This is a genomic window from Rickettsia endosymbiont of Villa modesta, from assembly GCF_964026485.1.
GTDB lineage: Bacteria > Pseudomonadota > Alphaproteobacteria > Rickettsiales > Rickettsiaceae > Rickettsia > Rickettsia asembonensis.
This window is the reverse complement of sequence record NZ_OZ032157.1, coordinates 922,743-980,413: the sequence shown is the minus strand read 5'-3', so window position 1 is coordinate 980,413 and position 57,671 is coordinate 922,743. Positions and strand designations below refer to the sequence as shown.

Here is a 57,671-nt window from a genome sequence, read left to right as displayed (position 1 = left end):
GCGGGAATCCAGCGTAAAGCGAGATAAATCGAGCTTTTAGTTTTAAAAATTTACTGTGTATGCCCCTTTTTATTACTGGATTCCTGCTTTCGCGGGAATGACATAGAGTGAGCTTTTCGAACCACACAACAATGCTTACTTGGGAATGACATAAACAAGCCATACAACAACACATAAATAACAAAAACATATGATTTGGAACTCTAAAACTTTAAGTGCTGCTCTCGGTATAACAATCTCTAATTCTATCAATTGTAATGAGGTGCAATTCAACTCCAAAGACGTTAAAAAAGGTGACTTATTTATAGCACTTCAAGGTAATAGAGACGGTCACGATTACGCTTTAGATGCAATAGATAAAGGAGCGGCAGCCATAATTGTTAGTAAGAAAGTAGAGATAAATGATAAAGATAAAATTATCCTAGTTGATGATTGTTTTGAAGCTCTACAAAAAATGGCTTTATATAAACGAGAGAATTCAAAAGCTAAATTTATAGCTATAACCGGCAGCGTTGGCAAAACCTCCACTAAAGAAGCATTGAAAATATTATTGCAACATGATTCCCTAGTTTTTGCTAGCAGAGGTAATTTCAATAACAAACTCGGTATGCTTATTAATCTTGCATCAATGGCTGATGATACGGAATATGCCATTTTTGAGCTTGGCATGAACCATAAAGGTGAAATAAGAGAGCTGGTTCAAATATTAAAGCCGAATATTGCTATGATTACTAATATTTCGGAGGCTCATTTAGAATTTTTTAACTCGCTTGAAGAGATAGCTGAAGCTAAATGTGAGATTTTTGAAAATTTTAGCAAAAATGATATTGCCGTTATTAATGCAAATACTAATTGTTATAGCAAAATATTATCGATATTAAAAAACCTTTCTATTGATAGGGTATATAACTTCGGCATATCGCATAATACACCTGCACAATTAGTTTTATATGAGAGCCTAGGAGAGCAAGTCCACTTAAAGTATAAGATAAATAATAAGTCCTTAGAGATAACTGTACCGTTCATTCCTAGGCATTTTGCCGAAAATTATACCGGTGTACTTTTAATTATCGATATATTAGGTAAAGATATAGAGATAGCTGCAAATCACTTAGCGGATATTGCTCCTACTAAAGGAAGAGGGGAGATTATCAATATACAAAATTGTCGTGTAATTTGTGATTACTATAACGCCAGTCTCCAGTCAATGAAAGCTGCATTAGAATATTTAAAACAAGTCCCTGCCGAGAATAAAACCTCTATAATAGGTGATATGCTAGAACTGGGGGAAAGCTCTAAACTGCTACATGAAGAACTAGTACCTTATATACTAGATGCCGGGTGTTCTAAAGTCTATTTAGTAGGAGTAAATACTAAATATATTTATGATTTACTACCTCCCAAAATAGCTAAAAAATACTTTGAAAATGTTGATGAATTAATTACGCATATCACGGATTTATTTGAAATTAATGAGCTTATCTTAATAAAAGGTTCAAGAGGCGTAAAACTTGATAAGATTGTTGATTATTATAAATAAATACACTAGGATATTTTTAATGTTGCCTCAATGTCATTCCTGCGAAAGCAGGAATCCAGTAAAACTATAAAAAACTTATTTTTTATAGTTTATTTTATTAATAGTATAAATAAGATTATTTTCTGGATTCCCGCTTTCGCGGGAATGACATAGGAGTGCAGTAGCAATATCAAAATATACTTTTTAATTTAAATCTACAAATGTTATATAATCTTTTACTTCCTCACATTCATGATTCACATATAGCTAATTTATTTCACTATATTACTTTCCGTAGCGGTCTTGCTATTATTATAACTCTAAGCCTTAGCTTTATCACGGGTCCGATATTAATAAAATTTCTGCGATCTCTTCAAAAAAACGGTCAGCCTATACGCTCAGACGGACCTGAATCGCATCAAACAAAAGCAGGTACTCCGACAATGGGAGGCATTATGATTATTTTGTCTAGTTGTCTTTCTACTTTATTACTTGCTGATTTAACTAATAAATATATTTGGATTACGTTATTTGGTTTTATTAGCTTCGGTATTATAGGATTTATGGATGATTATGCTAAGGTAACCAAAAATAACCATTACGGGATAAGGGGAAAAAGTAAGCTTTTACTGCAAGGAATTATCAGTTTAATCATATGTGTTTTACTAGAATATACCGATAAAAATCCAAGTCATTTACTTAACGTACCGTTTTTTAAAAATTTAAGTTTGGATCTTGGTTATTTTTATATAGTTTTTGCTATATTTGTTATAGTCGGCTCTTCTAATGCCGTGAATCTAACGGATGGGCTTGATGGTCTTGCTACCGTTCCTATTGCTTTTACTGCCGGTTCTTTTGCTTTAATAAGTTATTTAGTAGGAAATCTAATTTACTCAAATTACTTGCAACTAACCTATATACCGAATACCGGAGAGTTAACGGTATTATGTGCGGGATTAGTCGGTAGCTGTCTTGGATTTTTGTGGTTTAATGCACAACCAGCAGAAGTTTTTATGGGCGATACCGGTAGTCTAAGTCTTGGCGGTGTACTTGGCATTATTAGTGTCATTACTAAGCATGAAATAGTTTTAGCTATTGTCGGCGGCTTGTTTGTTATTGAAACTGCATCCGTAATTTTACAGGTATATTATTTCAAAGCTACTAAAGGAAAAAGAATATTTAAAATGGCACCGCTCCATCATCATTTTGAAAAACACGGTTGGGCAGAATCAAAAGTCGTAATAAGATTTTGGATTATTTCAGTTATATTTGCTCTTATAGGCTTATCATCCTTAAAATTACGTTAACTATACTCGTTTATCTACTTTTCATTTATTGAGAATATATTAACATAAATTAACTTTCCCTTTGCTTTTGTACAAGAAATTTACTATAATGCCGACATTAATTTATAGTAGGTGTATGGCGTGGCTAAAGAAATAAATATAAATAAATTATTAGCACAAGAAAATAATGCTTTAAATACTATATTAAGCCAAGTAAATGAATTATGCGAACAAAATAAGAAGTTGCAAGGTTTAATCGAAATACAAAATGAAACTAAAGAACTAGAAAGAGAACATATATAGATCGTTGCCTTGGTTTAAAAGACTTGTAAAAACAGTTTCTAATGTAAAGTATATTTTTGTAAAAAGTGAAGAACAGTTAACAAATGAAGCAATAAAGTATAATAACAAAATATTAAAAGATATTGATAATAAGATATATAATATAGCGGAAAAATCTGCACCTTTAAAGCAAGAATTACAAGAAGAAATCGAAAAAAATTTTAAGGATTTAACAAAGAAAGATTTATCTAAAGAACAAAGAGAAAGATTATCGGAAGTATATTTTAGTTATAAGAGTAAACCTGAAAGATTCTCAGCTCTAAATATGACAAATCCTTTACAATTCATTAAGGCTGAAGAACTAGAGAAACAATATAATTCTTTAAATGCTACAAAACAAAACATCCAAAATTTAATATCTGAGAATTCTAATATCAGAGAACTTAAGGAAATACAAAAACGGATTGCTGAAATTAGGGAAGAAATACCTTATACATTTTTGAAAAATTAAATAATATTTGGCAAAATGTTAAAAATGTTTTTGTAAATAATAGTGAGCAGGTTTTAGCAAAAAACAAAGAAAGTAATACTAGAACAATTAGAAAGTATTGATGAACAATTGTATAAAACGAAGCATAAATTTGAGGAATTAATTGAAAATAAGGAAAGAAATATTAATGATATAATTGCAAAGTTGCCTGACAATGAGGAGTTACAAAAGATAGTAAGTAACCTTACAAATCACATGGCTTCAAAAAAAGAACCAATATTAGCAAATTCGTCCCTAGCTAAACCTTTGGAAAATAATGTAACACCACCGCCTCCTTTATCACAAAATAATATTCCATCACCACTGCCGCCACCCCCTTTGCCGGAAAATAACATTCCGCCACCACCGCCGCCACCTCCTTTATCGAAAAATAACATTCCGCCTCCGCCACCACCGCCTATGCCTACTATGGCTCCGGCTCAGACTGAGATATTATCTAAGCCTGTAGGAGTTACTACGGTTAAAAAACCAGAAAATCAACCACGTCCTTCTATAGATACTTCTGATTTAATGAGAGAAATAGCAAGACCAAAAAATCTAAGAAAAGTTGAAAAAACGGATGTTAAGACACAAGATTCTAGAGACTTATTGCTGCAGTCTATAAACGCGAATTTAGGATAAGGAAGAAGAGAAGCATGGAATAAGAATAAAGTATTTACAAGTTAAGAGTGTTGGGTTACTGAAGTTTTTCAACAAAAAAACAAGAACCCAACAATGAAAAAATGTATCACAACTTTATTTTAGATACTAGACAATTTTTGTGAAATATATGAAGAATGGGAGAAGCAAAAATTAATACCAACAGATAGAAAACGCCGGAGAGAAGGGAATTTAAGCCTTTCAGAGCTTTTAACTATCGTATTATATTTTTATATATCGCCGTGCAAAGATTTTAAGAATTATTATTTATATCACTTATCATATAAATATAGAGGTTATTTTAAATTACCAAGTTATAGTCGAATAATACAATTATGGTCAAGATTAATTCTACCGCTTGGTTATAATGTTGCAACTATTTAGAGGAGAGGAAACAGGAATTTATTGCATAGATTCAACTAAATTATCGATATGTCATACAAAACGTACAAATAGCAATAAAGTATTTAGTGGTATACTTCTTTTACCTGAAGAATTGGTAGTATTAGATATTAATTATCCATAAGAACATTGATTATTCGCTCATCTGAATATTCATTTTCCAACTTTTCAAGTTAAAGAAGTATATAGCTAAAATAGGGATGAGTAGTTATGGATGGTTTATGGGGTTTAAGTTGCATATAGTAATTAACAATAAGGGAGCGATTATGGCGATCAAAATTACCAAAGCAAATAATAGTGATTTATCGGTAGCAGACGATATAACTGATGGATTACAAGGTAAACTCTTTGGTGATAAGGGATATATTTCTAAGGAATTATTTACTAAATTATTAGGTCGTGGATTACGCTTATTTACAGGAATTAGAAAAGATATGAAGAATCATTTATTGGAAATGGAAGATAAAATACAGCTTAGAAAAAGGTCGTTGGTTGAGTCAGTATTTGATGTCCTAAAAAATAATATGAATCTTGAACACTCAAGGCATCGATCACCTACTAATTTTTTAGTTCATATTCTAGCTTGTGTTAATGCTTTTAATATTACTAAAACTAATATTTTAAACTCTTTTTTCGATAATCTTAAACTCTTCTTATCCTAAACTGGCGTTTATAATATTAGCTAGCCGTTAAAACGGTTAAGCGTTTCAAATTAAAACATATAGCATTCATAAATTCCGAGAATTGATTTTTGGCAATACCAATATATCTGACACGTTTATTATCTTGTGAGAATACTCTTTCAAAAGGTGCTCTAATTTTTGTATAATATCTATCAAGGTCAAAATTTTTATCTTTCATGTTATTTTTCTTTACAGCACAAAGATGCACTTCTTGCCTAGTTGCTGTATCTTTGGTAGACTTTGTACAATATGCTTTATCTACATATGCAGCACCGGAGCGTGGCATAACGTGTTTAAAACCTTTGCTATCAGTAACATTTGCAGAGGTAACTGCAACCTTATTAATAATCCCTGATTGGATATCAACGCTAACATGTTTTTTATAACCATACCAAAACTTATTACCTCCTTTACAACCAATTTTAGCTTGTTTATCATTCGCAACTTTGGGCAAAGTCTCATTATTTAGCTTGTCATATTTTTGCTTCCTCAACTCATCACGTTCTGTCCAAAGACTAGCTTTTGAGATCAAATGAGAGGCATCTACAAAGGTAAATACCTCGCTCATATAACCTTGCTTTCGTAGTTGTTCTCTAAAGTTTGCAAATATTTTTGATAGTAAGTTAGTACCTATTTTCTTACGTATTTTACTAAACACACTATAATCTGGAGTCGTCTCTGTAAGAGCAAAATCACAAAACCATTTGCCGGCATTACTATCAGCCAAATAACGTTCTGATTCTCGATCAGATAAGTCTTCCATAAATTGCAGAAGTAAACATTTAAATAACCTCAATGCTCCATAGCCTTTATAATTAGCTTCAGTTTCTATCGCTAATAACTCTCTTGCAACTGCTTTGAAATTAAATTAACTTTTAAATTTACGATATTGATGTTCCGGGCTAACTAATTCATCTAAACTGACCATTGTTATTTGATGCTCTGACATTTTTTACTTTCTTATTTTTTTATCACATTATAACCTTTTACTCTTCATAGCTCAACACTCCCATAATATGTTTACGCTTCCAACCACTGAAACTTGGTAATGTTTTAACTACATTCTTTCTAATCCAACCAAATCTTGCTCGAGTTTGGTATTGAGGATGAACACTATCCATAAAATAAATAGACTCATCTTTAGCTAAATTATTTTTTAGCAAACTATATTGCAGCTTAAATTCCTCTTGCTTAGCTAAATCTATTTTTCCAGGAATTAACTTAGGCTTCTGATAACTAAAACCAAGTCTGTGTAACAGCTTGATTACCCCAGCTAATGTATAGATTACTCCATATTGACGTTCTATGAACAAACCTATATCTCTAGCATACACATAATTATTATTTTCTAGATGAACTATTAACTCTGCTTCCTCCTGTCTAGTAAGGTTACTATCACTACCGCCATTTCCAGGCTTAAGCTTCTGAGCATTATGATAATCTATTAAATGTTTTCTTATCCCTCCCCATCACTCAGTAATAACACTTTCGATATCTCATCAATACTATAGCTATCATCATACATGAAAACAGCTTTGATTCTATCACAAATCCTCTTATCCCTTTCGCTTCTATGGTAAAGCTTTAATTCTTCTTTTTCTACTGATGTTAATTTTCTATAAATCCATTCTTACTTAATAACACTTGCTGACTTCTTTGACAATTTTTCATTTACTAGAGGTATATTTGTGGGCGTTGTTATAGCAACAAGCCTAATTATGATCTAGCTCGCAGCCTATTTAAGTTTAATGAGCATAGCAAAAAAATAGTTCATCAGTTTAAATATCAGGATAAGACGATATTTGCTAAGCTTTTATATAATAGATATAGCGAGGATATAAAAGATATTGATTTAATCATACCTGTACCTATGAATAGATTTAAGAGGTTACTACGAATGTATAATCCTGCTCATATTTTAGCTATGGAAATTGCAAAAGTTACCGATAAAATGTTAAAAGCCGATATTTTAACTAAATCAAAATGGACCAAGTCTCAGACTTTTCTTTCACGAAAACAACGCAAAAATAATATAAAGGGTAGTATCAAATTTAACACAAAATATAATATTGTAAGTAAAAAAATCTTATTAGTCGATGATGTCGTTACCACCGGTGTTACTATAAATGAATGTGCTAAAATTTTACGACAAGCGGGGGCAGGGTCGGTATATGTGATGAGTGTTGCGATGACTTAGTAGAGATTTGTCACCCCGTGGCTTGACCACGGTATCCAGTCTTTTTAAATTGTTTTATGGACCCCGTGGTCAAGCCACGGGGTGACACTAGATAGGTAACTTATGCAAAATGAAATAAAAAAAGTTTGTGTTATCGGTTCGGGGGTAATGGGTTCAGGGATTGCAGCGTTAATTGCTAATTCCTCTCATAAAGTAGTGCTGCTTGATATTATCGCTAAAGATTCCGATGATCCGAATAAAATAGTTAAAACCGCTAAAGAAAATTTGCATCAACAAAAACCTCCTCCTTTGTCTTTTCCGGATAAAGTAAATTTCATTACCATAGGCAATTTAGAACATGATTTAGAATTAATTAGGGATTGTGATTTAGTAATTGAAGTTATTGTTGAGAAGCTAGAAATCAAACACCAATTATATAATAAAATTATTCCTTATCTTAAAGAAGATGCAATTATTGCTTTTAATACCTCTACATTACCTCTTAAAAGACTCAAAGAGAATTTACCGGATAATATTAAATCTAGATTCGTTATTACGCATTTCTTCAATCCGCCAAGATATACTTCTTTTACCTGAAGAATTGGTAGTATTAGATATTAATTATCCATAAGAACATTGATTATTCGCTCATCTAAATATTCATTTTCCAACTTTTCAAGTTAAAGAAGTATATATGGAACTGCTTGAGTTAATTATAGACCATACGGTAAAGTCTGAAGTCATAGAAAGAGTATCAGAGTTCTTAACGAAAACTCTTGGTAAGACTATAGTAAAATGTAATGATACGCCTGGCTTTATTGCTAATAGAGTAGGGTGTTTTTTACTTGAATTAGTAGCTCGCAAAGCGATAAGTCAAAAGCTTGATTTTGTAGCTTTGGATAAAATATTTACTACATATTTGGGGTTGCCGAGTACCGGAATTTTTGGTTTATATGATCTAATCGGGCATGACGTAATGAAGTTAATATCAAGCTCATTACTTGCCGCCCTTCCTGCAAATGATGCTTATCATAAAATATATGTAAATACTCCTGTTCTCGATAAGATGATAGAGAAGAAGTTAATTGGACGTAAGGGTAAGGTGGGTTTTATCGTTTATCGGTATCAAACGGCAAAAAGATTAAAGAAGTTATCAATATAAACGATTTATCATATAGTCCTGTTCAAAAAGTAGATATTTCATTTAATAATCTTGATGAGTTACTAGCTAGCGATTCGGTTTACGATAAATTTTTTACTAAAATTATCACGGAATTTTATGTTTATTTAGCAAGTTTAGTACCATCTGTGATAATATCTATGATATCGATGCTGCTATGAAGCTTGGTTATAGTTGGAAATACGGTCCATTTGAATTATTGACCATAGCAGCTAAAGACGGCTGGAATTCGGTAATTAAAAATGCCGATTTAATGCATATCCCACTTCCGCAATATTTAGGCAATAAAGAATATCAAAAAATCGATAAACAAAAATTTAATTCTCACAAAGATATTTTACAAGAAAGTCAGATAGTATTAGAAAACGATTCTGCAAAGCTAATAAATTATCGTAAGAATTTCATTTTTGTTATTACTACAAAAATGAATTGTTTAAATCATAATGTGTTTTATTTACTGCAAGAAGCAGCAAGTAAAGCCGAAAATGACGGCAAAAATCTTTATATTTATCCGCAAGGAAATAATTTTTTTGCCGGTGCGGATTTAAAGCTTCTTCTTTCTTATATTGAAGACGGTAATTTTCATGATCTAGAGAATTTACTAAAGCTGGGACAGCAAACTATGCTGCACTTAAAATATTCTGGGGTTCATATTATTAGTTGTGCTAAAGGAGTAGCACTTGGCGGAGGATGTGAGCTACTATTGCACTCAAGCTATATTGTGGCAAATCAGGAACTTAACGCCGGACTTGTAGAACTTGGAGTCGGTTTAATACCGGGATGGGGCGGTGTTACTGAAATGTTTGTACGAAGCAAGGGAGATAAAACTAAATTAATTAGAAATATCAGAAATATTATAGAGCAGAATAAAACAAGTTCAGCCGATTACTTTAAATCAGATTATGATGTAGAGAATATGCACGTAAATATGAACAAGCATTATATTTTAGATGAAGCTTTAAAATTAAACCTATCTAAAAAGATAGTACCGATTCCGCATAAAATTACTTTGCCTAAAATAAATTTAGCAACAGAAATAGATACATCACAATATAACGAACTACAAAATAAGGTAATTAGCAAATTCCAAAATATTATTGATAAACATTCTGAAACAAATGAAGAAGAGCTACTTTCTTATGAGCGGGAAATATTTTTAGAACTTGCAAAAGATCCAAAAACTATCGAGAAGCTGAAAGTGATTGTGAAGTGAAGGATTATTAAGATATTCTGAATTCTTTTATTGTGGTTATGAGATCTTGAAATAATATAAAAAATGGATTAATATTTGAAATATTAATATAAATAAAAAATTATTATGCCGGTAATTAGTCGTTTTTTTGGGATAATAATTATGATGTACTATAGAGACTATAATCCTCCTCATTTTCATGCTAAATATGGTGATTATGAAGTAATAATTTCACTAAACGGTAAAATATTAGAAGGTAAATTTCCTAAAAGAGCTTTGCAATTAGTTACAGAATGGTTAAATATCCATAAAGAAGAACTAATAGATAATTGGAATAAAACGCAAAATGGTGAACCATTAAATTCTATAGCCCCATTGGAGTAAAAATGTTGCATGTAATATCTGTAAGTTATATTGATGATTATTATTTAGAATTAGTTTTTGATGATGGAACAAAAGGTATTATAAACCTATATCCACATCTTAAAGGCTCAATTTTTGAACCGCTTCAAGATAAAAATTTATTTAATAAAGTGATGATAGATGAAGAATTGCAAACTATTAGTTGGTCTAATGGAGCAGATTTTGCTCCGGAATTTTTAAAGGCGAATTTAGATTCTGCTTGAGATTGCTAAAAGTAACCTCACTCATAAGAATAATGAATTTTATATAGCTGATAAATAATACCATATATAGTTGAGAGCAAATTCATTATGGTTCTGCTCCGATAAATTCGTCACTTTTTTGTAATATACCTCTAGTAAATGAAAAATTGTCAAAGAAGTCAGCAAGTGTTATTAAGTAAGAATGGATTTATAGAAAATTAACATCAGTAGAAAAAGAAGAATTAAAGCTTTACCATAGAAGCGAAAGGGATAAGAGGATTTGTGATAGAATCAAAGCTGTTCTCACGTATGATGATAGCTATAGTATTGATGAGATATCGAAAGTGTTATTACTGAGTGATGAAGGGATAAGAAAACATTTAATAGATTATCATAATGCTCAGAAGCTTAAGCCTGGAAATGGCGGTAGTGATAGTAAACTTACTAGACAGGAGGAAGCAGAGTTAATAGTTCATTTAGAAAATAATAATTATGTGAATTCTAGAGATATAGGTTTGTTCATAGAACGTCAATATGGAGTAATCTATACATTAGCTGGGGTAATCAAGCTGTTACACAGACTTGGTTTTAGTTATAAGAAACCTAAGTTAATTCCTGGAAAAATAGATTTAGCTAAGCAAGAGGAATTTAAGCTGCAATATAGTTTGCTAAAAAATAATTTAGCTAAAGATGAGTCTATTTATTTTATGGATAGTGTTCATCCTCAATACCAAACTCGAGCAAGATTTGGTTGGATTAGAAAGAATGTAGTTAAAACATTACCAAGTTTCAGTGGTTGGAAGCGTAAACATATTATTGGTGCTATTAATCTTAAGGATTTAGAGGTAGTAACAACTGACAATCCTAAGGTTAATGGTGATTATATTATTGAATTTTTAAAGAAATTAGAAGCAAATAATCAAGATAAAAGTAAGATTTATTTGATATGCGATAATGCTGGATATCATAGGTCAAAAAAGGTAAAAGAATATCTACAATACAGTAAAATAGAGTTACTATTTTTGCCAGCATATAGTCCTAATTTGAATCCAATTGAACGACTGTGGAAATTGATGCATTCTGTTGTAAGTAACAATAAATTTTATGCGAATTTTGAGACATTTACTGATTCTATACGAATATTTTTTGAAAATATTGAAAAATATAAAAATAAAATTTCTTCATTGGTAAATGACAATTTTCAAACCATTGTTCCTAATCATTTTAACAACTCTTCATGTTGAAGAAGTATACTTCTTTAACTTGAAAAGTTGGAAAATGAATATTTAGATGAGCGAATAATCAATGTTCTTATGGATAATTAATATCTAATACTACCAATTCTTCAGGTAAAAGAAGTATATATATGTATCTTGCAGCCGCTAAAGCTAGTTGCACTTTACCTAAGAAATTTTGGTATGAAAAATTCCGTAATAATCAGATAGAAAAATTCGGAGCTGATCATCCGAATAGTATTAAAATTTTAAACCTTAAATGTGATGGTTCAAATTAGCTAGAATTTTTTCTGATTAGTGCAATAAAAAAGCCGAAAGCGGTAAGAATAATTCCAAGCCAAATAAAGCTCATCATTGGCTTGTAATATATTTTAGCATGAATTATATCGCCGTCTATATTACTTAAAACTGCATAAAGATCATATGATAAGTAAGAATATATATCACTTTCTTGCGATAAGCTCTTCTCAACTATATAAAGCCTATTTTCCGGCTTTAATATAGTTATATTACGGCTATTATCCTCAAGCCAAAATTCAGCAATTTGTCTATAATAATTTTTACCTTGAGCAAACTTAATATTTTGCAATGTTACTTTAAATTCATTAAATGTTTTACTTGTTCCTACTTCTCCGGTAAAATCCATTTCACTTTGTAATAATGCATTCGTTGTAATACTGAAAGCAATTAGTGCAAAACCAAAATGCCCAAGGATCATACTAGCAGCACTTGCTTTAAGTCTATTTCTAAAATAATTAGTTTTAATCAAAAGATAATGAACATTATGAAGCATCAAAAATATAGATGCGATTATAGTTAAAATCGATATAACACTAAATGTTACTTTTAATGATATTAAATAAGTAATTATTAGAGATAATATTAGAATTATAATATGTTTTTTAATGGTGCTTCTGGTAGTAAATAATCCTATAGTACAAAGAATAGGGATAACGAATATAATAAAATTATTAACAAAAAATGTTTCACTAATAATAATTGGTTTATCGTCAAATAAAGAGTAAATTGGCGGGTAAAGTGTGGCAGCTATTAGCACAATAAGGCTAAGTAGGAAGAATATGTTGCCAAGGAGTATGGCTTTTGCTATTATTGTCATCCCGCGGCTTGACCGCGGGATCCAGTTAAAAGTATTATCAATTGTTTTTTGGATCCCGCGGTCAAGCCGCGGGATGACACACAGTCCTCCAATCCCCATAATCAAAAATATCCCAAGTAAGTATATTCCTCTCTCAGGTGAGAATGCAAAAGAGTGAATGGAGGTAATAAAACCGGAACGTACTAAAAAAGTACTAAATATTACTAATAAAAAAGTAACAATTGATAAGATTATCGTCCAGTTATGCAAGGGGGCTATACGGTTTGTTTTGGTAGTAACTATTATAGAATGATGTAACATAATTCCGGATAACCAAGGAAATAGCGAAATATTTTCTACCGGGTCGAAAAACCAAAATCCACCCCAGCCGAGTTCTCTATAGGCCCACCAAGAACCTAGGCTAATTCCTATGGTAGTAAATAAGATACCGATATTGGAAAATGTTTTGAGAAGATGAATAGGTGTCATCCCGTGGTCCCGCCACGGGATCCAGTTAAAAATACTAAAATTATTAGTATTTTTTATTGTTTTTATGGACCCCGTGGTCAAGCCACGGGGTGACACAATAGAGGCACAAACAATAGTAAAAGGCACTACATAGCTGACATAGCCTAAATAAAGCAGAGGAGGATGGATGCTCAAAGCAATATCTTGTAGCATCGGGTTTAGTCCAAGCCCCTCTTTAGGAGCGAAAGAAAACACGTTAAAAGGATTGGAGGTAAAGTAAATAAAACTGCTAAAAAATAATTGTATGGCTGATAGAATAATAATAGATAAAAATTTAAGCCGGTTATCTTTAAGTAAAAATATATAACAGCAACTAACGATTTGTAATAAACAAAACCATAATAACATTGAGCCTTCGTGGCTCGACCAGCTACCGGCTATTTTATATATTAAAGGTTTTAAAGTACTGGAATTTAAGAAAACATTTTGTAGTGAAAAGTCAGAAATAATAAAAGCATGGACTAGGGTAAAAAAGGCAAGTATAGCACATGAGGCAGCTATGTAGAAAAGAAAAACGGTTGTCATTCCGCGGCTTGACCGCGGAATCCATTTACTAATTATTTTGTTGGATCCCGTGGTCAGGCCACGGGATGACAAAGGTACATAAACAATCGACATCCCGCTTAAGCACATCGTTGTTAGCAGTAAAAAATTACCGATTTCACTCACTGCTTATTGTTTCCTCGGTAGTAGGTAATACGGTAATTTTTACACTGTCAATCTTATTGGCAATTTTCTTTAAAATTATTAGTTTAAAGTTAAATATTTCGATTACCTCTCCTTGATTTGGAATTCTAGCAATTTTATGGATTATTAACCCCGCTATAGTATTTGCATCCTCATCCGATAAATTCCAATCAAGTTCTCGGTTAATATCTCTAATAGTCGTAGTGCCTTTTATAATGAACTCGGTATTAGACTTCTTGATAATTTCATTATTAAGTCTATCATGTTCATCGGTAATAGGTCCTACGATTTCTTCTATAACATCTTCAAGAGTAATAATTCCCTGTAAATCACCATATTCATCTACAACACAAGCAAAATGATTATTACGTTCTCTAAATGCATGTAGCTGATCTACTACAAGTGCATTCTCAGGGATAAACCAAGGTGGAGTTAGAAGTTTATTAATATCAACTTTTTTTGCATCATTATTATTTTCGTATAATGCTTTAAGCAAATCTTTTAGATTGAGAATCCCTATTATATTATCTCTATTATCTTGCCATAAAGGTATACGTGTATGAGCACCCGATAATAAAGTTTTAATTATCACTTCATGAGGTAGGTCGATATTAAGGGCTATAATACTACTTCTGTGAGTCATAATTTCCGATACCGTCATATTACGTATATCTAATATTCCGCCGAGCATATTACGATCGGATTTATAAACTCCGCCTTCTTGGTGGTAATGCTCAATCACGCCTCTTACTTCTTCCGTTCCTGATATTTGAGGATTTAAATTAATACGAAATATGAAGCAAAATATTTTTGTAATGTAATCAAGAGCAATATTAATAGGTTTGAAAAGCTTTAAAAATATTACGATAGTTGAAGCCATTTTTAATGCTAATTGTTCAGGTTTAGCAACGGCTATTGCTTTCGGTACTACTTCGGCAAAAACAATAATTATAAAAGCCATAACGCCGGAAGCAACAATGGGTCCGTTATCTCCAAGAAAGCTAATAAAGAGAGTAGTAGCAATAGTAGTACAAACAGTATTGATTAGGCTATTACCGATTAGTAGGGTTCCTATGACCTTTTCTTTTTTCTTAAGAACCTCTAAAACTGTTTTAGCACACTTATTACCGGCAATTTTAAGCTTATGAATCTTCCCCGGCGAGGAGGCGGTAATAGCAGTTTCGGTAGCAGCAAATAAAGCAGATAAGGCAATCATTATTATAATAACGATCACAAGTATGGTAGTCATTTTTGTTAAATATAAATTAACTATAAATAATTATATTAGGAATTAGAAATTTTGCCTAATGTTTTTTTGTATATACTTCTTCAACATGAAGAGTTGTTAAAATGATTAGGCACAATGGTTTGAAAATTGTCATTTACCAATGAAGAAATTTTATTTTTATATTTTTCAATATTTTCAAAAAATATTCGTATAGAATCAGTAAATGTCTCAAAATTCGCATAAAATTTATTGTTACTTACAACAGAATGCATAAATTTCCACAGTCGTTCAATTGGATTCAAATTAGGACTATATGCTGGCAAAAATAGTAACTCTATTTTACCGTATTGTAGATATTCTTTTACCTTTTTTGACCTATGATATCCAGCATTATCGCATATCAAATAAATCTTACTTTTATCTTGATTATTTGCTTCTAATTTCTTTAAAAATTCAATAATATAATCACCATTAACCTTAGGATTGTCAGTTGTTACTACCTCTAAATCCTTAAGATTAATAGCACCAATAATATGTTTACGCTTCCAACCACTGAAACTTGGTAATGTTTTAACTACATTCTTTCTAATCCAACCAAATCTTGCTCGAGTTTGGTATTGAGGATGAACACTATCCATAAAATAAATAGACTCATCTTTAGCTAAATTATTTTTTAGCAAACTATATTGCAGCTTAAATTCCTCTTGCTTAGCTAAATCTATTTTTCCAGGAATTAACTTAGGTTTCTGATAACTAAAACCAAGTCTGTGTAACAGCTTGATTACCCCAGCTAATGTATAGATTACTCCATATTGACGTTCTATGAACAAACCTATATCTCTAGCATACACATAATTATTATTTTCTAGATGAACTATTAACTCTGCTTCCTCCTGTCTAGTAAGTTTATTATCACTACCGCCATTTCCAGGCTTAAGCTTCTGAGCATTATGATAATCTATTAAATGTTTTCTTATCCCTTCATCACTCAGTAATAACACTTTCGATATCTCATCAATACTATAGCTATCATCATACATGAAAACAGCTTTGATTTTATCACAAATCCTCTTATCCCTTTCGCTTCTATGGTAAAGCTTTAATTCTTCTTTTTCTACTGATGTTAATTTTCTATAAATCCATTCTTACTTAATAACACTTGCTGACTTCTTTGACAATTTTTCATTTACTAGAGGTATATACGTAGTTTTGGTGCTACCGGTCCATGTTGCCATGCTTCAATCTCTTCTTCAAAAAGTGGCTTATTAAATAAAGCAAGATGAACGCCTTGAGCAAAATATACAAGTTTCTGTAGTTTTAATTGGCTTATAATATCTCCTGCTTCTCTATCTACTAGAACTAAAAAATAATTTGCTACATCAAAACAACTAAGTGCTTGTTCTTTTTGTTTAGTATTCATAATTATAAAATTCTTATTAATTACTCATTAATTACATTAAGTAACTTTATAACATAAATATATACTCATACAAATAGCATATAACTTATATCTATCTTTGGTTAGAAATACTACCTACTATACTCTGCCGGCATAATATTTTCAAAATACTCATTCCCTAATTCTAAAAATGTATTAAAAAAAGTGGAACTTATTATAGTTTGTGGAAGATTAAAATCTCTTCTACCATTTGTTGTTGTCCAACCTTCTGCAATTGCTTTATCGGCCTTTCTTTGAATGCTACCGATAAACATATTTCTTCCATGTGTGTAATTTATTCCTTCTGCAGAAATATAATCATTCGTTTGGCTAACTGCCCGCCACGATAAATTAAATATTTGTCCTACCGAAAAATTCTTTAATAAACCTATAAAAGTATTCATAGTTTTGTCTCCAACAGGCTCATTTAAAGTAAAACCTCTTTTAGCTAATAAATATTTAAAATATTCTATACATTCATAGCTAGTAATTTGTTTCCACATCTCAGCAATCTCGTCTTTCCATGAAGAAGACCACTCACCTTTAACAAGATTTTTTACATCGTCTAAATATTGTTGTTTTTCCTTAATATTCATAGACGGTAAAAGTTTCCATATTATTTTTTCTATGGAATATATATGCAGCTTTTTTTCTGCATCAAACTCAAAAGCATCAAGAGGACTTGAAGGACTAATTACTATAAGACCTTTATTACATAAATGATTTATAACCCTATTAACGCCAGTTTAGGATAAGAAGAGTTTAAGATTATCGAAAAAAGAGTTTAAAATATTAGTTTTAGTAATATTAAAAGCATTAACACAAGCTAGAATATGAACTAAAAAATTAGTAGGTGATCGATGCCTTGAGTGTTCAAGATTCATATTATTTTTTAGGACATTAAATACTGACTCAACCAACGACCTTTTTCTAAGCTGTATTTTATCTTCCATTTCCAATAAATGATTCTTCATATCTTTTCTAATTCCTGTAAATAAGCGTAATCCACGACCTAATAATTTAGTAAATAATTCCTTAGAAATATATCCCTTATCACCAAAGAGTTTACCTTGTAATCCATCAGTTATATCGTCTGCTACCGATAAATCACTATTATTTGCTTTGGTAATTTTGATCGCCATAATCGCTCCCTTATTGTTAATTACTATATGCAACTTAAACCCCATAAACCATCCATAACTACTCATCCCTATTTTAGCTATATACTTCTTTAACTTGAAAAGTTGGAAAATGAATATTCAGATGAGCGAATAATCAATGTTCTTATGGATAATTAATATCTAATACTACCAATTCTTCAGGTAAAAGAAGTATACCACTAAATACTTTATTGCTATTTGTACGTTTTGTATGACATATCGATAATTTAGTTGAATCTATGCAATAAATTCCTGTTTCCTCTCCTCTAAATAGTTGCAACATTATAACCAAGCGGTAGAATTAATCTTGACCATAATTGTATTATTCGACTATAACTTGGTAATTTAAAATAACCTCTATATTTATATGATAAGTGATATAAATAATAATTCTTAAAATCTTTGCACGGCGATATATAAAAATATAATACGATAGTTAAAAGCTCTGAAAGGCTTAAATTCCCTTCTCTCCGGCGTTTTCTATCTGTTGGTATTAATTTTTGCTTCTCCCATTCTTCATATATTTCACAAAAATTGTCTAGTATCTAAAATAAAGTTGTGATACATTTTTTCATTGTTGGGTTCTTGTTTTTTTGTTGAAAAACTTCAGTAACCCAACACTCTTAACTTGTAAATACTTTATTCTTATTCCATGCTTCTCTTCTTCCTTATCCTAAATTCGCGTTGTTAATGTTAAATTCTTTTAACAAATTATCTACTTTTTCATTATCATAGTAACGTTTTATTAGATCTTCGAGCTGTTTTTGAGTCAAATGCGATAAATCTTTATGAGCCATAACTTAATTGATTATTAGGTATATAATTGTAACTTATAAAATTACGGCTGTAATAGAGAAAGTAATATAAATATACATATTTTTATTATAAAAGTAAAAATAGAAATTAAAAGACTATCAATATGGGATAATTAGTAGACGATAAGCTTTTTAAAAAGCTTTTAGACTTTATAAATTGATGGTAATATTAACAGCCCGCCCGTCTTACGTTCTGAGATAATCATATAAGAATTTTGGGAGCAGGATACTAGCGTAAAGGTAAGAGGATATAGTAAAAGATTTCTTACCGCACCCTAGAGAATTTTTATTAAAAGAGACTTTCGTAAAAGTAACCATTTCTTTAAGTAAAGAGAGCATAGAATTTTTTAAATCAGAAGCAGCAATTGCACATGTTCCTTTAGTTAAATTAGGAAACTTCTTTACTAACCTTATTTGTAGCAATCTTCTTTTTTAGATTAAACTGAAATTCGCGTCGTTGTTTTGCGATCTCATATAGCACAATGCCAGATGATGTACCCAAATTAAGACTTTCAATAATTCCGTACATTGGAATATTAATACAAAAGCTACTTCTCTCGACAGCAGTTTTGCTAATTCCTACTCCTTCGTTTCCAAACCAAACTGCAAGCTTTTTATATTTAGTGTAATCATGTTCATGAAGTACTACATTGTTATATCCTTTCATATGAGGAGAAGTAATGACCTAAACAAAACTTTCCTTCTCCAAATGATCCATACAGCTATTCGTATCTTTGAAAATCTTTACGAAACTCCATTTAATGGCAGAGACGGATATAGCGTTGAGTTTTGGCTCTGTACGCATTTCTTCCCATGTGTCAGGTAATAGTTTTTGATTGGTAACAATATAAGCTTTTTCAATCCCAAGTGCGTTAACATTTCGAATGATGGTGCCAATATTTTTTATATTATCAGGGTTCTCAATTACGGCGATCAAGTTCTTGCACCTAAACTCTTTAATTTTATTAGCTCTTGTGCGAAGAGTCGGTTTAGACTTTTGTTTTTCTTCCATAATATATTAAATAGATTTATAAATATAAAAATTATACAAGATGCTAATACATAATAACACAAAGAAATATCATTATGGCGGAGAGAGGGGGATTCGAACCCCCGACACGTTGCCGTGAACACGCTTTCCAGGCGTGCGCCTTAAACCGCTCGGGCCATCTCTCCAAAATTTTTAGCATTGCCTGTATGGCTTCCTATGTTATTCTCACAAGGTATTTGCGTGGATCAATTTCACCTATGTCCGTCATCCCGTGGCTTGACCACGCCGGGATCCAGTTAAAAATATTATTAGCTTCTTCTAGCTCATTTTTAGTATTAACACCAACAATTAAATCATGATCAGTAGATAATAAATATGAAACTTTTTCACCGTGATTTTTACATATTTTCACTATTTCAGTTAAATAAACTTCCTTATTACCGTTAGTATTAGTAGCAAATAAAGGTAAGTATTTATTTAAAATTCCGCTACTGAAAGCCATAATACCTGAATTACAAAGTTTTATATTTTTCTCTTCTTCACTTGCGTTTTTATATTCGATTATCTCTAAGAATGCGCCATTTTTATCAGTAGCTATTCTTCCATACTGAGCCGGATTTGCTCTCTCAAAGCTTAAAGTCACTAATGCAGAATTAGTAAGGCTTAAATAATCTATTAATTCATGCATAAGTTTTGGAGTAATAAGAGGATGATCACCGTATAAAACTAATATTGTTTTATTTTTATCAATTAAATCTATTGCTGCATGAGTAGCATGAGCTGTGCCTTTAGGTTCTTCTTGCAGTACAAAGCGACACATATTTTCATAGGGCGTTAAATGTTTTTTAAGTTCTTCTGAATAAACTATGATTACATCATTTGTGACGTTAAGCGAATTCTTTAATACCGTTTCAAGCATTGGAACTCCGCCGACTTTATGCATTACTTTCGGTAAATCGGACTCCATTCTAGTACCTTTACCGGCTGCTAATATAATTATTTGATAATTTGCATTGTTATAAGTCATTGTTCTCCTTGTATTATTTCGTAAACATCATCAGATAATTCATAATTCCCGAAAACGCTTTGCACATCATCGCTTTCTTCTAAAGTTTCCACAAGCTTTAGTAATTTTTCAGCTTTTTCCTTATCATCTATAATTATGGTATTTAATGGAATCCAGCCTATATAAGAGTCTTCAGGTATACCGTATTTGCCGGTTAAAAATTCTAGAACTTTAGAAAAATTTTCAATATCCGTATAGATTGTATGGAATATTTCATCAGATACGATATCATCCCCTCCGGCTTCTATTGCTGCCTCAAAAATATCTTCATTCGATGCTATGTTTGTTGGATACTGGATAACTCCGCAATGTTTGAATAAATAATTAACGCTACCTGTTTCACCTAAGCTGCCACCGTATTTGGTAAAACCGGAACGCACTTCGGCAGCAGTACGGTTTTTATTATCGGTTAAAGCTTCAACTATTATAGCAATACCATTCGGTGCATAACCTTCATATCTAATTTCCGTATAATTTTCGGTACTAGCATCGTCAGCACTATTAATAGCTTTGTCTATTCTTTCTTTTGGGAGATTTTGACTGCGTGCGGCGGTTAAAGCGTTTCTAAGACGCGGGTTATTTTCAGGGATATTAGAAGAGCAGGTTTTAACTGCAGTAACTATTTCACGAATTAATTTAGTGAAAACTTTTGCTCTTTTTTTATCTTGAGCCCCTTTACGATGCTGAATATTCTTAAACTTTGAGTGACCGGCCATATTCTATCTAGAAATAATTAACCTTGTTTTGCTTTAAATCTTTTATTCTTTTTATTTATCACAAAAATTTTGCCTCTTCTTTTTACGATCTGACAATCTTTATCACGTTTTTTTAACGATTTTAATGAGCTAACAACTTTCATAAATATATACTTATCACATTTAATTTGGACTGATAATAAACATTTTTATTTAATCAGTCAATTAACAATTTAAATAAAGCACTTTTAAATAAAAATACCATGTTTCGTGGTTTTCTATTGACATATATTAATAAAATAATGTTTTATACTTATAAAAATTAAGAAATACCGTATTTTATGGTATATAAATTTAACCAATAATTTATAAAAAGGTCAAATTATGAATAAATATTCACCGTATGATTTTAATCAAGCAACTATAAATGAAATCAAACAAAATGGAAGAAAATGGAGTTTAGACAAACCATATTATGATGAATTTCTTGTTGAATTACCGAAATTAGTTCAAAAATTTGATCTATCTGAAATAATTACAAAGGTAGATTATCCAGGTAAACATGTATCTATATTTAATGCAGTAGGGGAGCTAGCATCCTATGCTCAGCTTGCTAAATGGGCTGAGAATGCTATTAAAGATGAGCAGCAAGGTGAAAATGAAAAAGCTAATAATCAATGGAAAGCTATAAAAGCAGTGTTAGAGTATGCTAAAACATCAGGTATAGATTATTGTAGTTTAATAAGAGGTTGGGACAATAATAAAGGAGCAGCATAAGGCGATCAGATACTGAAACTACTAGAGAGCAATTTACAAGAAACAAAAAACCATAAAATTAAATCAGAAATATTTAGTCTTATATTAGAAGAAGCAAATAAAGGAGAATACGGTTTATACGCTATTCCTAGTAATTATAAAAATAATGAAAATGTAAAACATGCAGCTGCAAAACATCAAGAATTTGTTAATGATGAGCTTGAAACATTAGCACCTACAGAAGAGTTATTTGAAGATGAATCTCTTGAAGAAGAATCAAATATTTCTCATAACGATTTTACTCCACCGCCGGAAATGCCGCAATATATAGATCTTGGTAATTCTGAGCAGCTTGCAGCATTATTTAGTCAAGCAACAGCTCTCGCTAATAAAGCAACTTCAACACCTGGAAATTATCAAGCATGGCAAAATCATGCCGGTTCAATATTAAATAATGCAGAATTAGGTGAACAACCTTCTACTAGTTCAAATACCGCTAGCTCTAATAGAGTAGAGTTTAATGTTAAAGAACGTATTAATGAAATAAATAAGTTAATAAAAAATTACAAAATAGTAATCAGTGAAGAATATATAAAGAGAGTCTTAGAAACCGAAGATGCAGAGATAATAGATCAAGCTTTAAATAAGCCTCACTTTATTAAACAAGAACTTCTCATAATAGTAGAAAACCTTACGAAATCATTAGGTAGTCATTACGCTTCTCTGAATTTTGTAAGTAAGTCTTTATTTATTAAGTCTTTATTTATAGAGTCAGATGAGTTTCAAAATTTAGCAGAATTTATAGAAGATTTACTACCTATATTAGATAAAGAAAGTAAAGCTCTAAAATATGAATATTGTAAAGTAATAACAGAAGGAACAAGTAATCCATTACAAGTATTAGGCTCTATATTTGGTGGAGAACCATTAAATCCATTAAAAACAGCAGCAGAAACATATATAAAATGGTATGAAGAAAATTTTTCTAGAAGTGAAAATTTTGAAACTACCGAAAATAATTTAAACGACCACGGAGTCAGTTCTTTAGGTGATACTTTACAGGCTGATCTTGATTTAGATTAAGTCTTCAAATCTTAAATATCATAACTTTCTTTGCTTCATAAAGGAAGTTATGATACTTGCCTTTTTTCTTAAAAATAATTAATACTTTCTATACACAAACCTTATATTTTTTGACAAAATTTTACAAATTCTATATATTGCCGTTTTCAAAAATTCAGAATCCATATTCCATGGTTTTTAAGATTTTAATTTAAATTAAGGATATATTGTTGTGAAAGAGTCATTAGTTGAAAAATTAAAAAAAGATACAGTAAAACCACTAGAGACGACAGATTATTTGAGCATACTTATCGAAATTAAAAAGTTTATTGAAGCTAGTAATATTGATAATATAGCGTTAGGGCAAGGCTTGTTGTCCTTAGAGCAGGTTTCAAAAGAAGCAAAAAATAATAATGAAGCTATTATAAAAGGTAAGGACATATTAGAGTTACTTGCTCAAAATTTACCGGTAACTAAAAGCGATCCATTAAAAGCAGAAATATTTCACGTAATACTAAATGATTGTAGTGATTATTATAGAAATAATGAAGATGTTAATAATACATATCAATGGCTTAAAGAAGTTGGCGTAAGATTGAGTGTAGTTAGAACTGCAAGTTTAAATGAAGAAACATTAACCTCAGAAAACTTTAACTTTAGTAAAAAGTCAGCTGAGTTAGAGCCTGTAGTAATAGAACTTGAACAAATATTAGAAACATTAGGTATTACTAAAGATAATTTTGACGCTAATGATTTATAAGTAATCTTGTTTGTTTCTTATCTCATAACTTCCCTTGCTTCATAAGATAAGTTATGGTAGGCTAGTTTATCTTAATTAGTAACTCAAGTTTATTTTAGCGTTGCCGGTATGGCTCGAAAGAACATTATGTCATCCCGTGGCTTGACCACGGGATCCAGTAAAAATACTAAAATCATTAATGTTATAGGTTATTTTTTGGATCCCGTGGTCAAGCCACGGGATGACACCGGAAGCCTTTTTCGATTCGTACTCCTATTATTATCCTTTCTCTTCTTTTCAAATTCGGCTATTGCCGATCCTGAAATAGCTGAATCCTTTAAATGTTCAAAACTTTTTCCTTACTTTGAAAAAAAATTTAACATCCCATCTAATACATTACATTCAATAGCTTTAAAAGAATCGGGGAAAAAACATACAACCCGTAAAATTAGAGTAGTATGGCCCTGGACGGTAAATGTTGAAGGAAAAGGCTATTATTTTAACAGTAAAAGAGAAGCCGTAAGTTTTGTTAGAATAGAGCTTATAAAAGGGCAAGAGAGTATTGATGTCGGATGCATGCAGATTAACTTGAGACATCATTTAGGGGCTTTCAATTCCCTTGACCAAGCATTCGATCCAAATAATAACGTTCGTTACGGGGCAGAGTTTTTACGCTCAAAATATGATCAGTTGGGGAGCTGGCACAAAGCTATAGCACATTACCACTCAGCCACTCATTCTTTAGGGTTTAAATATAAGCAAGATGTAGTTAAAATAGCAAGTAATATGGCTCTTTATAAAGCATCCTTACATAGTTATCTAAATAATAATGAAGGGGCTTTAGAAGATACAATTCCGGTAAATAATAACAAAGTTCAAAAAAAATCACTTTTTAGTGGCAATAAAAGATACAGAAGTAGTATTATGATACCGGTTCCTGCTAAAATTAATTAATTTTATGAAGTTAATAGCATGTTTTTTAATATTAGTAAGTGCGGTAAAAGCAAATGCCGATTTTAACAATATTCAAGATAATTCTGAATATCAGGAAGAACAGTTAATAATAAAATTACCTTGGAGTGATTGTACCGAAATTCATAAATTATTAGAGGAAAAATTATCTTTTTCAGAACAACAAATAAAAAAAGAAAATAAAATTCATGAGAAATATAAGCAATTTTATTTAAAACATAATAATCCTACTAATTTTTCTATGCAATTTCTTGAGAAAAAATCTGAGACTAATGGAGTAGAAACTTTAATATCAGGTTTTTTAAAATTTTGTGAAGATAATTTCCAAACTAGTAAAAGTAAATCTAATTCCCTAAATTATTATATTAAAAAACAACAAGATCAATGGTTTAATGATATAAGAAACGAGAATTACAAAATATATTATAGAAAAAAATACGAGGATAATATCTTTAGAAATAATTAATTTATTTCAGCACTTGATTCATATATTATTTAATTTATATTAACTATAATAATATACAGGGTTATTTATGTTAAAGAAATTTATATTAGTATTGTTGTGTATAAGTAGTTATAAATCTCTAGGCGAATCTAATAAGACAGAGAACAATATTTCAGGGATAGAAAGAAAAAAAGTTTCTAGTAATGATAAACAACTAAAGCCTATCTACTTAGAGAATTTGGATCTAACTTCGGATTTAAATCTTTCAGAAAAAAGCCTGTTGAGTTTAGAACCTTTATCGCCTAATAATAAAAATACGAAACCTATAGTTGTAGGTATTCAGGAGAATTTTGAAGGGCTAGATAGAGTTAAAGGGGATGATATTCGCACTGCAAGACAGAGAGAACTTGTTCAAAATAGTTGGCTATATAGTTGGCAAGGAGGAGATTTTATTTCTTGATTCCAAACTAACACTTATAGGTCAAAAGTTAGAAGATAAACAAAGAGGATTATATATTCAACCGATTAAAGCTAAAAAATCATCGAAATAATGCTGTAGAGGGGATAAGTAACAGCTTATTTATCAAGCATGCAGTTAATGATATAATAAGTCGATTAGGGATGATTGATAAGGATTTTTCGGATATTCTAGAAATATCGGCTAAATGCGGTTACCTTACAAAGCTATTAAAAACTACCTACCGAAATGCCGATATTACTGCAACGGATATGTCACCTTTATTGCTTGATACTTTTAAGCATACTCATAAATTATTAATCGATGATGAAGATTTAGAATTTTCTCCGAACTCTTTTGATTTAATTATTTATTCATTAGGGTTACACTGGATAAATGAGGTGCAGAGTTTTCTATCTAATATAAGAACATTTTTAAAGCCTGACGGTATTTTTATCGGTAATTTTGTCGGCGGAAATAGTTTAAAGAATTTACGTAAATCTTTAATAGATGCCGAAACAGCAAGTGGTTTTAAACACTCTCCTCATATTTCTCCCTTTATTCATTTTGACCATGTCCCAATGCTATTATCACAAGCAGGATTTGCCGAAGTAATTGTTGATTATGAAAATATAGAGCTAAAATTTGATAATCCTTTAGATTTAATGAGGGAAGTAAAAAATATCGGTGAGTCAAATTCACTAAATGCTAGTCACAATTACGCTATTTCTAAAAAGATGTTCCCTTTACTACAAAATTATACAAACGGCTTTGAAGATAATATTAATTTAATTAGTTTTATTGCTTCACCAAATAAGAATAGTATAAGATTAAAGTTGTTATAAAGGCGATATTGGTGTATGGTTTATGTCATTCCTGCGAAAGCAGGAATCTAGAAAAAATCATTTAGTATGAGTACAAAAAAAGTAGATATTTAATAAAATAAACATATAAAAAATAAATTTTTTATATGTTTTACTGGATTCCCGCCTACGCGGGAATGACATATATGAGGGAATATGCAAGAATTTGATTTAGTGGTAATAGGTAGCGGTCCGGCCGGTTATACAGGCAGTATTAGAGCCGCTCAGCTTGGTATGAAAGTAGCGTGCATTGAGAAAAACGATACTCTCGGCGGTACTTGTTTAAATATAGGGTGTATACCGTCGAAAGCTTTACTTAATTCCTCTGAAAAATATGAAGAAGCTTTAAAGCATTTTGAGAGTATAGGTATTACTGCAGATGTAAAATTAGACTTACAAAAAATGCTAGCTGATAAAGATAAAGTAGTTTCTGACCTTACAAAAGGGATAGAAAGCTTATTTGCTAAGAATAAGATTACTAGGATAAAGGGCGAAGCTAAAATTATCTCTAGCAACATCATTGCGGTAAATAAAGAGCAAATTAAAGCTAAAAATATCCTAATTACTACAGGTTCCAGCGTCATAGCAATACCGAATATCAAAATAGATGAAGAGTTTATTGTTTCATCTACCGGAGCTTTGAAACTTTCTAAAGTGCCTGAGAACTTAATAGTAGTCGGCGGAGGTTATATAGGCTTGGAACTCGGTTCAGTTTGGCGTCGTTTGGGAGCTAAAGTAACGGTTATTGAGTATGCACCGAGCATTGTGCCTATGCTTGATAAGGAAATTGCTACGCAGTTTATGAAGCTACAGCAAAAACAAGGTATAGAGTTCAAACTGAATACCAAAGTGTTATCGGCTGAAGTGAAGTCAGGAAAAGTAAATCTGACAATAGAGGAGGGCGGTAAGAGTTCAGTAGTAACTAGCGATGTGGTATTAATGGCAGTAGGTAGAAAAGCCTATACGCAAAATCTAGGGCTTGAGTCTGTCGGCATTATTACAGATAAGCAAGGTAGAATTGAGATTAATGAGCAGTTCCAAACAGCAATTTCAAATATTTACGCAGTCGGTGATGTGGTAAAAGGAGCTATGCTTGCTCATAAAGCCGAGGAAGAGGCTGTAGCTGCCGTGGAAATTATGGCAGGGCAGGCAGGACATGTTAACTATAATCTAATTCCAAGCGTAATATATACTTATCCTGAAGTAGCAAGCATCGGTGAAACGGAAGAACAGTTAAAAGAAAAAGGCATTAATTATAAAGTAGGTAAGTTTCCGTTTTTAGCAAATAGTAGAGCAAGAGCAATCGGTAGTACGGAAGGGATGGTTAAGATTCTTGCCGATAGTAAAACCGATAGGGTTTTAGGAGCACATATTATAGGAGCCGATGCAGGAACGCTTATTGCCGAGCTTACCGCTTATATGGAATTCGGAGCAGCGGCGGAAGATATAGCACGAACCTGCCACGCCCACCCGACTTTAAGCGAGGCTATAAAAGAAGCAGCACTTAGTGTGGATAAAAGGACGATTAATATGTGATTATACTCTTTCAAAAATTGGCGTCGTCGTCTAGCAATTTCTGCGGTACTCACGTATTAAGTATACGCTCCGTTCCTCGCCTTGCAGACTCCTTGCTCTTTTTGAAATTGACCTTCGTATAACTATAAAACTACTTAATAATGAACAAACAAGAGCTGCGGCTTTATTTCAAAGATCTTTTAATAAAAAACCAAGATAAGATTAATTCTGACTTAATCAAAAACTCCCTAATCAATAAAATTAGCCGGTTATTACAGGAGTTAAAAGTACAAACAGTTGGTCTCTATTACCCTCTAAAATACGAGATTAACTTACTTGAAATAACAAACTTACATCCTGAAATAAGATTCTTTCTACCGAAAGTTATAAAAAATGAGATAAAATATTGTCCTTATCATTATAACGATCAGTTGGCTTTAGGGGCTTTTAAAACCTATGAACCTATAAATAATGATTTTTTTATTCCTGAGTTAGTTATTATCCCAGGACTTGCGTTTAGTAATGAGAGTTACAGACTTGGATACGGCAAAGGACATTTTGATCGATATCTTAATAATAACCGAAATATATTGGCTGTCGGAGTTTGTTTAAAAGAGCAGTTAATAGATAATTTTCCGGTTGAATTTCATGATCGTAAGCTTAAATTTGTGATTTCGGTATAATAACCTTAATTTTTTTTAATTGTATAAAATATTATATTTGTATATTATTATTACAAAAATCAACTTAGGCTAAAATGGTTGATATAATAAAAAAAATTGTCGTATTGCTCGGTGTACCTTTTGCTTTTTTTGTACAAGCAGTTGGAGGTTGGCTAGAAACAGGACAAGTATCCGGCGATACTCAGACTGGAGATATTTGCTTTCAATTAGCATTGATAGGAGTAGGGACGCTTATCATCGATCAGGCATTTAGTAACTTACCTGATGATGTATACAATGAATATGTCAAAATAGTACAAGATAGTGAGATACAAGTTACATTAGTTGGCTAATTTTTTTCTATTCATATATAGGCTACAAATTATTTGATTTGTAGCTTTTTTCTTATAAGTTATTACACAAATTTATTATTTCATCTTTATATTTTTGTTTGTGTAAATATTTGCTTTTTAAATTTAGATTTTTAAAATCCTTGTGATTCAATGGCGGGTATTTACTAAGCTTTATTAAATCTTCATCTAAAATAAAATGCTTACGAGGAATATTTATAGTTTGTGCATTCTCTTCACGATAAGCTGCAAGTGCTTGAATTTTACGGTTAAAACTCTCATCATCACTTCTATATTTTATTTTTTTCCACGCATTTTTCGGCTCAACCTTATAATTTCTAACATCTAATAAAGAACTAAGAGTAGTTTGGTATTTATTAGTTAAATTATTTCTAATAATTATATTATTTAGCTCTTTATATATCTTATACAAATACTCCACATCTAACATTGCATAATTTAACATATCACTAGTAATAGGGCGTTTTAGCCAGTTAGATTTTTGGTGGGTTTTATCAATAGTAATACCAATTAGCTTATAACAAAGGTCATCATAGCTTAACTGTTTACCGAATCCACAAATATTTGCTGCAATTTGTATATCAAAAACATTAGAAGGTAGGGTTTTAAATAAATTATAGAAAATCTCTAAATCTTCACGAGGAGCATGAAATATTTTAGTAATATTATTATCTGCAAGTAACTTATTAAAAATATTCAGATCTAAATTGCTTAATGCATCAATTATTCCGCAATATTCTTCTGCTTTAACTTGAATTATACTAAGCTGAGCATAATAGGTATAGCGACGCTCAAATTCCGTATCTATGCTTAAGCATGTCTTATTTGCTAACTTGTTACAAAATTCTTCTAATGTTTTTTGATTATCAATAATTTGCATAGAAGCTATTTATAAAGCTCCGATAATTTTTAAGAAAAGATTAGTATGAGATAACGACAAGACAACTTCAAGACCGATTAAAATAATAATAATCCACTCAAGTTTGGTAGAATGTTTATAATTAAGGTCATTTGAAAGAATGTCTAAAAGCTCGTGAATCATATTAAGACGATGATTCATTATATTTTGCCGTATTTCTATGTCTTGAAACTCTGCCGTCATAAGATATAAAGGCTCATAGCTTGGACGACGCCAAAAGAATTCCGGAGTATCGAATATATCGCTATGCAAACTGATTGAATAACGCTCGTTAAATAATATACCTATTTGCTGTAATATCTCCTTTTTTGAAAGCGATACGCTGCCAGTTCTAGCTAGTTCCTGCTGAATAGGAGTGGTCTGAACAATCAAGTTACTAACGGATTGCTCAAGAACGCTAAGTTTAACCGATTGTGCAAGAGCATGGGCAATAGAAAGTTTAACAAAAACTGATTTATCTGCTAAGATTATTTTATTTTTTTCTTCATCAATAAATGTTTTCTCAACTTCTGTATTATATTCAAAATAAATATAATCAGGTACCGGCTCTTTAAGCTTATTAACTGTTACTAAATCAGTATCGTTTAAAACTATTTTTTCTTGAATTTCATCGCCGCCCCAAATAGTTACGCAGCCAAACGGAAAGAAAAATATCTCTATAAAATCAGAATCTTTATTTATCTCTTTCCGAATATATAAAACATCGTCAAAATGCTGAGGCTCAAGACCAATCTTTTTTAAATTAGTAACTAGATCACTCATCTTATATTCGGAAGAAGTACAGTAAGATGAACATCTCATGATTATTAAGTTTAATTTATATAAATTTAGAGTATAGTGGTTAGGCACCTATAAAGTCAATAATATTATAATTATGTATGAAATATTAAGTAATAGAGAGATTATCAAAATAATAGGTTTAGATTCGGTAAAGTTCCTACAAAATCTCATTACTAACGATATTTGTAAGAGCAGCTACTGTTATACCTATTTGCTTAATAATCAAGGAAGATATTTATTTGATTTTTTCGTGTATGTTCATAACCTTGAGGAATTTTACCTTGATATTAATAAAAGTAATAAAGCTGCTTTGATAGAGCATTTAAACTTTTATAAATTTCGCTCAAACATACAAATAATAGATTGTAGTGACGAATATAAAGTTATCTACTCACTGCAAAAATTAGATATAGACACGCTAGTTACGTCTCGTGATCCGAGATATTCTATGCTTGGTTTTCGCTCAATAAATAAGCTCGATGTCATACCGCGACTTGATCGCGGTATCCAGAAAATAATTAAAAAAGACTGGACCCCGTGGTCAAGCCACGGGGTGACAGAGAAGGAATCGCCCTCCTCAACAATACCTCTCTGCGGAAGCGGGAATCCAGCTTCCTTATATCTAGAAGATAAATATAATTTCGCAATAATAGACGGTATGGAAGATTTAATCACAGATAAATCCATTCCAAATATGTACGGTGCTGAGGAGTTAAATGCAATTAGTTTTGATAAAGGCTGTTATGTCGGTCAGGAAGTGATTTCAAGAGCTAAATATCAAGGGGTTATAAGAAGAAAAATATATAAAATTACGGCAGATGAAGATTTATCTTCATTAGTTAAAGATGAAGAAATACTCGCAGATGACGATAAAATCGGCGTAATATGCTCCAGTTACCGTAATAAAGCAATCGCCCTAATCAGAGAAGAAAAATACCTTACTTGTAAAGAAGCTGATATTACCGTTAAAGGAATTAAAATAAACTTATCTCTCGCACCTTGGTATTAAATAATAGTTAATTTTTTAATAATTACTTGACGCTCATTAAGTTTTCATGTATTATATCTATTATAACTAGACGCAAACCATATTTCATGGTATTTTTTATAAAAAATTAATATAAATTGGATACTTTTATGTACACACCTTTTCAACTGTTAACTTCAGGAAATATACAAAACATACAATACATACCGCAGTTTTTAAATGGAACTAATGTTAATGAGCTTAACAACAGCCTTAATATTTTTGAAGCTCTTTGTAATTTAATACCTCAACAACAAGATAAGAGTGTTAAAAATATTTTAGAAAATACTGCAATACAAACATTAGGAAAAATGATCTCCATCCCTGAAACTAATTGGGGTAAGAAAGATGGAAACGGTAATACTATACTTGAATGGGGAATTTGGAGCGGTTCTTCTGAAATTATGAATGTGTTTCATAAAAATCCATATACAACAACGAAGTTTATAGCAATTGAAAAAGCACAAATGCAAAATTTTATACGTGTTTTAAATGAAACACATCTTGATTCTACGTTCCGAAATGAGCAAATCAACAAATTTAAACAAATAGGTCTTGATATTAATGTTCCTGATACACGTATACTTCTTCAACATGAAGAGTTGTTAAAATGATTAGGCACAATGGTTTGAAAATTGTCATTTACCAATGAAGAAATTTTATTTTTATATTTTTCAATATTTTCAAAAAATATTCGTATAGAATCAGTAAATGTCTCAAAATTCGCATAAAATTTATTGTTACTTACAACAGAATGCATAAATTTCCACAGTCGTTCAATTGGATTCAAATTAGGACTATATGCTGGCAAAAATAGTAACTCTATTTTACTGTATTGTAGATATTCTTTTACCTTTTTTGACCTATGATATCCAGCATTATCGCATATCAAATAAATCTTACTTTTATCTTGATTATTTGCTTCTAATTTCTTTAAAAATTCAATAATATAATCACCATTAACCTTAGGATTGTCAGTTGTTACTACCTCTAAATCCTTAAGATTAATAGCACCAATAATATGTTTACGCTTCCAACCACTGAAACTTGGTAATGTTTTAACTACATTCTTTCTAATCCAACCAAATTTTGCTCGAGTTTGGTATTGAGGATGAACACTATCCATAAAATAAATAGACTCATCTTTAGCTAAATTATTTTTTAGCAAACTATATTGCAGCTTAAATTCCTCTTGCTTAGCTAAATCTATTTTTCCAGGAATTAACTTAAGTTTCTGATAACTAAAACCAAGTCTGTGTAACAGCTTGATTACCCCAGCTAATGTATAGATTACTCCATATTGACGTTCTATGAACAAACCTATATCTCTAGCATACACATAATTATTATTTTCTAGATGAACTATTAACTCTGCTTCCTCCTGTCTAGTAAGTTTACTATCACTACCGCCATTTCCAGGCTTAAGCTTCTGAGCATTATGATAATCTATTAAATGTTTTCTTATCCCTCCCCATCACTCAGTAATAACACTTTCGATATCTCATCAATACTATAGCTATCATCATACATGAGAACAGCTTTGATTCTATCACAAATCCTCTTATCCCTTTCGCTTCTATGGTAAAGCTTTAATTCTTCTTTTTTTACTGATGTTAATTTTCTATAAATCCATTCTTACTTAATAACACTTGCTGACTTCTTTGACAATTTTTCATTTACTAGAGGTATACGTTCTTATATACTTCTTTAACTTGAAAAGTTGGAAAATGAATATTTAGATGAGCGAATAATCAATGTTCTTATGGATAATTAATATCTAATACTACCAATTCTTCAGGTAAAAGAAGTATATATACTATACTTGAGTGGGGAATTTGGAGTAATAGCTCTAAGGTAATGGATGTATTTCATAATAATTCTCAAATAATGGATAAATTTGTTGCTACTGAGAAAGCACAAATTCATAATTTTTTCCGTGTTGCTATGGAGTCGCATATTTCTGAAAAGACCAAATCGAAAAATTAAAGCCGTTAGGTTTAGATATTAACGATCTTGGTCAAGATAATCATACCGCTTTATATTCTGCAATAAATATCAGCTTATTACTAATAATCCGAGTAATCAAAATATAAGTTTATTTCAAACTCAAATGGATAAATATTATAAAATAGTTGAAAATTTGCTAAAATTTGGAGCTAACCCTTCGCTTGAAACAAATAATATATTAAATTTATTAGCTAACGGTACTTTACAAATACAAAATACAATAATCAAGATAAAAGTAAGATTTATTTGATATGCGATAATGCTGGATATCATAGGTCAAAAAAGGTAAAAGAATATCTACAATACAGTAAAATAGAGTTACTATTTTTGCCAGCATATAGTCCTAATTTGAATCCAATTGAACGACTGTGGGAATTTATGCATTCTGTTGTAAGTAACAATAAATTTTATGCGAATTTTGAGACATTTACTGATTCTATACGAATATTTTTTGAAAATATTGAAAAATATAAAAATAAAATTTCTTCATTGGTAAATGACAATTTTCAAACCATTGTGCCTAATCATTTTAACAACTCTTCAGGTAAAAGAAGTATATATCTTGAAAGGATTAAGTTTATTAAAACTTCCTACCCCTCTTGGTGGTACTAGTAATCATTTTAAAACGGATATATTAAATAAGCTTGGCGGATGGGATGCTTATAATGTAACGGAAGATGCCGAGCTTGGTATAAGAATTTACTCACAGAACTATAAAGTAGCTATCCTTGATTCCTATACTCTAGAAGAAGCTCCGAATAGTTTAGGTAATTGGCTAAATCAAAGGTCACGTTGGATTAAAGGTTTTCTGCAAACATTTTTTGTATTTAAAGCACAAAAAGATAAATACCGAAAATTTACTTTACCTCAGATAATAACAATTTATATTTTTATCGGCTTATCTACCTATAATTCTTGGAGTTTACCTTTTATAATATTTTCTATTATTATAAATAAAAATTCTATAATTAATTATTTAGGGCTTGTTAATAGTATTTTTTCGCTTTTATATCTTTATAGTACTGCTCTGTATATATTAAAGAATTCTTTAAAAAGCGGAAAAGTAAAATTTCAGGATATAGTAGCTTTGATCTTATGGGCTAGTTATTTTATATTACATACCGTAGCTTCATATAAAGCAGTATTTGAAATAATTTTCTGTCCTTTCAAATGGAGCAAAACTAAACACGGCACTAGTTTAGAGGATTTTGAAAAAGAATAGACCTCTTGTATAAACAAAGAAGAATTTGAAAGAGGTCAGTAAAAAAAATTTTATTCTTTCCCCTTGAACTAGCAAAAATAAAATATATATAGTATGTACATTTAAAGATTTAATAATTGGAGGTTAAAATGTCTTTTAAACCATTACATGATAGAATTGCAATAAAGCCTATCGAACACGAAGAAAAAACTAAAGGTGGAATTATTATTCCTGATACCGCAAAAGAAAAACCGATGCAAGGTGAAATAGTAGCCATAGGTAACGGTATTCGTAATAAAAAAGGCGAAATTCATCCTTTAGAGTTAAAAGTAGGCGATAAAGTTTTATACGGTAAATGGGCAGGCACCGAAATTGAAATTAAAGGCGAAAAACTGATCGTTATGAAAGAAAGCGACGTATTTGGTATTATTAATTAATTATTTGTTTTAAGGAGAAATTAAATATGGCAACAAAACTTATTAAACACGGCTCAAAAGCTCGTGAGCAAATGCTAGAAGGCATTGACATACTTGCAGATGCAGTAAAAGTTACTTTAGGTCCAAAAGGCAGAAATGTACTTATCGAGCAATCATTCGGTTCACCGAAAATTACCAAAGACGGTGTGACGGTTGCAAAATCGATCGAGTTAAAAGATAAAATTAGAAATGCAGGAGCTCAGCTATTAAAATCAGCTGCTACAAAAGCTGCAGAAGTAGCCGGTGACGGTACTACTACAGCTACGGTACTTGCTAGAGCATTAGCTCGTGAGGGTAATAAGTTAGTAGCTGCCGGTTATAATCCTATGGATTTAAAGCGTGGTATGGATTTAGCGGTAAACGCAGTAGTAGAAGAAATTAAAAAATCCAGTAAAAAAATCAATAGCCAAGAGGAAATCGCACAGGTTGGTACTATCTCTTCAAACGGTGATAAAGAAATCGGTGAGAAAATTGCTAAGGCAATGGAGGAAGTCGGTAAAGAAGGCGTGATAACCGTTGAAGAAGCAAAGAATTTTAGCTTCGATGTTGAAGTAGTTAAAGGTATGATGTTTGATAGGGGTTATCTATCACCGTATTTTGTAACGAATTCCGAGAAAATGGTTGCTGAGCTTGAAAATCCTTTCATCTTATTATTTGAGAAAAAATTATCAAATTTACAACCGATGTTACCTATACTTGAGGCTGTAGTACAATCACAACGCCCGTTATTAATTATTGCTGAGGATGTTGAGGGTGAAGCGCTTGCAACGCTCGTAGTCAATAGATTACGTGGTGGTTTAAAAGTTGCGGCAGTAAAAGCTCCAGGTTTTGGTGATAGGAGAAAAGCAATGATGGAAGATATTGCTATCCTAACTAAAGGTGAGCTTATTACTGAAGATTTAGGTATGAAGCTTGAAAATGTGAGTATTAAAAGTCTAGGGACGGCAAAAAGAGTAACGATTTCTAAAGAAAATACCGTAATTGTTGACGGTAACGGTGATAAGAAAAATATTGAAGATAGAGTATTACAAATTAAATCTCAAATAGCTGAAACTACTTCTGATTATGATAAAGAAAAACTACAAGAGCGTTTAGCTAAACTTTCCGGCGGTGTTGCCGTATTAAAGGTCGGCGGTGCTACGGAAGTTGAAGTAAAAGAGCGTAAAGATCGTGTTGAAGATGCACTTGCTGCTACAAGAGCGGCAGTTGAGGAAGGTGTTGTTGCAGGGGGCGGTGTAACATTACTTCACGCTTCACAAACTTTAAGAAATCTTAAAGTAGATAACAAAGATCAACAAGCAGGTGTTGAAATAGTAATAGAAGCTTTAAAGGATCCGCTAAAACAGATTGTTGAAAATGCCGGTGAAAACGGTGGCGTAGTAGTTGGTAAATTACTAGAGCATAAGGATAAAAATTATGGCTTTAACGCTCAAGACATGCAATATGTCGATATGATTAAAGCAGGAATTATCGATCCGGCTAAAGTAGTGCGTACTGCACTTCAAGATGCTGCTTCCGTTGCTTCGTTAATTATTACCACGGAAACTTTAATTGTTGACGAGCCTTCTGATAAAGAAGATTCAATGCCGCCAATGCGTGGTGGTATGGGAGGCATGGGAGGTATGGACTTCTAAGTCTATATCTCCATATATGCAATAGGTCTAATAAACTCGTCTTGTTGCATTGCTTGTTATCCATCATTGTGAGGAGACGTTGCTGCATGGATCGGTTTTACCGCCGTCACCCCGTGGCTTGACCACGGGGTCTAGTTAAAAATACTAATATTAGTATTTTTAGTTTTTTTACTGGATACTGTGGACAAGCCAAGGTATGACACCGAATGCGTTTTGTGGTCCACGCAGGCAATGCTTGTTATAATAACGATTTTAACAACGTACCGTACAACATACTATCAAGTCGCAGTGAGTATACTGAAAAACTGATTTATGTAACAAATGGGTTTTAAAGCGATTCTTTGCTTAATTTGAAAATAAATTCTTTAATAAAACTCTTCCTTAAAAAATAAAATATAGAATTTCTTGTAATTATTTCAATAAATGATTGCAAATATTTTTTAATTAATTATAATAGCTCAACCTTTGGTATTTATCCTATGAGACTGTTAACAAAATAATTTTAAAGCTCATTAAATTCTTTTTAATTGCAAATTATAAGGTTTTTTTGAAATAAGGATAGCTATCCTATCAAAAATCTTATTAATTATCAATTAAAGTTATTTGGTTAACAGTCCCATATAGGAGATCAAAAGGTTTAAAGCGGTTTTGCCTTAATTATTAAGAACAGATTTCTTGTTGAAGCTATAGGCAAGCTTAATCTATAATATATATACTTCTTTTACCTGAAGAATTGGTAGTATTAGATATTAATTATCCATAAGAACATTGATTATTCGCTCATCTAAATATTCATTTTCCAACTTTTCAAGTTAAATAAGTATATATTCGTTTAATTTAAAAAATTAGTAATAAAAGTTTCTAGCTTTTGGTCGGTTAACTATGCTAACTAAAATTAGTAAGGTTTTAGAAAAATTACTATTCTTATTTTAAAAAAATCTTATAATTATACAGTTAAGAAAGACTAAAATAAGATAATTTAAATTTTATATGTAAAACTTAAAAAAATTAGGTTCTAAAAGATAAAAATAATAGGGTAGGGTAGTGCGAAGCTCGCCACAAGCTTAATTTTGCCTATTAATATCCAACTAAAGCTGGGTTTTATTAATATTTACTAAAATAGCAAATTAATTAGAAATATTAATAGAATTTAATCAAGTTTATTGCTTTAATTGGTGTTTAGTTATTCGTAAGTATAACTAATTAAATAAATTAGTATAAATTAAGGAGGTAGTTTTGCTCCAAAGGGTTATTAAACATTTAAATCATAATTTATCTGAACATGATATTACTGCTCAAATAACAGGTAGGATCAAACATCCAATATCAATTTTATATAAATTATATCGTAAGGGTATAAAGTTAGAAGAATTAACAGATATTTTTGCGATAAGAATAGTGGTAATAGATGAAGAGAATTGTTATAAAGCTTTAAAAGTAGTTCATGATCTTTATGAGCATGAAAAGGATAAATTTAAAAATTATATTCTTAATCCTAAGCCAAACGGCTATCAATCTTTACATACTATTATTACAACTGAGGATAATTATAAAATAGAGATACAAATACGTGATCATAAGATGCATTATCATGCAGAGAGCGGTGAAGCTGCACACTGGAAATATAAAAATAGTTTTTAGCTTATATACCTCTAGTAAATGAAAAATTGTCAAAGAAGTCAGCAAGTGTTATTAAGTAAGAATGGATTTATAGAAAATTAACATCAGTAGAAAAAGAAGAATTAAAGCTTTACCATAGAAGCGAAAGGGATAAGAGGATTTGTGATAGAATCAAAGCTGTTCTCACGTATGATGATAGCTATAGTATTGATGAGATATCGAAAGTGTTATTACTGAGTGATGGGGAGGGATAAGAAAACATTTAATAGATTATCATAATGCTCAGAAGCTTAAGCCTGGAAATGGCGGTAGTGATAGTAAACTTACTAGACAGGAGGAAGCAGAGTTAATAGTTCATCTAGAAAATAATAATTATGTGTATGCTAGAGATATAGGTTTGTTCATAGAACGTCAATATGGAGTAATCTATACATTAGCTGGGGTAATCAAGCTGTTACACAGACTTGGTTTTAGTTATCAGAAACCTAAGTTAATTCCTGGAAAAATAGATTTAGCTAAGCAAGAGGAATTTAAGCTGCAATATAGTTTGCTAAAAAATAATTTAGCTAAAGATGAGTCTATTTATTTTATGGATAGTGTTCATCCTCAATACCAAACTCGAGCAAAATTTGGTTGGATTAGAAAGAATGTAGTTAAAACATTACCAAGTTTCAGTGGTTGGAAGCGTAAACATATTATTGGTGCTATTAATCTTAAGGATTTAGAGGTAGTAACAACTGACAATCCTAAGGTTAATGGTGATTATATACTTCTTTAACTTGAAAAGTTGGAAAATGAATATTTAGATGAGCGAATAATCAATGTTCTTATGGATAATTAATATCTAATACTACCAATTCTTCAGGTAAAAGAAGTATATTATTGAATTTTTAAAGGAATTAGAAGCAAATAATCAAGATAAAAGTAAGATTTATTTGATATGCGATAATGCTGGATATCATAGGTCAAAAAAGGTAAAAGAATATCTACAATACAGTAAAATAGAGTTACTATTTTTGCCAGCATATAGTCCTAATTTGAATCCAATTGAACGACTGTGGAAATTTATGCATTCTGTTGTAAGTAACAATAAATTTTATGCGAATTTTGAGACATTTACTGATTCTATACGAATATTTTTTGAAAATATTGAAAAATATAAAAATAAAATTTCTTCATTGGTAAATGACAATTTTCAAACCATTGTGCCTAATCATTTTAACAACTCTTCATGTTGAAGAAGTATATACATTTCTTGACCAACCATTTTCGATGGTTTGTTGTGCATACCAAATTCTTTGATTTATATTTTTTAGTTTTGAAAAAATAACAATATTATGCCCCAAGGAATTTCTCCAACAGGCTGTTGGAGAATTTGTTCATCGTTATATTCTTCAGCAAATTGCCTCATATAAGAAATATTTTGATATGATAATCCTTTCATTTCAGGAAATTCTTTACGCAAATCATCAGAAATATTTTGAATAACTTTTGCCCCCCATTTCTCTTTATTCTGACGTTCTAAAATTAGTTTTCCTATATTCCAATAAAGAACTATTAATTCTTTATTAACTGCTAAATGAGCTCTAATACGAGCCTTACTGATTTCTTGTTTTAAATTTTTAATTAAGTCAGTATATGATTCATTAATTGAAATATTGCTCATTGATTTTAACTACCTCTTACCACCCGCATTCATAGCAAGGCTTGCGGAAACAAATTCTTCAAGGTCACCGTCAAGCACTCCTTTAGTATCGGAAGTTTCATAATCGGTACGTAAATCTTTTACCATCTGATAAGGCTGTAAAACATATGATCTAATTTGATGCCCCCAGCTATTATCGGTTTTGGCAGCATTCTGCTCGTTAACGCTGTCTGTGCGTTTCTGCATTTCAAGCTCATAGAGTTTTGCTTGAAGCATTTTCATAGCTTGAGCTTTATTTTTATGCTGTGATCTATCACTTTGACATTGTGTTACTGTATTGGTTGGTATATGGGTGATACGTACCGCAGAATCGGTAGTATTAACGTGCTGTCCGCCTGCTCCAGATGCTCTAAAAGTATCGATTTTTAAATCTTTATCCTCGATAGTAATTGCTATATTATCGTCAATTTCGGGGTATATCCAGCTACTTGCAAAGCTAGTCATTCTTTTACCTGCTGCATTGAACGGAGAAATACGTACCAGCCTATGAACTCCTGCTTCGGTTTTAAACCAGCCATAAGCCCGCTTGCCTATTATCCTAATCGTGCATGATTTAATTCCTGCTTCTTCGCCGTTAATCATATTGATTACTTCGGTTTTAAAGCCGAGTCTTTCGGCAAAACGCAAATACATACGCATCATAATAGACGCCCAGTCATGGCTTTCAGTTCCTCCGGCTCCGGCATTAATCTCTAAAAAGCAATTATTACCGTCTGCTTCACCTGAAAATAAGCATTCCGTTTCAAATTTAGCAGCAATGATGCTTAAATTTTTAAAGTCCTGTTCAACTTGTGAAAGTGTTTCTAAATCGTTTTCGGCTTCAGCCATTTCTTCAAGTTCTAAAGCGTCTTTTAAATTAGATTTGAGTTTATTAAAGGCATTTAGTTTTTCTTCCAAATTGCTTTTTTCTCGCAGTAATGTTTGTGCTTTAGCTTGGTCGTTCCATAAGCTCGGATCGGCTGTTAACTCTTCTAACTCTTTCAGTCTTTCAGTTGATGCTTCAACGTCAAAGTGACCTCCAAAGTAGTTCTAAAGATTGCTCAATTTTTTTTACGTAATTTTCTATTTCAGCTCGCATTATTTTTTCCTGTTATAAATTTCGATTTTGTTATATATTACATGTCATTCCCGCCTACGCGGGAATGACATCAAAAATGGTGATGACAATTCCCCAATAAACAAACGCAAATTATATCACAATAATTATGAATAATCAAAAATATATAAGGAACTTCTCAATAATTGCCCATATCGATCACGGCAAATCTACGTTAGCCGATAGGTTAATTGAACATTGCGGCGGTCTTCAGGCCAGAGAAATGAGCCAGCAAGTGCTAGATTCGATGGATATCGAAAAAGAGAGAGGTATAACTATAAAAGCACAAACCGTGCGGCTTGTATATAAGGCTAAAGACGGTAATACTTACTACTTAAATTTGATGGATACTCCGGGACATGTCGATTTTGCTTATGAAGTTAGTAGGTCACTTGCTGCTTGTGCAGGCTCGCTATTGGTAGTTGATAGTACGCAAGGAGTAGAAGCCCAAACGCTAGCCAATGTTTATCAAGCAATTGAGAATGATCACGAGATTGTGCCGGTACTTAACAAGATTGACCTACCGGCGTCAGAGCCTGATCAGGTAAAGCAGCAGATAGAGGATATAATCGGGATCGATGCAAGCGAAGCTGTATTGATTTCAGCCAAAAGCGGTATAGGTATTGATTTAGTTTTAGAGGCAATAGTAAATAAATTACCTCCACCGAAAGAAAGTAGTACGGATATCTTAAAAGCGTTGCTTGTCGATAGTTGGTATGATCCTTATCTTGGTGTGGTTATCTTGGTACGTGTTATTGATGGAATTTTGCGTAAGAACATGCGGATTAAAATGATGGCAACAAATTCTGTTTATACCGTTGAAAATGTCGGCTATTTTACTCCAAAAAAACATATTTCAGATGTTTTGCATGCAGGTGAAATAGGCTTCTTTACTGCTTCCATAAAGCAAGTAGCGGATTGTAAAGTCGGAGATACTATTACTGATGAGAAGAAACCTTGCGAGCAAGCATTGCCCGGCTTTAAGCCGAATTTACCGGTGGTGTTTTGCGGGCTTTATCCAACAGATAGTGCGGAATTTGAACATCTAAAGGATTCGCTAGCTAAATTACGCCTTAATGATGCCAGCTTCGAGTATGAAATGGAAAGCTCGTCGGCTTTAGGTGTAGGTTTTAGGTGCGGTTTTTTAGGGCTATTACATTTAGAAATAATTCAAGAACGTTTAAGTAGGGAATTCGATTTAGATTTAATCACCACTGCTCCAAGCGTAGTGTATAAAATCCATATGCGGGACGGTGAAAGCTTAGAGATTCATAATCCTGCAGATTTGCCTGATTTGCAAAAAATTGAATCGATGGAAGAGCCGTGGATTAAGGCAACCATAATGGTACCTGATGAGTTTTTAGGAGCGGTATTATCGCTTTGTACGGAAAAGAGAGGAGTGCAGCTCGATCATAGCTATATAGCAAACAGAGCTAAAATAGTTTATAAATTACCGCTAAATGAGATTGTTTATGATTTTTACGATCGTTTAAAAAGCTGTTCTAAAGGTTATGCAAGCTTTGAATGGCAAATGTATGTTTATGAACCTTCCGAGCTTGTTAAGCTTGGGATTTTGGTTAACGCAGAAGCGGTTGATGCGTTATCGACAATCGTACATCGTTCACGTGCGGAGCAGAGGGGTAGGGCGTTATGCGTAAGATTAAAGGACTTGATACCGAGACAGCAGATCGATATAGCCATTCAAGCAAGTATCGGTAGCCGTATTATTGCCCGTGAGACTATTAAGGCCTTACGTAAAGACGTTTTATCTAAATGTTACGGTGGTGATATAAGCCGTAAACGTAAGCTTCTTGAGAAGCAAAAAGCAGGTAAAAAGAGAATGAGACAGTACGGTAATATCGAAATCCCACAATCTGCTTTTATCGCAGCGTTGAAAATTGGGGATGAGTAAACTTTTTTTATTTTGTATAAAGAAAACGCTAGACGTTATAGAAAAGATTTGTTATAAGAAGTTATCTAAAAATTTTTAGATAACTTCTATATTCCTCGGTAGCTCAGTGGTAGAGCAAACGGCTGTTAACCGTTCGGTCGCTGGTTCGAGTCCGGCCCGGGGAGCCATTCCGTACGATTCGTTGTTTTTTCGAAGATATCAAACGGGAAACGCAGAGAGTACTCAAGGTTTCGACCCTTCAGCTGCAAGTTCTGAAATGTGAAGAAATACAACACTTACACAGACTTATTGACATACCCTTAAATTTCCTTTCTATCCTTATATTACTTCTCCTCTATATTTGCAACAGTACCTTCACAAATCACAAATTAATTTTCAACTTTATAAAACCTTGATGGCTTTGATATTTCTTCTGTAAGTGGCAGTTATATTCTAGTAGAACACTTACATTATCTTTTTCCGTCAAGATGCTGGCACCAATATTATAACCTATTTTAGGTTGTTTTGGTAAAGCAACTGTTTGATTGATTTCTTTATCTTTCCATTTTATCTTAGTATGCAGTTTTTTACTTGTATTGTGAAAGTAATTTTCTACAGATGCTTGTAATGCCGGAGTAATATATATACTTCTTTTACCTGAAGAGTTGTTAAAATGATTAGGAACAATGGTTTGAAAATTGTCATTTATAATGGACTGAAAAAATTAGACAAAAAAAGAGTTAGATTATCTTGGTAATAAGTTAGAATAAAGAAATAACTTATAGGAGATAAAATGACTAAGAACGCCAGTTTAGGATAAGAAGAGTTTAAGATTATCGAAAAAAGAGTTTAAAATATTAGTTTTAGTAATATTAAAAGCATTAACACAAGCTAGAATATGAACTAAAAAATTAGTAGGTGATCGATGCCTTGAGTGTTCAAGATTCATATTATTTTTTAGGACATTAAATACTGACTCAACCAACGACCTTTTTCTAAGCTGTATTTTATCTTCCATTTCCAATAAATGATTCTTCATATCTTTTCTAATTCCTGTAAATAAGCGTAATCCACGACCTAATAATTTAGTAAATAATTCCTTAGAAATATATCCCTTATCACCAAAGAGTTTACCTTGTAATCCATCAGTTATATCGTCTGCTACCGATAAATCACTATTATTTGCTTTGGTAATTTTGATCGCCATAATCGCTCCCTTATTGTTAATTACTATATGCAACTTAAACCCCATAAACCATCCATAACTACTCATCCCTATTTTAGCTATATACTTCTTTAACTTGAAAAGTTGGAAAATGAATATTTAGATGAGCGAATAATCAATGTTCTTATGGATAATTAATATCTAATACTACCAATTCTTCAGGTAAAAGAAGTATACCACTAAATACTTTATTGCTATTTGTACGTTTTGTATAACATATCGATAATTTAGTTGAATCTATGCAATAAATTCCTGTTTCCTCTCCTCTAAATAGTTGCAACATTATAACCAAGCGGTAGAATTAATCTTGACCATAATTGTATTATTCGACTATAACTTGGTAATTTAAAATAACCTCTATATTTATATGATAAGTGATATAAATAATAATTCTTAAAATCTTTGCACGGCGATATATAAAAATATAATACGATAGTTAAAAGCTCTGAAAGGCTTAAATTCCCTTCTCTCCGGCGTTTTCTATCTGTTGGTATTAATTTTTGCTTCTCCCATTCTTCATATATTTCACAAAAATTGTCTAGTATATAAAATAAAGTTGTGATACATTTTTTCATTGTTGGGTTCTTGTTTTTTTGTTGAAAAACTTCAGTAACCCAACACTCTTAACTTGTAAATACTTTATTCTTATTCCATGCTTCTCTTCTTCCTTATCCTAAATTCGCGTTAAGAAACAGATACGGAATTTCAGTGCTGAAGAGAAGACAAAGATAGTGTTAGAATTATTAAAAGAAGAAGTAACAATATCACAGTTATCGTCTAAATATGAGGTGAGTAGCAATAGTATATCACATTGGAAGAAACAATTTTTATCAAATGCATCAATAGCATTTGAACCAGCTAAGGTAGTGAGTGAATATCAAGAACAAATTAAAGAACTTAAGGAGCAAAATGATGCGTTGGCAAAGGCTTTAGGAAAAACTACAATTGAAAGAGATTGGGCTGTGGGAAAGCTCAGAAGCTTGGATTTATCAAATAGAAAGAGTCTTGTCATATCCAAGCTAGAACAGTTACCAAAGACAAGACAATGTGAATTATTAGGGGTTAACCGTTCTTCAACATATTATAAAGAACAATCACTTAGTAGCTATAATTTAAATATGTTAAATAGAATAGATGAGATATATACAGATAATCCAGAATTTGGTTATCGTTATATGTATCAGCAATTATTAGAAGATGGTTTTAAGATAGGTCAAGACCGAGTGCTAAAATATATGAGATTAATTGGTATTGAAGCGATATACCCTCATAAAAAGAAACTGGCTACTATAAAAGATAGTGAGCATAAAATATACAGCTACCTACTTGATAAATACTGGATCACAACTGATAAAACTAAGAAAGTAGTTGTTTCTACTGCTAATCAGGTCTGGAGCGGAGATATTACATATATTCGCACTAACGGAGGCTTTATGTATCTAGCAGCCATTATAGATTGGCATAGCAAAGCCATATTAAGCTATAAACTGTCGAATAGCATGGACGGGACATTAGTAACTGATATATTGAAGGAAGCATTAAATAAGTATCAAGCTCCACAGATATTTAATAGTGATCAAGGTAGTCAATATACCAGTAATGATCATATACAGATTCTTAAAGATTATAATATTCAGATATCAATGAATGGTAAAGGCAGAAGTATTGACAATATTGTTATTGAGCGTTTCTTTAGGACGCTGAAATATAATTGTATATTTATTAATGATTATCAAAATATAGGAGAGCTTAAAGAGGGTATCAATGATTATATCAGTAAATATAATTATCAGAGATTTCATTCAAGTATTGGGTATAAAAAACCCATGAATGTCTATCTCGATAGTATACAATATCATACACAAATGGCAGCTTAATTTTGAACAAAATTACCAAGTAAATTGCTCAAAATCTTGGCTTGATTTTTCAGTCCATTATAATTTATCAATGAAGAAATTTTATTTTTATATTTTTCAATATTTTCAAAAAATATTCGTATAGAATCAGTAAATGTCTCAAAATTCGCATAAAATTTATTGTTACTTACAACAGAATGCATAAATTTCCACAGTCGTTCAATTGGATTCAAATTAGGACTATATGCTGGCAAAAATAGTAACTCTATTTTACTGTATTGTAGATATTCTTTTACCTTTTTTGACCTATGATATCCAGCATTATCGCATATCAAATAAATCTTACTTTTATCTTGATTATTTGCTTCTAATTCCTTTAAAAATTCAATAATATAATCACCATTAACCTTAGGATTGTCAGTTGTTACTACCTCTAAATCCTTAAGATTAATAGCACCAATAATATGTTTACGCTTCCAACCACTGAAACTTGGTAATGTTTTAACTACATTCTTTCTAATCCAACCAAATCTTGCTCGAGTTTGGTATTGAGGATGAACACTATCCATAAAATAAATAGACTCATCTTTAGCTAAATTATTTTTTAGCAAACTATATTGCAGCTTAAATTCCTCTTGCTTAGCTAAATCTATTTTTCCAGGAATTAACTTAGGTTTCTTATAACTAAAACCAAGTCTGTGTAACAGCTTGATTACCCCAGCTAATGTATAGATTACTCCATATTGACGTTCTATGAACAAACCTATATCTCTAGCATACACATAATTATTATTTTCTAGATGAACTATTAACTCTGCTTCCTCCTGTCTAGTAAGTTTACTATCACTACCGCCATTTCCAGGCTTAAGCTTCTGAGCATTATGATAATCTATTAAATGTTTTCTTATCCCTCCCCATCACTCAGTAATAACACTTTCGATATCTCATCAATACTATAGCTATCATCATACATGAAAACAGCTTTGATTCTATCACAAATCCTCTTATCCCTTTCGCTTCTATGGTAAAGCTTTAATTCTTCTTTTTCTACTGATGTTAATTTTCTATAAATCCATTCTTACTTAATAACACTTGCTGACTTCTTTGACAATTTTTCATTTACTAGAGGTATACTTCTACTAAAAATCAAGAAGCAGTAAGAAGTAAGGGTTAAATTTTAATATAATTTGGAAAGTCTAAACGGTCCACGCAACAATGCCTTGCGAGCAGCCGTAGGCTGCGTGGCAATCTCGTCAAATATCCTGAGATTGCTTCGTCGAAACTTACAGTTTCTTCTCACAATGACGATATTTATTTTTAGTGAGTAATGCTTGGTGGAACGGTTAAATACTCCTCTTTCCATAATTCATTATAGAGAATAGGGCCGATATTACCGCCTGAGATTAGTACTAGTAATTTTTGAGGTTTGGATTGTGTTTTTAACCAATTTACCACTGAAACCATATTTATACTACTTGACGGCTCGCATATAACTTTAAGTAAATGAGTAAGCCACGCCATCCAATAATATATTTTATATTCTTCTGCTAAATAAAAATGATCAAGTTTTTTCAGATATTCAAATGTACGAGCTGATACACTCAAGGTTTTAAGACCGTCTGCGATGGTAGTCGGTGCATTATCAAATCTATATATTGAGCCGTTTTTAACCGATAAATAAGCATCATTTGCCTTAAGCGGTTCTGAACCTATTAACAAGCTTGTCGGTGATATTAATTCCTTGGCAAGATATGAGCCGGAAATTAAACCGCCGCCACCGCAAGAGGCAAAAATAGCATCAGGACTAAAGCCTAGCTGCTGTAATGCTTCATAGCATAACGTGCCTGCTCCTGCTATCGTAGAATCACTATCGGAAGGATGTATATAGTAAAATCCTTGCTTTTCATTTTCTTTTGCTCTTTCTTCCGCTTCTTGTCGAGTATCTGTATATATAACTTCACCGCCGTAATAGAGAGCTGCTTGTTGCTTTACTTTTGAAGTATTTAACGGTAAATAAATCCTTGTTTTAATACCGAATAATTTACTTGCATAAGCAAGACCAATCCCATGGTTACCCGTACTATAACCGACTATTTTATTAGGTAATTTTCCTTGCTCTTTTAATTCCAATAAATGATTTAATACTCCTCTAACTTTGAATGCACCGGTTTTTTGTAATGATTCAACCTTAAAAAAAATCTCATGACCGAGCATCTCATTTAAGCTTTCAGAGTGAACGATTGGAGTTAAATGTAGATATTGTTTTATTCTATTATGTGCAGTAGCTACATTTTGAGAAGATTGTAGTAATAAATTCATAAATATAATTAATAAAGATGGCTTGAAATCGCATTTATACTATATTATATAGTTAATAATTAGAAATTTTAAAAGATTTTAATTGATGAATAAAAAATCCCTGCCGCTTATGGCATTAAGAGATATGGTAGTATTCCCGGGAGTAATTGCTCCTATTTTCGTGGGTAGACAAAAATCGCTGCAAGCGTTATCTCATACTACCGTTTCTGAGGAAGATAATAGTAAATATATTTTAGTAACTTTACAGAAAAAATTTGATCAAGAAAACCCTAGTAAACATGAACTTTATAACACAGCTATACTTGCCAAGATTATCCAAATAGTGAAGTTGCCTAATAATACGGCAAAAATCTTAATAGAAGCAGTAGCAAGAGTAAAGCTAAGCAATATCAAAGGCGAAGAAGCTTTTGAAGCAAATTATGCAATTATTCCGGATGAAGAAATATTTGACGTTAATAACATGCGTTCATTAGTGGATAATGCAGTACAATTATTTAGTAAATATGCGATTAATGATAAGAAAGTTAATGCGGAAATTATTGAAACTATCAATAAAGAAATAAGTAATAGCACTAATTTTATAAATATTATAAATATATTAGCTTCACATCTGATAACTTCCCTTGAGGCAAAGCAGCATTTATTAGAAGAAACTAGTCCTTTTAAGCGTATCACTACGGTTATTAGTACGCTTACTTCCAATATAGTAAATTCAGAAACCGAGCAGGCATTGCAGCAAAGAGTAAGAAAGCAAATCGAAAAAACGCAGCGTGATTATTATCTGCACGAACAAATGAAAGCTATTCAAAAGGAGCTTGATGAAGATAAATCGGAACTTGCCGATATCGAGAAAAAAATTAAAAGTTTAAAATTATCTAAAGAAGCTAAAGAGAAAGCAGAATCAGAGCTTAAAAAACTCCGTAGTATGAATCAAATGTCGGCAGAGTCGGGAGTGACGCGTAATTATCTTGAAACTTTGCTAAGTTTGCCTTGGGGTAAGTATGATAATAGCAAAATAGATATTAACCAAGCGGAGAAAATTTTAAATCGTGACCATTTTGGACTCGAAAAAGTTAAAGAACGAATTATAGAATATTTAGCGGTATTACAGCGTTCAAGTAAAATTAGAGGACCTATATTATGTTTAATCGGTCCGCCAGGGGTCGGTAAAACTTCACTTGTAAAATCTATTGCCGAAGGAATGGGCAGAAAATACACTAAATTTGCTCTCGGCGGTGTTAGAGATGAAGCAGAAATCAGAGGGCATAGAAAAACTTACCTTGGATCAATGCCCGGTAAAATTTTAGGTCAACTTAAGAAAGTTAAGACTAGTAACCCTGTAATGCTGTTTGATGAAATCGATAAAATGAGTTCTGATTTTAGAGGTGATCCGGCATCCGCTTTGCTTGAGGTATTAGACCCTGAGCAGAATAGTCATTTCGTGGATCATTATTTAGAAGTAGAATATGATCTATCAAACGTAATATTTATTGCTACTGCTAATTCTCATGATTTACCAAGAGCTTTAAGCGATAGAATGGAAAAAATATACATTTCCGGTTATGTAGAGGAAGAAAAGCTCCAAATCGCCAAAAATTATTTAGTTCCAAAACAATTTAAAGTACATAAAATTAAGAAAGACGAAATTACTATATCCGAAGCGGCAATTTTGGATTTAATTAGATATTATACTAAAGAATCAGGTGTGAGAGCTTTAGAGCGTGAAATAGGGGCATTAACTAGAAAAGCATTAAAGCAAATTTTAGCAGATAAAACAGTTAAGCATATCGCCATAGATAGTAGTAATCTTGAAGAATTTCTAGGGGCTAAAAAATATGATTTTGGGCTTGCTGAGAAAGAAGACCAAATAGGGAGTACTACAGGACTTGCTTATACTGAAGTAGGAGGAGAGCTTTTAACTATAGAGGCTTTAGCATTTCCAGGGAAAGGTGAAATAAAGACCACCGGAAAACTCGGTGATGTTATGAAAGAATCGGCAATGGCTGCCTATAGTTGTTTTAGAAGCAGAGCAACAAATTTTGGATTAAAATACGATAATTATAAAGATTTTGATATTCACATTCACGTACCGGCGGGAGCTATTCCAAAGGATGGACCGTCTGCCGGCTGTGCTTTGTTTACGACTATTGTTTCGTTAATGACTAAAATACCCGTACACCGTACTGTAGCAATGACAGGCGAAATTACTTTAAGAGGAAATGTTTTACCTATCGGCGGTCTTAAAGAGAAGTTGCTTGCTGCGAGTAGGGGAGGGATTAAAACCGTATTAATTCCTGAGGAGAATGTTAAAGACTTAAAAGATATACCGTCGAATATAAAAGAAAGCCTAGAAATTATATCTGTGTCAAATATCGACCAAGTACTTAAGCATGCTTTGGTAGAAACCCCGTTAAATAAATAGAGATCGGTCATATACTCGTTTAATTTGAAAAATTGGCGTCGTTGTTTCATATTTTTTGATCTGCGTGATCGTTTGTGTACGCTGCGGTCAAAAAATATAAAACGTCTTGCTCTTTTCCAAATTAAACTTCGTCTATCTGCTTTTCATTTACTAGAAGTATACTTCTTCAACATGAAGAGTTGTTAAAATGATTAGGCACAATGGTTTGAAAATTGTCATTTACCAATGAAGAAATTTTATTTTTATATTTTTCAATATTTTCAAAAAATATTCGTATAGAATCAGTAAATGTCTCAAAATTCGCATAAAATTTATTGTTACTTACAACAGAATGCATAAATTTCCACAGTCGTTCAATTGGATTCAAATTAGGACTATATGCTGGCAAAAATAGTAACCCTATTTTACTGTATTGTAGATATTCTTTTACCTTTTTTGACCTATGATATCCAGCATTATCGCATATCAAATAAATCTTACTTTTATCTTGATTATTTGCTTCTAATTTCTTTAAAAATTCAATAATATAATCACCATTAACCTTAGGATTGTCAGTTGTTACTACCTCTAAATCCTTAAGATTAATAGCACCAATAATATGTTTACGCTTCCAACCACTGAAACTTGGTAATGTTTTAACTACATTCTTTCTAATCCAACCAAATCTTGCTCGAGTTTGGTATTGAGGATGAACACTATCCATAAAATAAATAGACTCATCTTTAGCTAAATTATTTTTTAGCAAACTATATTGCAGCTTAAATTCCTCTTGCTTAGCTAAATCTATTTTTCCAGGAATTAACTTAGGTTTCTGATAACTAAAACCAAGTCTGTGTAACAGCTTGATTACCCCAGCTAATGTATAGATTACTCCATATTGACGTTCTATGAACAAACCTATATCTCTAGCATACACATAATTATTATTTTCTAGATGAACTATTAACTCTGCTTCCTCCTGTCTAGTAAGTTTACTATCACTACCGCCATTTCCAGGCTTAAGCTTCTGAGCATTATGATAATCTATTAAATGTTTTCTTATCCCTCCCCATCACTCAGTAATAACACTTTCGATATCTCATCAATACTATAGCTATCATCATACATGAAAACAGCTTTGATTCTATCACAAATCCTCTTATCCCTTTCGCTTCTATGGTAAAGCTTTAATTCTTCTTTTTCTACTGATGTTAATTTTCTATAAATCCATTCTTACTTAATAACACTTGCTGACTTCTTTGACAATTTTTCATTTACTAGAGAGGTATACTTCTTTAACTTGAAAAGTTGGAAAATGAATATTTAGATGAGCGAATAATCAATGTTCTTATGGATAATTAATATCTAATACTACCAATTCTTCAGGTAAAAGAAGTATATATTATCCTTACAAATTAAAAGTAATTTATATGAAAGGTCAGCAAAAGGTATAAATAACTTTTCTAATACTTTACCTGAGCTACAGTCTGATTTAGCAAGATCGATTATAAAAGACCCGTATAGTTTAGAATTTTTAGATATTCAAGGTAAAATAATAGAACGAGATTTAGAAAATAAATTGATAAATAATATTAAAAACTTTTTATTAGAGTTAGGACAAGGTTTTGCATTTGTTGGCAATCAATATCATATAGAACTTGAGGAAGAAGATTATTATTTGGATTTAGTTTTTTATCACATAAAACTCAAATATTATGTTGTTATTGAATTAAAAACCGGTAAATTTAAGGCAGAATATGCCGGCAAACTAAATTTTTATCTTAATTTAATGGATCACAAAATTAAAGATAATTCGGATAATCCTACAATTGGGTTAATTTTGTGCGAAGAAAAACAAGGTATTACCGTAGAATACGCTATAGAAGGCATCCAAAAACCAATAGGAGTATCACAATAAACATTTTAAGCTTACAGACCTAAAAAGCTTGAAAAATTCCTGCCCACCCCTCAAGAGCCAGCAAAGCTAAAAAGCGAATAAATTACTAAAAACCCAACTATGGATAAGGTTTTATTTTCAGAAAAATTAAAAGACTACCTGTAAATTAATTTTAATTAATCGGTATCTCTCTTGCTTCTTGTTCTTTAACCTCAGTGCGAGGTAGAATAATAGTAAGTATTCCATTCTTAAGGCTTGAAGAGATATTTGCCTGGTCTACATCTTCATATAATGATATTACATAATTAAAATTTTTATTCATATAATTATCTGAATCATCAGCTTTATTTTTTTCTTCTATATTCCCTGTAATAAATAATTTATTGCCGTTTACTTTAATCTTAATTTGACTTTTATCAAACCCAGGTACTTCCATTATAATAATATACTGCTTATCTTTAGTAATAAAATTGCTTTTTATGCTATTAGATTCATAAAGCGGTAATCTATTTTTAAATAAATTATCAATATTTGTAATTTGATTATCTATTAAATCCGCTACTTGACGCAAAGGCGTCGCATGACCGGTGTCATAATTATTATTAGCCATTGCAATATTACTAGATAAAATAATAGCTGCTATAGACGGAATATATAATTTTGCACTCTTTAACATAAAATTACCTTTATATTTGTTGCTTATATATTTAAATATATAACATTATCTACTCAAAATTCAAGTCTTACATTTCCATAATTTGCTGAAAGTACGCTGCCCAAAATAAAAACTAATAATCCCTGCAAAAATAGTTTGATCTTCTATACTCCATATGCTCTGTACATTTTTGATAGAATAATCTTAATTATGGTTATTTTTTGCTGCAAATTATAAGGTTTTTTTGAAATATGAATAACTATTTCTGCAAAAAAAGCAAAAGTACACAGAACCAATATTTTTAACTTAAATAAAGGTCGAATTTATGAAAAATGAAGAACAACAAAATCAACCAGCTCCAAAACATGGTCGAATAATATTCCCTCTTTACACAATAGGAAAAGTTTTGAAACAGGGAAAGGAAGTGATGAGCGTTTTGGAAATGATGTTGCAGGGGAACCGCTACCATTAGATGGGCATATCCTTAATGGTGGGCGTACAGATGATACAGATTGGGTAAATGCTACCAATGAAGAAATAAGAGCGAAATTAAAAGATTCAACGTTTACCTGGATAAACTTTGCTATACCATTAGAAGGTGAGAAAAAGCTTACAATAGAATGGGATTATACTGCATCACATAAAACTCGCGGTTATATAGTGCAAATGACAAAGGCAGAGTTTACCTTTGAAAATAGACTGAAACACGACGATTTAGAAGAAATTTATAGTGAACTTTCTGATAAATTCCCTTACTGGGATCATACATTAGCTCCTTCTAAAACGATTGAAGTAGCTTTTCCGGACAGAGACCCAGGATATTATGTTGTAGAAGTTGATTGGATAGTAGCCGACACACCACGTAAATTTGCTTCATCATTTATTGTTGAATATAAGGATGAGGTTTCACCGATAGGTCTTAATACGAATGATGGAGAATGCCTTTAACGTTATTCCTGCGTAGACCGATAAAACCCACTATGTTACCCCGTGGCTTGCTAACTAGGTCTATAAAACGCCAGTTTAGGATAAGAAGAGTTTAAGATTATCGAAAAAAGAGTTTAAAATATTAGTTTTAGTAATATTAAAAGCATTAACACAAGCTAGAATATGAACTAAAAAATTAGTAGGTGATCGATGCCTTGAGTGTTCAAGATTCATATTATTTTTTAGGACATTAAATACTGACTCAACCAACGACCTTTTTCTAAGCTGTATTTTATCTTCCATTTCCAATAAATGATTCTTCATATCTTTTCTAATTCCTGTAAATAAGCGTAATCCACGACCTAATAATTTAGTAAATAATTCCTTAGAAATATATCCCTTATCACCAAAGAGTTTACCTTGTAATCCATCAGTTATATCGTCTGCTACCGATAAATCACTATTATTTGCTTTGGTAATTTTGATCGCCATAATCGCTCCCTTATTGTTAATTACTATATGCAACTTAAACCCCATAAACCATCCATAACTACTCATCCCTATTTTAGCTATATACTTCTTTAACTTGAAAAGTTGGAAAATGAATATTTAGATGAGCGAATAATCAATGTTCTTATGGATAATTAATATCTAATACTACCAATTCTTCAGGTAAAAGAAGTATACCACTAAATACTTTATTGCTATTTGTACGTTTTGTATAACATATCGATAATTTAGTTGAATCTATGCAATAAATTCCTGTTTCCTCTCCTCTAAATAGTTGCAACATTATAACCAAGCGGTAGAATTAATCTTGACCATAATTGTATTATTCGACTATAACTTGGTAATTTAAAATAACCTCTATATTTATATGATAAGTGATATAAATAATAATTCTTAAAATCTTTGCACGGCGATATATAAAAATATAATACGATAGTTAAAAGCTCTGAAAGGCTTAAATTCCCTTCTCTCCGGCGTTTTCTATCTGTTGGTATTAATTTTTGCTTCTCCCATTCTTCATATATTTCACAAAAATTGTCTAGTATATAAAATAAAGTTGTGATACATTTTTTCATTGTTGGGTTCTTGTTTTTTTGTTGAAAAACTTCAGTAACCCAACACTCTTAACTTGTAAATACTTTATTCTTATTCCATGCTTCTCTTCTTCCTTATCCTAAATTCGCGTTATAAAAACAACAAAAAATACTAATAATTTTAGTATTTTTAACTGGATCCCGTGGTCAAGCCACGGGATGACAGAGGTGAAGTTGGTCCACGCAACAACGCCTCCTCACAATGAAGGGGCGGTATCCACGCAACGTTGCCTTACTTCCGCAGGGTAAGACTGCTTATGCCTTAGGAAAGCATAATATTTGTAAAAACTATTCTATATAGAAACCAAGAGTGATTTGTGTCAAGTTAAAAATCTAAAAAAAAAATAAATATTTATATTGAATAAATTATTATTCTCGTGTCTACTTAGGTGAAGATTCTATACACTGAATATGGTGTCATTTTTTCAAAATAAGCATTATAAATAACGCCTACAACCCCATTAGTACCTATAATGAACACGCTTAAAAAAAATAAATTTCAAATAACTATAAACAACAACCACAACAATTTACTTACTCCTTTCGGTAAAGCTATTCTGCGAGATCGATATCTTATGAAAGGTGAGGATTTTCAAGATTTATTTGCAAGAGTTTCTAGTTATTATGCCGAAAATAAACAGCATGCTCAGAAGTTATATGAATATATGAGTAAAATGTGGTTTATGCCGGCAACACCAATCTTAAGTAACGGCGGAACGGATAGGGGACTTCCTATTTCATGCTTCTTAAATGAGACTGATGACAGCTTAGACGATATAGTAAATTTATGGACGGAAAATGTTTGGCTTGCTGCACGCGGCGGCGGGATTGGAAGTTATTGGGGTAATGTTCGTTCTATTAATGAAGGGATTCGTGATAAAGGTCATTCATCCGGTATTATACCGTTTATTAAAGTAATGGATTCTATGACTCTTGCTATTTCGCAAGGTTCTATTAGACGAGGTTCATCAGCTGTATATCTGCCTATTAATCACCCTGAAATTGAAGAATTTATTGATATAAGACGTCCGACAGGTGGGGATGTTAACCGAAAAGCTCTTAATATTCATCACGGTATAGCTATAACCGATGAATTTATGAAAGCCGTTGAAAACAATACGGATTTTGACCTTGTTAGTCCTGCTACCAAAAAAGTTGTAAATAAAGTTAGAGCAAGAGATTTATGGGTTAAATTATTAACTACTAGAATAGAAACGGGTGAGCCTTACTTGTTATTTATCGATAGTGTTAATAAATCCATACCTGAGCATCATAAAAAATTAGGACTTCAAGTTAAAATGTCCAATCTTTGTAGCGAAATTACATTGCCGACGGGAATTGACCATCTAGGAAAGTCAAGAACTGCCATTTGCTGCCTTTCTTCTTTAAATTTAGAGTATTATGAAGAGTGGAAAGATGATAAAGAATTTATCCATTCTATTATGTTGTTCCTTGATAATGTTTTAGAAGACTTTATTAATAAAGCACCGGATACTATGGCAAGAGCTAAATATTCGGCTTTGCGTGAACGAAGCGTTGGACTTGGCGTAATGGGATTCCACTCATTTTTGCAAATGAAAAAAGTACCGATAGAATCGGTTATGGCAAAAGTTTGGAATAAAAAAATATTTGAATAT

The 57,671-nt window shown here is 31.6% G+C and carries 55 protein-coding genes, 2 tRNA genes and 11 pseudogenes (2 of these 68 cut by a window edge); 42 read left to right on the top strand and 26 right to left on the bottom strand.

Going from position 1 to position 57,671, the window contains the following annotated elements:
* The 5 genes and pseudogenes from murE to AC5584_RS05645 form a co-directional block, all read left to right on the top strand.
* Positions 1-27: the 3' end of a UDP-N-acetylmuramyl-tripeptide synthetase gene (gene murE, locus AC5584_RS05665; protein WP_499216136.1), read on the top strand. Its footprint begins 1,575 nt before the window's first position; 27 of the gene's 1,602 nt are visible here — the last part of the coding sequence; the start codon falls outside the window, past its left edge; its stop codon occupies positions 25-27.
* Between the two features lie 163 nt (positions 28-190).
* On the top strand, positions 191-1,540 hold the full coding sequence (locus AC5584_RS05660; RefSeq protein ID WP_499216135.1) for a UDP-N-acetylmuramoyl-tripeptide--D-alanyl-D-alanine ligase: 1,350 nt from the start codon (positions 191-193) through the stop codon (positions 1,538-1,540).
* A gap of 200 nt (positions 1,541-1,740) precedes the next feature.
* Positions 1,741-2,826: a phospho-N-acetylmuramoyl-pentapeptide-transferase gene (mraY, locus tag AC5584_RS05655; RefSeq protein ID WP_499216134.1), complete on the top strand. Its 1,086-nt coding sequence runs from the start codon at positions 1,741-1,743 to the stop codon at positions 2,824-2,826.
* A 120-nt stretch (positions 2,827-2,946) separates the two neighbouring features.
* Positions 2,947-4,189, top strand: a pseudogene (rickA, locus tag AC5584_RS05650) (Arp2/3 complex-activating protein RickA); the annotation flags it as partial.
* A 192-nt stretch (positions 4,190-4,381) separates the two neighbouring features.
* Positions 4,382-5,340 (top strand): annotated as a pseudogene (locus AC5584_RS05645) (IS982 family transposase).
* A 16-nt stretch (positions 5,341-5,356) separates the two neighbouring features.
* On the opposite strand, the gene AC5584_RS05640 reads toward AC5584_RS05645, so the two are convergent.
* The gene (locus AC5584_RS05640; protein ID WP_499217004.1) at positions 5,357-6,193 is read right to left on the bottom strand and encodes a transposase; all 837 of its coding nucleotides are present in this window, start codon (positions 6,191-6,193) and stop codon (positions 5,357-5,359) included.
* A 154-nt stretch (positions 6,194-6,347) separates the two neighbouring features.
* A complete protein-coding gene (locus AC5584_RS05635) occupies positions 6,348-6,695 on the bottom strand; it encodes a winged helix-turn-helix domain-containing protein (RefSeq protein ID WP_499216133.1) in 348 nt (115 codons plus the stop codon).
* Positions 6,696-7,231: 536 nt separating this feature from the next.
* On the opposite strand from AC5584_RS05635, the gene AC5584_RS05630 reads away from it, so the two are divergent.
* The 7 genes and pseudogenes from AC5584_RS05630 (at position 7,232) to AC5584_RS05600 (ending at position 12,027) form a co-directional block, all read left to right on the top strand.
* On the top strand, positions 7,232-7,558 hold the full coding sequence (locus AC5584_RS05630; protein WP_485440452.1) for a ComF family protein: 327 nt from the start codon (positions 7,232-7,234) through the stop codon (positions 7,556-7,558).
* Positions 7,559-7,660: 102 nt separating this feature from the next.
* Positions 7,661-8,134 carry a 3-hydroxyacyl-CoA dehydrogenase family protein gene (locus AC5584_RS05625; RefSeq protein ID WP_499216132.1) on the top strand — a complete coding sequence of 158 codons (474 nt, stop codon included), beginning with the start codon at positions 7,661-7,663 and terminating at the stop codon, positions 8,132-8,134.
* Between the two features lie 94 nt (positions 8,135-8,228).
* Positions 8,229-9,930, top strand: a pseudogene (locus AC5584_RS05620) (3-hydroxyacyl-CoA dehydrogenase family protein); the annotation flags it as partial.
* Between the two features lie 105 nt (positions 9,931-10,035).
* Positions 10,036-10,293, top strand: coding sequence for a DUF4160 domain-containing protein (locus AC5584_RS05615; RefSeq protein WP_499216131.1), 258 nt, complete (start codon positions 10,036-10,038; stop codon positions 10,291-10,293).
* Between the two features lie 2 nt (positions 10,294-10,295).
* On the top strand, positions 10,296-10,535 hold the full coding sequence (locus AC5584_RS05610) for a DUF2442 domain-containing protein (protein WP_499216130.1): 240 nt from the start codon (positions 10,296-10,298) through the stop codon (positions 10,533-10,535).
* A 185-nt stretch (positions 10,536-10,720) separates the two neighbouring features.
* A complete protein-coding gene (locus AC5584_RS05605; RefSeq protein WP_499217003.1) occupies positions 10,721-11,758 on the top strand; it encodes an IS630 family transposase in 1,038 nt (345 codons plus the stop codon).
* 122 nt (positions 11,759-11,880) lie between these two features.
* A complete protein-coding gene (locus AC5584_RS05600) occupies positions 11,881-12,027 on the top strand; it encodes a hypothetical protein (RefSeq protein WP_499216129.1) in 147 nt (48 codons plus the stop codon).
* Here the strand turns inward: AC5584_RS05600 and AC5584_RS05595 are convergent.
* From AC5584_RS05595 to AC5584_RS05565, 7 genes and pseudogenes are all read right to left on the bottom strand, one after another.
* Positions 12,024-12,848, bottom strand: a pseudogene (locus tag AC5584_RS05595) (cytochrome c-type biogenesis CcmF C-terminal domain-containing protein); the annotation flags it as partial. The gene AC5584_RS05600 and the pseudogene AC5584_RS05595 overlap by 4 nt on opposite strands.
* 101 nt (positions 12,849-12,949) lie before the next feature.
* Positions 12,950-13,898 (bottom strand): annotated as a pseudogene (gene ccsA / locus AC5584_RS05590) (cytochrome c biogenesis protein CcsA); the annotation flags it as partial.
* Between the two features lie 136 nt (positions 13,899-14,034).
* The gene (locus AC5584_RS05585) at positions 14,035-15,309 is read right to left on the bottom strand and encodes an HlyC/CorC family transporter (RefSeq protein WP_499216128.1); all 1,275 of its coding nucleotides are present in this window, start codon (positions 15,307-15,309) and stop codon (positions 14,035-14,037) included.
* 80 nt (positions 15,310-15,389) lie between these two features.
* Positions 15,390-16,343, bottom strand: coding sequence for an IS630 family transposase (locus AC5584_RS05580; RefSeq protein WP_499217002.1), 954 nt, complete (start codon positions 16,341-16,343; stop codon positions 15,390-15,392).
* A 134-nt stretch (positions 16,344-16,477) separates the two neighbouring features.
* Positions 16,478-16,708 (bottom strand): Panacea domain-containing protein, encoded by a 231-nt coding sequence (locus AC5584_RS05575; protein WP_499216127.1) that lies wholly within the window; start codon positions 16,706-16,708, stop codon positions 16,478-16,480.
* Between the two features lie 110 nt (positions 16,709-16,818).
* Positions 16,819-17,322, bottom strand: a complete 504-nt coding sequence (locus AC5584_RS05570) for a hypothetical protein (RefSeq protein WP_499216126.1) — start codon at positions 17,320-17,322, stop codon at positions 16,819-16,821.
* Positions 17,323-17,472: 150 nt separating this feature from the next.
* Positions 17,473-18,431 (bottom strand): annotated as a pseudogene (locus AC5584_RS05565) (IS982 family transposase).
* Positions 18,432-18,907: 476 nt separating this feature from the next.
* Between AC5584_RS05565 and AC5584_RS05560 the strand changes: the two are divergent.
* Positions 18,908-19,137 (top strand): annotated as a pseudogene (locus tag AC5584_RS05560) (hypothetical protein).
* Here AC5584_RS05560 and AC5584_RS05555 read toward each other — a convergent pair.
* From AC5584_RS05555 to ykgO, 6 genes are all read right to left on the bottom strand, one after another.
* Positions 19,090-19,368 (bottom strand): TrmH family RNA methyltransferase, encoded by a 279-nt coding sequence (locus AC5584_RS05555; RefSeq protein WP_499216125.1) that lies wholly within the window; start codon positions 19,366-19,368, stop codon positions 19,090-19,092. The pseudogene AC5584_RS05560 and the gene AC5584_RS05555 sit on opposite strands and share 48 nt — an antisense overlap.
* Before the next feature lie 18 nt (positions 19,369-19,386).
* A complete protein-coding gene (locus AC5584_RS05550; RefSeq protein ID WP_499216124.1) occupies positions 19,387-19,713 on the bottom strand; it encodes an RNA methyltransferase in 327 nt (108 codons plus the stop codon).
* A 75-nt stretch (positions 19,714-19,788) separates the two neighbouring features.
* Positions 19,789-19,877: transfer RNA gene (locus AC5584_RS05545), tRNA-Ser, on the bottom strand.
* 29 nt (positions 19,878-19,906) lie between these two features.
* Positions 19,907-20,719 carry a sugar phosphate nucleotidyltransferase gene (locus AC5584_RS05540; RefSeq protein WP_499216123.1) on the bottom strand — a complete coding sequence of 271 codons (813 nt, stop codon included), beginning with the start codon at positions 20,717-20,719 and terminating at the stop codon, positions 19,907-19,909.
* Positions 20,716-21,474, bottom strand: coding sequence for a YebC/PmpR family DNA-binding transcriptional regulator (locus AC5584_RS05535; protein ID WP_499216122.1), 759 nt, complete (start codon positions 21,472-21,474; stop codon positions 20,716-20,718). The genes AC5584_RS05540 and AC5584_RS05535 overlap by 4 nt, the downstream gene beginning before the upstream one ends.
* 17 nt (positions 21,475-21,491) lie before the next feature.
* Positions 21,492-21,617 carry a type B 50S ribosomal protein L36 gene (gene ykgO / locus AC5584_RS05530; protein WP_004998227.1) on the bottom strand — a complete coding sequence of 42 codons (126 nt, stop codon included), beginning with the start codon at positions 21,615-21,617 and terminating at the stop codon, positions 21,492-21,494.
* A 220-nt stretch (positions 21,618-21,837) separates the two neighbouring features.
* Between ykgO and AC5584_RS05525 the strand changes: the two genes are divergently transcribed.
* The 10 genes from AC5584_RS05525 to AC5584_RS05480 all read left to right on the top strand — a co-directional run bounded on the left by AC5584_RS05525 (position 21,838) and on the right by AC5584_RS05480 (position 29,277).
* Positions 21,838-22,230, top strand: coding sequence for a hypothetical protein (locus tag AC5584_RS05525; protein WP_410526613.1), 393 nt, complete (start codon positions 21,838-21,840; stop codon positions 22,228-22,230).
* A 294-nt stretch (positions 22,231-22,524) separates the two neighbouring features.
* Entirely contained in the window at positions 22,525-23,292 is a 768-nt protein-coding gene (locus AC5584_RS05520; RefSeq protein WP_499216121.1) for a hypothetical protein, read from the top strand.
* Between the two features lie 211 nt (positions 23,293-23,503).
* The gene (locus AC5584_RS05515) at positions 23,504-24,031 is read left to right on the top strand and encodes a hypothetical protein (RefSeq protein WP_499216120.1); all 528 of its coding nucleotides are present in this window, start codon (positions 23,504-23,506) and stop codon (positions 24,029-24,031) included.
* Between the two features lie 126 nt (positions 24,032-24,157).
* Positions 24,158-24,964, top strand: a complete 807-nt coding sequence (locus AC5584_RS05510; protein WP_499216119.1) for a palindromic element RPE4 domain-containing protein — start codon at positions 24,158-24,160, stop codon at positions 24,962-24,964.
* 4 nt (positions 24,965-24,968) lie between these two features.
* The gene (locus AC5584_RS05505) at positions 24,969-25,448 is read left to right on the top strand and encodes a DUF2532 domain-containing protein (protein ID WP_410526630.1); all 480 of its coding nucleotides are present in this window, start codon (positions 24,969-24,971) and stop codon (positions 25,446-25,448) included.
* Between the two features lie 67 nt (positions 25,449-25,515).
* Positions 25,516-25,887, top strand: coding sequence for a hypothetical protein (locus AC5584_RS05500; protein WP_499216118.1), 372 nt, complete (start codon positions 25,516-25,518; stop codon positions 25,885-25,887).
* Positions 25,888-26,009: 122 nt separating this feature from the next.
* A complete protein-coding gene (locus tag AC5584_RS05495) occupies positions 26,010-26,729 on the top strand; it encodes a methyltransferase domain-containing protein (RefSeq protein ID WP_499217001.1) in 720 nt (239 codons plus the stop codon).
* A gap of 174 nt (positions 26,730-26,903) precedes the next feature.
* Positions 26,904-28,283, top strand: a complete 1,380-nt coding sequence (gene lpdA, locus AC5584_RS05490) for a dihydrolipoyl dehydrogenase (protein WP_499216117.1) — start codon at positions 26,904-26,906, stop codon at positions 28,281-28,283.
* Between the two features lie 140 nt (positions 28,284-28,423).
* The gene (locus AC5584_RS05485; protein ID WP_499216116.1) at positions 28,424-28,945 is read left to right on the top strand and encodes a 5-formyltetrahydrofolate cyclo-ligase; all 522 of its coding nucleotides are present in this window, start codon (positions 28,424-28,426) and stop codon (positions 28,943-28,945) included.
* A 74-nt stretch (positions 28,946-29,019) separates the two neighbouring features.
* The gene (locus AC5584_RS05480) at positions 29,020-29,277 is read left to right on the top strand and encodes a hypothetical protein (protein WP_499216115.1); all 258 of its coding nucleotides are present in this window, start codon (positions 29,020-29,022) and stop codon (positions 29,275-29,277) included.
* A gap of 52 nt (positions 29,278-29,329) precedes the next feature.
* On the opposite strand, the gene AC5584_RS05475 is transcribed toward AC5584_RS05480, so the two are convergent.
* Both AC5584_RS05475 and AC5584_RS05470 read right to left on the bottom strand, forming a co-directional pair.
* Positions 29,330-30,175, bottom strand: coding sequence for a ribonuclease D (locus AC5584_RS05475; protein ID WP_499161826.1), 846 nt, complete (start codon positions 30,173-30,175; stop codon positions 29,330-29,332).
* Positions 30,176-30,184: 9 nt separating this feature from the next.
* On the bottom strand, positions 30,185-30,976 hold the full coding sequence (locus tag AC5584_RS05470) for an RMD1 family protein (RefSeq protein WP_499216114.1): 792 nt from the start codon (positions 30,974-30,976) through the stop codon (positions 30,185-30,187).
* A gap of 112 nt (positions 30,977-31,088) precedes the next feature.
* Here AC5584_RS05470 and ygfZ point away from each other — a divergent pair, with 112 nt between their 5' ends.
* Positions 31,089-32,003, top strand: coding sequence for a CAF17-like 4Fe-4S cluster assembly/insertion protein YgfZ (gene ygfZ, locus AC5584_RS05465; RefSeq protein WP_499216113.1), 915 nt, complete (start codon positions 31,089-31,091; stop codon positions 32,001-32,003).
* A 128-nt stretch (positions 32,004-32,131) separates the two neighbouring features.
* Positions 32,132-32,635, top strand: a complete 504-nt coding sequence (locus AC5584_RS05460; protein WP_499216112.1) for a hypothetical protein — start codon at positions 32,132-32,134, stop codon at positions 32,633-32,635.
* On the opposite strand, the gene AC5584_RS05455 is transcribed toward AC5584_RS05460, so the two are convergent.
* Positions 32,611-33,471 carry an IS630 family transposase gene (locus AC5584_RS05455; RefSeq protein WP_499217000.1) on the bottom strand — a complete coding sequence of 287 codons (861 nt, stop codon included), beginning with the start codon at positions 33,469-33,471 and terminating at the stop codon, positions 32,611-32,613. The genes AC5584_RS05460 and AC5584_RS05455 overlap by 25 nt on opposite strands.
* A 323-nt stretch (positions 33,472-33,794) precedes the next feature.
* On the opposite strand from AC5584_RS05455, the pseudogene AC5584_RS05450 reads away from it, so the two are divergent.
* The 9 genes and pseudogenes from AC5584_RS05450 to AC5584_RS05410 all read left to right on the top strand — a co-directional run bounded on the left by AC5584_RS05450 (position 33,795) and on the right by AC5584_RS05410 (position 40,197).
* Positions 33,795-34,114 (top strand): annotated as a pseudogene (locus AC5584_RS05450) (hypothetical protein).
* 17 nt (positions 34,115-34,131) lie between these two features.
* Complete coding sequence (locus AC5584_RS05445) at positions 34,132-34,278, top strand: hypothetical protein (RefSeq protein ID WP_499216111.1); 147 nt, start codon at positions 34,132-34,134, stop codon at positions 34,276-34,278.
* The gene (locus AC5584_RS05440; RefSeq protein ID WP_499216110.1) at positions 34,275-34,640 is read left to right on the top strand and encodes a transposase; all 366 of its coding nucleotides are present in this window, start codon (positions 34,275-34,277) and stop codon (positions 34,638-34,640) included. Before AC5584_RS05445 ends, AC5584_RS05440 begins: the two co-directional genes overlap by 4 nt.
* Positions 34,591-35,250 carry a glycosyltransferase family 2 protein gene (locus AC5584_RS05435; protein ID WP_499216109.1) on the top strand — a complete coding sequence of 220 codons (660 nt, stop codon included), beginning with the start codon at positions 34,591-34,593 and terminating at the stop codon, positions 35,248-35,250. The genes AC5584_RS05440 and AC5584_RS05435 overlap by 50 nt, the downstream gene beginning before the upstream one ends.
* A gap of 128 nt (positions 35,251-35,378) precedes the next feature.
* The gene (locus tag AC5584_RS05430; RefSeq protein ID WP_499216108.1) at positions 35,379-35,666 is read left to right on the top strand and encodes a co-chaperone GroES; all 288 of its coding nucleotides are present in this window, start codon (positions 35,379-35,381) and stop codon (positions 35,664-35,666) included.
* A gap of 26 nt (positions 35,667-35,692) precedes the next feature.
* Positions 35,693-37,339 carry a chaperonin GroEL gene (gene groL, locus AC5584_RS05425; RefSeq protein ID WP_499216107.1) on the top strand — a complete coding sequence of 549 codons (1,647 nt, stop codon included), beginning with the start codon at positions 35,693-35,695 and terminating at the stop codon, positions 37,337-37,339.
* A 1,236-nt stretch (positions 37,340-38,575) separates the two neighbouring features.
* On the top strand, positions 38,576-38,980 hold the full coding sequence (locus AC5584_RS05420) for a RelA/SpoT-related domain-containing protein (RefSeq protein ID WP_499216106.1): 405 nt from the start codon (positions 38,576-38,578) through the stop codon (positions 38,978-38,980).
* A gap of 355 nt (positions 38,981-39,335) precedes the next feature.
* A complete protein-coding gene (locus AC5584_RS05415) occupies positions 39,336-39,737 on the top strand; it encodes a winged helix-turn-helix domain-containing protein (protein WP_499216105.1) in 402 nt (133 codons plus the stop codon).
* A gap of 100 nt (positions 39,738-39,837) precedes the next feature.
* The gene (locus AC5584_RS05410) at positions 39,838-40,197 is read left to right on the top strand and encodes a transposase (protein ID WP_499216999.1); all 360 of its coding nucleotides are present in this window, start codon (positions 39,838-39,840) and stop codon (positions 40,195-40,197) included.
* 74 nt (positions 40,198-40,271) lie between these two features.
* Here AC5584_RS05410 and AC5584_RS05405 read toward each other — a convergent pair whose 3' ends face one another.
* Together AC5584_RS05405 and prfB are read right to left on the bottom strand one after the other, a co-directional pair.
* The gene (locus AC5584_RS05405; RefSeq protein ID WP_499216104.1) at positions 40,272-40,625 is read right to left on the bottom strand and encodes a DUF1016 N-terminal domain-containing protein; all 354 of its coding nucleotides are present in this window, start codon (positions 40,623-40,625) and stop codon (positions 40,272-40,274) included.
* Positions 40,626-40,634: 9 nt separating this feature from the next.
* A protein-coding gene (gene prfB, locus AC5584_RS05400) for a peptide chain release factor 2 (RefSeq protein WP_499216103.1) occupies positions 40,635-41,742 on the bottom strand; the annotation gives its coding sequence in 2 pieces (ribosomal slippage) (positions 40,635-41,672 and positions 41,674-41,742; 1,107 coding nt in all).
* A gap of 127 nt (positions 41,743-41,869) precedes the next feature.
* Between prfB and lepA the strand changes: the two genes are divergently transcribed.
* Positions 41,870-43,672 (top strand): translation elongation factor 4, encoded by a 1,803-nt coding sequence (lepA, locus tag AC5584_RS05395; protein ID WP_499216102.1) that lies wholly within the window; start codon positions 41,870-41,872, stop codon positions 43,670-43,672.
* 92 nt (positions 43,673-43,764) lie between these two features.
* A tRNA-Asn gene (locus AC5584_RS05390) sits at positions 43,765-43,839 on the top strand.
* Positions 43,840-44,462: 623 nt separating this feature from the next.
* On the opposite strand, the pseudogene AC5584_RS05385 reads toward AC5584_RS05390, so the two are convergent.
* A pseudogene (locus AC5584_RS05385) lies at positions 44,463-45,451 on the bottom strand (IS982 family transposase).
* 102 nt (positions 45,452-45,553) lie between these two features.
* Between AC5584_RS05385 and AC5584_RS05380 the strand changes: the two are divergent.
* Positions 45,554-46,753 (top strand): IS3 family transposase, encoded by a 1,200-nt coding sequence (locus AC5584_RS05380; RefSeq protein ID WP_499216998.1) that lies wholly within the window; start codon positions 45,554-45,556, stop codon positions 46,751-46,753.
* On the opposite strand, the gene AC5584_RS05375 is transcribed toward AC5584_RS05380, so the two are convergent.
* A complete protein-coding gene (locus AC5584_RS05375; protein ID WP_499216997.1) occupies positions 46,750-47,625 on the bottom strand; it encodes an IS630 family transposase in 876 nt (291 codons plus the stop codon). The two genes, AC5584_RS05380 and AC5584_RS05375, sit on opposite strands and share 4 nt — an antisense overlap.
* Positions 47,626-48,049: 424 nt before the next feature.
* Positions 48,050-49,051 carry a serine/threonine dehydratase gene (locus AC5584_RS05370; protein ID WP_499216101.1) on the bottom strand — a complete coding sequence of 334 codons (1,002 nt, stop codon included), beginning with the start codon at positions 49,049-49,051 and terminating at the stop codon, positions 48,050-48,052.
* An 85-nt stretch (positions 49,052-49,136) separates the two neighbouring features.
* Between AC5584_RS05370 and lon the strand changes: the two genes are divergently transcribed.
* A complete protein-coding gene (gene lon / locus AC5584_RS05365) occupies positions 49,137-51,473 on the top strand; it encodes an endopeptidase La (protein WP_499216100.1) in 2,337 nt (778 codons plus the stop codon).
* A gap of 166 nt (positions 51,474-51,639) precedes the next feature.
* Here the strand turns inward: lon and AC5584_RS05360 are convergent, their stop codons facing one another.
* Positions 51,640-52,500, bottom strand: coding sequence for an IS630 family transposase (locus AC5584_RS05360; RefSeq protein ID WP_499216996.1), 861 nt, complete (start codon positions 52,498-52,500; stop codon positions 51,640-51,642).
* Positions 52,501-52,851: 351 nt separating this feature from the next.
* Here AC5584_RS05360 and AC5584_RS05355 point away from each other — a divergent pair.
* Positions 52,852-53,451, top strand: a pseudogene (locus AC5584_RS05355) (PDDEXK nuclease domain-containing protein).
* A gap of 70 nt (positions 53,452-53,521) precedes the next feature.
* Here AC5584_RS05355 and AC5584_RS05350 read toward each other — a convergent pair.
* A complete protein-coding gene (locus tag AC5584_RS05350; RefSeq protein ID WP_410526614.1) occupies positions 53,522-54,025 on the bottom strand; it encodes an Hsp20/alpha crystallin family protein in 504 nt (167 codons plus the stop codon).
* 304 nt (positions 54,026-54,329) lie between these two features.
* Between AC5584_RS05350 and AC5584_RS05345 the strand changes: the two genes are divergently transcribed.
* Positions 54,330-54,476, top strand: coding sequence for a hypothetical protein (locus AC5584_RS05345; RefSeq protein ID WP_499216099.1), 147 nt, complete (start codon positions 54,330-54,332; stop codon positions 54,474-54,476).
* 8 nt (positions 54,477-54,484) lie between these two features.
* Positions 54,485-54,952: a lytic polysaccharide monooxygenase gene (locus AC5584_RS05340; protein WP_499216995.1), complete on the top strand. Its 468-nt coding sequence runs from the start codon at positions 54,485-54,487 to the stop codon at positions 54,950-54,952.
* A gap of 75 nt (positions 54,953-55,027) precedes the next feature.
* Here AC5584_RS05340 and AC5584_RS05335 read toward each other — a convergent pair.
* A pseudogene (locus AC5584_RS05335) lies at positions 55,028-56,016 on the bottom strand (IS982 family transposase).
* 491 nt (positions 56,017-56,507) lie between these two features.
* Between AC5584_RS05335 and AC5584_RS05330 the strand changes: the two are divergent.
* Positions 56,508-57,671, top strand: the 5' portion of a protein-coding gene (locus AC5584_RS05330) for a ribonucleoside-diphosphate reductase subunit alpha (RefSeq protein ID WP_410527795.1). It continues 660 nt past the right edge of the window; the window shows 1,164 of its 1,824 coding nt (coding positions 1-1,164); the start codon lies at positions 56,508-56,510; its stop codon lies beyond the right edge, outside the window.

Excerpts from the sequence above, each read along its gene's own strand:
- AC5584_RS05625 (WP_499216132.1), top strand. The coding sequence starts at position 7,661 with ATGCAAAATGAAATAAAAAAAGTTTGTGTTATCGGTTCGGGGGTAATG.
- AC5584_RS05550 (WP_499216124.1), bottom strand. The coding sequence starts at position 19,713 with ATGGAAGAAAAACAAAAGTCTAAACCGACTCTTCGCACAAGAGCTAAT.
- AC5584_RS05485 (WP_499216116.1), top strand. The coding sequence starts at position 28,424 with ATGAACAAACAAGAGCTGCGGCTTTATTTCAAAGATCTTTTAATAAAA.
- mraY (WP_499216134.1), top strand. The coding sequence starts at position 1,741 with ATGTTATATAATCTTTTACTTCCTCACATTCATGATTCACATATAGCT.
- AC5584_RS05470 (WP_499216114.1), bottom strand. The coding sequence starts at position 30,976 with ATGAGTGATCTAGTTACTAATTTAAAAAAGATTGGTCTTGAGCCTCAG.
- AC5584_RS05520 (WP_499216121.1), top strand. The coding sequence starts at position 22,525 with ATGCCGCAATATATAGATCTTGGTAATTCTGAGCAGCTTGCAGCATTA.
- lon (WP_499216100.1), top strand. The coding sequence starts at position 49,137 with ATGAATAAAAAATCCCTGCCGCTTATGGCATTAAGAGATATGGTAGTA.
- AC5584_RS05660 (WP_499216135.1), top strand. The coding sequence starts at position 191 with ATGATTTGGAACTCTAAAACTTTAAGTGCTGCTCTCGGTATAACAATC.
- AC5584_RS05505 (WP_410526630.1), top strand. The coding sequence starts at position 24,969 with ATGAAGTTAATAGCATGTTTTTTAATATTAGTAAGTGCGGTAAAAGCA.
- lpdA (WP_499216117.1), top strand. The coding sequence starts at position 26,904 with ATGCAAGAATTTGATTTAGTGGTAATAGGTAGCGGTCCGGCCGGTTAT.
- AC5584_RS05540 (WP_499216123.1), bottom strand. The coding sequence starts at position 20,719 with ATGACTTATAACAATGCAAATTATCAAATAATTATATTAGCAGCCGGT.
- AC5584_RS05460 (WP_499216112.1), top strand. The coding sequence starts at position 32,132 with ATGTACACACCTTTTCAACTGTTAACTTCAGGAAATATACAAAACATA.
- AC5584_RS05585 (WP_499216128.1), bottom strand. The coding sequence starts at position 15,309 with ATGACTACCATACTTGTGATCGTTATTATAATAATGATTGCCTTATCT.
- AC5584_RS05370 (WP_499216101.1), bottom strand. The coding sequence starts at position 49,051 with ATGAATTTATTACTACAATCTTCTCAAAATGTAGCTACTGCACATAAT.
- AC5584_RS05535 (WP_499216122.1), bottom strand. The coding sequence starts at position 21,474 with ATGGCCGGTCACTCAAAGTTTAAGAATATTCAGCATCGTAAAGGGGCT.
- AC5584_RS05610 (WP_499216130.1), top strand. The coding sequence starts at position 10,296 with ATGTTGCATGTAATATCTGTAAGTTATATTGATGATTATTATTTAGAA.
- AC5584_RS05445 (WP_499216111.1), top strand. The coding sequence starts at position 34,132 with ATGGATAAATATTATAAAATAGTTGAAAATTTGCTAAAATTTGGAGCT.
- ygfZ (WP_499216113.1), top strand. The coding sequence starts at position 31,089 with ATGTATGAAATATTAAGTAATAGAGAGATTATCAAAATAATAGGTTTA.
- AC5584_RS05350 (WP_410526614.1), bottom strand. The coding sequence starts at position 54,025 with ATGTTAAAGAGTGCAAAATTATATATTCCGTCTATAGCAGCTATTATT.
- ykgO (WP_004998227.1), bottom strand. The coding sequence starts at position 21,617 with ATGAAAGTTGTTAGCTCATTAAAATCGTTAAAAAAACGTGATAAAGAT.
- AC5584_RS05480 (WP_499216115.1), top strand. The coding sequence starts at position 29,020 with ATGGTTGATATAATAAAAAAAATTGTCGTATTGCTCGGTGTACCTTTT.
- groL (WP_499216107.1), top strand. The coding sequence starts at position 35,693 with ATGGCAACAAAACTTATTAAACACGGCTCAAAAGCTCGTGAGCAAATG.
- AC5584_RS05630 (WP_485440452.1), top strand. The coding sequence starts at position 7,232 with ATGAATAGATTTAAGAGGTTACTACGAATGTATAATCCTGCTCATATT.
- AC5584_RS05570 (WP_499216126.1), bottom strand. The coding sequence starts at position 17,322 with ATGAATATTAAGGAAAAACAACAATATTTAGACGATGTAAAAAATCTT.
- AC5584_RS05575 (WP_499216127.1), bottom strand. The coding sequence starts at position 16,708 with ATGAATACTAAACAAAAAGAACAAGCACTTAGTTGTTTTGATGTAGCA.
- AC5584_RS05600 (WP_499216129.1), top strand. The coding sequence starts at position 11,881 with ATGTATCTTGCAGCCGCTAAAGCTAGTTGCACTTTACCTAAGAAATTT.
- AC5584_RS05405 (WP_499216104.1), bottom strand. The coding sequence starts at position 40,625 with ATGAGCAATATTTCAATTAATGAATCATATACTGACTTAATTAAAAAT.
- AC5584_RS05500 (WP_499216118.1), top strand. The coding sequence starts at position 25,516 with ATGTTAAAGAAATTTATATTAGTATTGTTGTGTATAAGTAGTTATAAA.
- lepA (WP_499216102.1), top strand. The coding sequence starts at position 41,870 with ATGAATAATCAAAAATATATAAGGAACTTCTCAATAATTGCCCATATC.
- AC5584_RS05430 (WP_499216108.1), top strand. The coding sequence starts at position 35,379 with ATGTCTTTTAAACCATTACATGATAGAATTGCAATAAAGCCTATCGAA.
- AC5584_RS05525 (WP_410526613.1), top strand. The coding sequence starts at position 21,838 with ATGAATAAATATTCACCGTATGATTTTAATCAAGCAACTATAAATGAA.
- AC5584_RS05345 (WP_499216099.1), top strand. The coding sequence starts at position 54,330 with ATGAAAAATGAAGAACAACAAAATCAACCAGCTCCAAAACATGGTCGA.
- AC5584_RS05555 (WP_499216125.1), bottom strand. The coding sequence starts at position 19,368 with ATGAAAGGATATAACAATGTAGTACTTCATGAACATGATTACACTAAA.
- AC5584_RS05475 (WP_499161826.1), bottom strand. The coding sequence starts at position 30,175 with ATGCAAATTATTGATAATCAAAAAACATTAGAAGAATTTTGTAACAAG.
- AC5584_RS05615 (WP_499216131.1), top strand. The coding sequence starts at position 10,036 with ATGCCGGTAATTAGTCGTTTTTTTGGGATAATAATTATGATGTACTAT.
- AC5584_RS05510 (WP_499216119.1), top strand. The coding sequence starts at position 24,158 with ATGTCATCCCGTGGCTTGACCACGGGATCCAGTAAAAATACTAAAATC.